The organism is Streptomyces sp. NPDC059454 (assembly GCF_042749965.1).
Taxonomy (GTDB): Bacteria; Actinomycetota; Actinomycetes; order Streptomycetales; family Streptomycetaceae; genus Streptomyces.
In genome coordinates this window covers 169,880-220,746 of the sequence record NZ_JBHYVC010000006.1, presented here as the reverse complement: position 1 = coordinate 220,746, position 50,867 = coordinate 169,880, and the positions used below count along the sequence as shown (strand labels likewise).

The following is a 50,867-nucleotide window of genomic DNA, read 5'->3' as shown; positions in this document are numbered from 1 at the left end:
TCCTCAAACGCCGGACGGGCCGACTTCCAGCCCTTCCGGCGTTTGAGGAGCGGGGGTCCGGGGGCAGCGCCCCCGGGGTCGGGACGGGAAGGGGCGGCGGGGGCGAAAAACCCGGCACCCTCACACCGCCCCGTTGAAATGTTCCCCCACCAACGAGCGCACCACATCGAAATCCCCCGCGATCAACGCGTCCAGCAGCGCCGTGTGCTCATGGGCGTCGGCCACCAGCTCCGCCCGCCCACGCCCACCGGGAACACCACCCACCAGCGGCCACTGGGCACGCCGATGAAGATCCTCGGCGATGCGGACCAACTGCTCGTTGCCGGCCAGGGCGAGCACCGCCCGATGAAAGGCACGATCCGCCTCGGCGTACGTCGCCCGGCACCCGGAGGACGCCGCACGGACCGTGGCCTCGGCGAGCGGCCGCAGTTCGGCCCAGCGCTCGGCCGGCACGGTCCGCGCCAGCCGCATCATCACCGGAACCTCGATCAGCGCCCGGATCTCGGCGAGCTCGGCCAGTTCCCGCGCGCCCCGCTCGACGACCCGGAACCCCCGGTTGGGCACGACCTCCACCGCGCCCTCCAGCGTGAGCTGCTGCATGGCCTCCCGCACGGGCGTGGCGGAGACACCGAACCGCTCCGCCAGCACGGGCGCGGAGTACACCTCGCCGGGCCGCAGGTCACCCGTCACCAGCGCGGTGCGCAGGGCGTCGAGGACCTGTCCGCGCACGGAGGACCGCTGGACGGCGGGCCGGGGCCGGGGAAGAGCGGGCTCGCCGTGCGTATGCTCACCGCGCGCGCCACCGCCGTCGTCGGCACGGCTCGGCCGATCACGCCGGTCACGCTCCCGGTCGGCGTCCGGCCCCGCCGGTTGCGCGGGCACCCGGAAACGGCCCGTGGCGGCCGGGCCGGTCACCGCGTTCCCCGTCGCTGCGGAGCCCTGCGTGCCCTGCTTCACAAGGTCCTCCTGCGGACGTTTCGGTACTTGAGGTCATTACGGCGGGTTGTCACCTGTCCGTCAAGCACCATAAGCGCACAGGGGCGCCGGTTCACATCGCCACCATGTTCGGTAAGGTGAGCCTTACCTTTATCGCCCTGCTCCTCGAGACGTGAAGGGGTGGCTCCATGCCCGTGCCCGGTTCGGCCGTCACGGACGCGTACGCCCGCCTGGCGGAGGTGTTCCCCGCCCTGGACATCACCGAACTCGGCACCGGCGAGGCGGCGCCCCGGGGCGGCGGCTGGGTCGCCGCGTCGGGGCTCGCCGAGGGCGGGACCGAGCTGGAGCGGTTCCTCGCCTGGGACGACACCCAGGTGCTGCGGGACTACGGGCAGCAGGGCCGTCCGGACGTGATCGCCAGTTTCGGTCTGCACCGCTACGCCTGGCCCGCCTGTCTGCTGATCACCGTGCCGTGGTTCCTGCACCGCCGCGTGCCGCGCTACCCCGTGACGCACGTCTCGTTCGAGCGCACCACCGCCGGCCCCGCCGTGGGCCGCATGGCCGTACGACCCGACGGCTTCGCCTGCCTGCCCGGCGACCCCGCCGCCGCGCTGCCCGGCGCCCGCGTGGTGCCCGACGAGGAGGCGTTGCGGGCGGAGGTGCGCGAGGCGGTCGCCCAGCACCTCGAACCCGTGCTGGCCGGTTTCGGCCCCCGGATGCGGCGCCGCGGCCGGGCCCTGTGGGGCATGGCGACCGACGAGATCGTCGAGAGCCTGCGGTACGTCTCCCAGCTGCTCGGCGAGGAGGAGCGGGGGCTGCGGGAGCTGGAGCTGCTGCTGCCGGGCGCGACCATGCCGTACGTCGGCGCGGCGGCCTTCCGCCGGCCGGCCGGACCCGACGGGGAGCCCGCGCCCGTCACCCGGGACCGGGTCAGCTGCTGCATGTTCTACACCCTGCGCCCCGAGGACATCTGCGCCACCTGCCCGCGCACCTGCGCCGCCGGGCGGACGGCCGGGCGGGCCACCGCCCTGGTTGCGCAGGCGAGTTGACACCGCGTCGGGCAGCGGCACCCCGTCCGGTGCGTAAGATCATCCGTTGAGCACGCCGCAGAGGTCACAGGGGCTTCACGATTCCCTCACCCGTCGCGGGAACTTTCCGCGGAACCGCCCGTACGGGTAGTCTTATTCGAACTCAACTCCCGCCCCTCACGCGGCAGTTCGAGCAGAACGCCGCCCTGGGCACCCCCCTCGCACTTCCTTGGCGGCCTCTTGCCCCGAAACCCCCTGAGGACCGCTGGGATTGGGCCACTATGGCGGGCGTTACACGCCCTATCCCAATGCAAGGGACCCCTTAGATGAGACTGACCGACATATCGCTGAACTGGCTGCTTCCGGGCGTCGTGCTGCTCCTGGGCATGCTGACGGCGGTGGCGGTGCTGGCGCGCGGGAAGCGCTCCTCGGTCAAGAGCACGAGCGCGGACGACTCGTGGGAGCGCAGCGAGGAGCGCCGCAGGCGCAAGGAGGCCCTTTACGGCACCGTCTCCTACGTTCTCCTGTTCTGCTGTGCGGCGGTGGCCGCCGCGCTCTCCTTCCACGGACTGGTCGGCTTCGGCGAACAGAACCTCGGACTGTCCGGCGGCTGGCAGTACCTCGTCCCCTTCGGCCTGGACGGCGCGGCGATGTTCTGCTCGGTGCTCGCCGTGCGCGAGGCCAGCCACGGTGACGCGGCCCTCGGCTCGCGCATACTCGTGTGGACGTTCGCCTTCGCCGCGGCCTGGTTCAACTGGGTGCACGCTCCCCGGGGCATCGGACACGCGGGCGCCCCGCACTTCTTCGCGGGCATGTCCCTGTCGGCGGCGGTCCTGTTCGACCGCGCGCTGAAGCAGACCCGCCGGGCCGCCCTGCGCGAACAGGGCCTGGTGCCGCGCCCGTTGCCGCAGATCCGTATCGTCCGCTGGCTGCGCGCCCCCCGTGAGACCTACGGGGCCTGGTCGCTGATGCTGCTGGAGAACGTGCGCAGCCTCGACGAGGCGGTCGAGGAAGTGCGCGAGGACAAGGTCCGCAAGGACGCGGCGAAGCAGCGCAGGCGTGACCAGCAGCGTATGGAGCGGGCCCGGCTGAAGGCGATCAGCCGTGGCCACCGCGGTCTCGTGGGCCGGGGCGGCGGACGCGAACTGGAGGCGCCCACGGTGGAGCGCGACTCCGACCTGGTCTCCGCGGAGCCTGCCATATCGGCGCCGGAGGCCCTGCCCGTCCGCTCGCGTCCCTCCCTGCAGCCGGTACGCACCGGCGCTGACCCGAAGACCGTCGACCTCACCGCCGAGGACGACACCCAGGCCCTGCCGCGCCTGGACTCCCTGGAGCGCAAGCTCAAGGACCTGGAGCAGCAGTTCGGCTGACGCCCTGCCGCGGCCTGAAGGGTGCGGTCCGCACCCTTCAGGCCGCGGCCGCGTCGAGTTCGAACCAGACGGACTTGCCCACCCGGTGCTTCCTGACGCCCCATCCGTCGGCGAGGGACTCGACCAGCACCAGGCCCCTTCCGTGCGTGCCGTCGTCGGTGCTCGGTGCCCGCGGCCGGGGCTCCCGGTCCACGAAGTCCCGTACCTCGACCCGCAGTCCACGGGGCCCGACGGTGGCCGTCAGGACCGCCTCGTGGTCGGTGTGGACGAGCGCGTTGGTGACGAGTTCGCTGGTGAGCAGTTCCGCGACCTCGGAGCGCCCCGGTGTCCCCCAGTGCCTGAGCAGTTCCCGCAGCGCCCTGCGGGACTCGGGCACCGCCCGCAGATCCGCCCGGCCCAGTGTGCGCCTCAGCCGATCCGCCGAAGCCTGACTCTTCATGACCCCCGCCCGCGTACCGATGTCGATCCCCCTGTGCTCGAACACCTTCACGGGAATCCTTGCCCGGTCACCCACACGCCAGTCATGCCGGACGGTCACGAACGGTAGTTGGCCGAAGTTCGATGGCCATCCAAACGCGCGGGGCCGTCCTCCCGACCCCCGTGGCGAGAGGACGACCCCGGCTTCTCATGGTGGTCGTGGCGGCCGTGCGGCCTCAGTACAGCTTGTCGACGGCCTTCGTCGTCGTCTTCTCGAACGCGCCCACCGGGGCGTCACCGAAGTCGCCCATCTGCCCCCAGCCGACGACGGTCACGGTCTTCCCGTCGCGTCCGACGGACAGCAGGTGGATGTCCGTGGCGCCCCAGGAGGCCTCGGTGTGCAGCCCGTGCACCTTCGCGCCCTCCTCGACCGGCAGTTCGCCGTAGTACCGGCCCGTGGCCTCGACGTCCGGGTGGGACTGCTCGATCCGGTCGGCGCAGGTACGGATCTCCTCGTCCAGCAGGGCGGCCAGCGCCTTGCCCTTGGCGGCGGAGCCCGTGACGACGGTGACCTGTACGGCGCCGGTGTCCAGGTCGGTGTGGAAGACGCGGTGCCGGTAGTCGTACGCGGGTACGCCCTCGCCCAGGCAGTAGGCGAGTTCCACCGGGAAGCCGTCGGCGACCGGGCCCGCCGTCCAGGCCGACGACGGGTGCGGGGGGAGCTCGGAGGCCGCGAGGAACGTGGGCGGGGCGGCCTTCCGCGGCGCGGCGCCGGCCGGCGCGGTGAGTGCCGTGCCGAGGGCGAGGGCGGCGACGGTCAGCGCCGTGAGGGTGGTGGCGCGGGTGCGCATGGGCATGGAGGTCCCCCGTGAGGTGTGCGTGATGGAATGACGAGGCGGTGAGCCGTGACGGCCCGGACGGTCCGTCACGGCGGCCGTCGGGGCGGTTCGCGGCACCAAGAGCATCAGCCGTCTCAGGAGGCGGGCGCAAGCGTCGTCGCCGGTTTCGCCGGCATGGAACCATCCCAGCCCGTCTGACGTGCAGGTACATGGGGTGCCTGGGATACCGTCCCAGGACCCGGCCGAGGTCATACGAGTGCGGGGTGACGGTGTCGGCACAGGACGACGTGGCTGAGTTCGCGGCGCTGCTGCGGAAGCTGAAGGAACGTACGGACCGCAGTTACGGCTCGCTGGCCCGCCGCCTCGGCATGAACACCTCGACGCTGCACCGCTACTGCGCGGGCGAGGCGGTCCCCGTCGACTTCGCGCCCGTGGAGCGCTTCGCCGCCCTGTGCGGCGCGTCGAGGGCGGAACGCGTGGACCTCCACCACCGCTGGCTCCGCGCGGTGGAGGCACGCCGACGTCCGCGCGCGGCACCCGGTTCGGCCGGGGCGGACGCGGTGCCGGTCTCCGGCTCCGGCGAACAGCGCACCGCGCCGTGGGAACGGACGAACGGCGGCGCCCCCACCGCTCCGGAAGCAGAGCGCGCCACCCCCGAGGAGCCGGCTGCCGGGGAGGGTGCGCCCGACGATGTCGCCGGTGGGCCGCCGGCCGACGGGCTCGGCGGCCGACCCGCCGGGCACGGTGCCGTCGACGGCCCGAACACGGTCGGTACCCCGGTCCGGGGAGCCACCGCCGGCACCCCGGACCGGCACGTCTCGGCCGTCGACGGCCCGCACGCGGCTGCCACCCCGGCACGGCAGACCACCCGGTCCCCCGGGTCCGCGGGTCCCCCCTCGGGCGACGGGGATGTGACGAGTGGGCCGTTGGACGAAGGGGCGGGGCATCGGCGGCCCTGGTACCGGCGGCACAAGCGGGTCGCCGTCGCCCTGGCCGCCGTTTGCGCGCTGCTCGCGACCGTGGGGAGCCTGTCCGCGCTGCCGGACGGGCGGAGACCGTCCGCCGAGCGGGGAACCACCGCCGCGTCCCCGAGCACGTCCGCGACGACCGGTCCCACCGCGCCGCGCAGTCGCACGCCCTCGTCCACCCCGTCCGCCTCGGGCTCCACGACACCGGAGGAACGCTCCGCCTCCCCCGGACCGCGACGGAGCACCTCCTCCCCCGCCGCGGCTCCGGCGGGCTCCGCGCCCGTCGTGGCACCGCCGCTCACCTGGTCCGCCGACTCGCAGGCCTGGGCGTACGGATGCGGGCACGACTACGTCGTGGCCAAGCCGCCGGAGCAGGTCCCGCCGCCGCCGGTCCCGCAGGACGCCGGGGTCTGGGCGACGACGCAGTCGGCCGTGCACGGGGGCGAGACGCTGGTGGAGCTGTCGGTGCAGGGCACGTCCGACACGGCCGTCGTCCTCACCGCGCTGCGCGTCCGCGTGGCCGGCCGCGCCGGCCCCGCGCCGGGGAACGCGTACGCCATGGACCAGGGCTGCGGCGGCGCGCTCACCCCGCGGTACTTCGACGTGGACCTGGACAAGGACCGGCCCATCGCCCGCGCGGTCGCCGGGAACGACGCCGGTACGCCGATCCCGGCCGTGCGGATGCCCTACCGGGTCTCCGCGAGCGACCCGGAGGTGCTGCTGGTCACCGCCCGGACCGCGCACTGCGACTGCCGCTGGTACCTGGAGCTGGACTGGTCCTCGCAGGGCCGTACCGGCACGGTCCGTATCGACGACCGGGGCCGCCCGTTCCGCACCAGCGGCATCGAGGGCCTGCCCCACTACGAGTACGACACCTCGGCACGCGGCTGGAGGCCCCGGGCACAGTGAACCCCCCTACGGCCGGGGCACGTTGCGCAGGTTGGAGCGGGCCATCTGGAGCATCCGGCCGACGCCTCCGTCCAGCACGATCTTGGAGGCGGACAGGGCGAAACCGGTCACCATCTCCTTGCTGATCTTCGGCGGAATGGACAGCGCGTTGGGGTCGGTGACGATGTCGACGAGGGCCGGACCCTTGTGCCTGAACGCGGACTTCAGCGCCCCGGCGAGCTCCTTCGGCTTCTCCACCCGCACCCCGTGGGCGCCGCACGCGCGGGCGACGGCGGCGAAGTCGGGGTTCTTCAGGGCGGTGCCGTGCGAGGGCAGTCCGGCGACCAGCATCTCCAACTCGACCATACTCAGCGAGGAGTTGTTGAACAGGACCACCTTCACCGGCAGGTCGTACTGCACCAGGGTGAGGAAGTCCCCCATCATCATGGTGAATCCGCCGTCGCCGGACATCGACACGACCTGCCGGCCGCGGTCGGTGAACTGCGCCCCGATCGCCATCGGCAGCGCGTTCGCCATCGAGCCGTGGGAGAAGGAACCGATCACCCGGCGGCGGCCGTTGGGCGAGATGTAGCGGGCCGCCCAGACGTTGCACATGCCGGTGTCGACGGTGAACACCGCGTCGTCGTCGGCCATGTCGTCCAGTACGGACGCCACGTACTCGGGGTGGATCGGCACATGCTTCTCCACCTTCCGCGTGTACGCCTTCACCACCCCCTCCAGCGCGTCCGTGTGCTTCTTCAGCATCCGGTCGAGGAACTTCCGGTTGTCCTTGGTGCGGACCCGTGGTGTCAGACAGCGCAGCGTCTCCTTCACATCGCCCCACACCGCGAGGTCGAGCTTCGAGCGCCGGCCGAGGTTCTCGGGCCGCACGTCGACCTGGACGATTCGCACGTCGTCGGGGAGGAAGGCGCTGTACGGGAAGTCCGTGCCGAGCAGGATCAGCAGATCGCACTCGTGGGTGGCCTCGTACGCGGCGCCGTAGCCGAGCAGCCCGCTCATGCCGACGTCGTACGGGTTGTCGTACTGGATCCACTCCTTGCCGCGCAGGGCGTGCCCGACCGGGGACTTGATCTTGCTCGCGAACTCCATGACCTCGGCGTGCGCGCCCTTCGTGCCGGCGCCGCAGAACAGGGTGACCTTCTCGGCCTCGTCGATCATGTCGACGAGGCGGTCGAGCTCGGCGTCTCCGGGGCGGACCGTGGGCCGGGAGGTGACGAGGGCGGTCTCGACGGGCTTCTCGGGGGCGGCGTGGTCGGCGATGTCGCCCGGGAGGGTGACGACGCTGACGCCGGAGCGGCCGACGGCGTGCTGGATGGCGGTCTGCAGCAGCCGGGGCATCTGCTGCGGGCTGGAGATCATCTCGCTGTAGTGGCTGCACTCGCGGAACAGCTGCTCGGGATGGGTCTCCTGGAAGTAGCCGAGGCCGATCTCGCTGGACGGGATGTGGGAGGCGAGGGCGAGGACCGGGGCCATGGAACGGTGGGCGTCGTACAGCCCGTTGATGAGGTGGAGGTTGCCGGGCCCGCAGGAGCCGGCGCAGGCACCCAGGCGGCCGGTGATCTGGGCCTCGGCGCCGGCGGCGAAGGCGGCGGTCTCCTCGTGGCGGACGTGGATCCAGTCGATGGCGGCGTTGCGGCGCACGGCGTCGACGACGGGGTTGAGGCTGTCGCCGACGACGCCGTAGAGGCGTTTGACTCCCGCGCGGGTGAGGATGTCGACGAACTGTTCCGCGACGTTCTGTTTGGCCATGGCTTCCGTCTGCCCCTCGGGTGTCGAAGATGCCTGACGGGTTCCATGAATTCACACCGGCAGCGCTCACGCCTCCCAAACGGCGACGGCCGTACGGTCGTCCGCGTATCCCTTGACCCGTACCTGGGTGTCGGCGAGGAACGCGGCGAGGCCGGGCGGCTCGGGGCGGGACCACCGGTCGGCGAGGTGCGCGCGGAGCTCCCGTTCGCCGCGCAGGGGGTCGGCGAGGCCGGTGCCGCACATCAGCAGGGTGTCACCCGGGCGGGCTATGGAGGTGCGGAAGCGGAAGGGTTCGCGGGGTGGTTCGGGGGCGGGCTCGTACGGGCTCGGGGGTGTGGGGATGCCCAGGTCCATGGTGAGGCGGTCGCCGTCGGGGGTCTCGGAGGGCGGCGAGCCGAAACCGACCACGGGTTCGCCCCTGATCTCGGTGGGCTCGGGTTCGATGTCCTGCCATGCGCCGTCCCGCAGCCGGAACAGTCCGCCGGGGCCGACGCCGAAGAAGACCCGGGTGCGGCATTCGGGGTCGGCGGGCAGGAGGAGGCAGCGCAGGGTGGCCGTGTGGGCGTCGGGTTCGAGGCCCTGGTCGGCCGCGCCGGCACGGAGCTTGCCGAGGCTGCGGTCGGTGAGGCGGTGCAGTCCTGACTTGAGGTCGCCGCGCCGGGCGGCCCTGATGTCGTCGACGAGGCGGGCGTGGCTGCGGCCCACCGCCGCGCCGATCCACCGGCAGGCCTCGGCGGCGGCCCGGTGCGCCCCCGGCGCGGTCCGGCCGCCGGTCGCCAGTGCCACGAGGACGAGGGCCTGCTCCCCCGTCCCGAACCGGGCGGTCAGCAGCGCGTCGCGGCGCGGTTCGCCCCGGTAGCGCGCGGAGTCCCCGCGCACGGAGGCGGCGCGCAGGGTGCAGGCGCCGTAGCGGGCCCCGTCCAGCACGGTGTCCGGGACCAGGCCGTCCAGTTCGTCGGGGTCGGCCGGCGGGAGGGCGGTGGGCTCGGCGTCGTAGGTGGGCGGCCGGGATCCCACGTGGGCGGGGGACGGGAGCGGGCCGGGTGGTGGTTCGAGGCGGGAGGCACGGGGGACGGAATCGTCCGCGGGCTCCGGGGCCGGTGGGGCCGTGGGCGGTGGCGGGGGCGCGGCGGGGGTCCAGGGGCCGAAGGCGGTGCCGGAGGTACGGGCGGCCGGGGGCGGTGACGGCTGCGGCTGGGGCGGACGGTCCGTCCCCGGGGGGAAGGTCACCGGGCCCGCGGCCGCGGCGGGCGAGGGTTCCCAGGGGGCGCGGGGCGGGGGGTCCGCGGGCCGTGGCGGGGGGTCCGCCGGTGCGGCGGGGGCGGCCGGACGGGGGCCCGGGACCGTCGGGGCGGGAGGTGAGCCGGCCGGGGCGGGGCCGCCCGCGTCGAGCGTGCCGGACGCCGAGGCGAAGCGGTCGTCCAGGGAATCGGGCGCCGGTACGGGGCCCGTGTCGTCGGTGGCGTCGTCGTACAGCTGCCGCCACCAGTCGTCCTCGGAACTGGTGGGCCTTCCCCCCTGCTGGCTCATGCCACCGATTGTCCACCGCGCGGGCCGGATGAAAACGGGGCATCGGGAAAATCCCCGCTCCGCGGCGCGCCCCGGACGGCCGGTCGGGTGAACGGCGGGACGGCTGTGCGACGGGGGGCGCCGGAGTCGTTCCGTCCTGCGCCGTTCCCCGGCCTCCTGCACTCTGGAGGGATGGGAGCGTGGGACCTCCTGCTCGCCGGACTGGTGCTCCTGCTCGGGCTGTGGGGAGTGCTGCTGCCAGGGGTGCCAGGGTCGTGGCTGGTGTGGGCCGGGGTCCTGTGGTGGGCGCTGAAGGATCCGCGGCCCGTCGCGTGGTGGGTGTGCGTGGGGGCGACCGTCGTGCTGTTCCTGTCGCAGGTGGTGCGCTGGACGCTGCCGCCCCGCCGGCTGCGGGCGGGCGGCGACGACGGCCGGATGCTGGCGTACGCGGGCTGCGGCTCGTTCGCCGGCTTCGTTCTGCTGCCCGTGATCGGCGCGGTCCCGGGCTTCCTTGCCGGGATCTACGTCTTCGAGCGGCTCCGGCTGGGCCGCCACGGCGAGGCGGTCGCGGCGCTGCGCACGGCGCTGCGCTCGGGCGGCTGGAGCGTGCTGACGGAGCTGTTCACCTGCCAGCTGATCGCGGCGGCGTGGCTGGGCGCGGTGTTCTGGGGTTGAAGCCCTCGCCCCCTCGGCTCACGGCCGCAGTACGCCCTCGTGGGTGAGCAGCCGCACCTTGCGTTCCAGCCCGCCGGCGTATCCGGTCAGCGAGCCGTCGGCGCCGATCACCCGGTGGCAGGGACGGACGATGAGCAGCGGGTTCGCGCCGATCGCGCCGCCGACGGCCCGCACGGCGGCGCGGGGCGCTCCGATCCGGGCCGCGATCTCGCCGTAGGACACGGTCGCCCCGTAGGGGACGTCGTCGAGCGCGGCCCACACCTTCTCCCGGAACGGGGTGCCGACGGCGCTCATGGCCAGCCGGAACTCCTTGAGGTCGCCCGCGAAGTACGCGGTGAGCTGCCGCTCGGCCTCGCGGAACGGTCCGGGGTCCCGCCGCCAGTCGTCCGCCGGCGTGCGCCCGCCCTTCTGTCCGGGCACGGACAGCGAGGTCAGCTCGCCGGTCGGGGCGGCGGTGAGCAGCAGCGGTCCGACGGGGCTGTCCGCACGCGTCCAGTACATGGTCATCATTACTCCAACTCCCCTGCGGCGCGCAGGTGGTTCAGGGCGTACGAGCGCCAGGGGCGCCAGGTGTCGGGAACGTCCGGGCCGGGCGGGGCCACGTCCGGGTCGCCGAGCGCGCGGGTGCGGATCCCGGCGATCGTACGGGCGTCGAGGCCGGGGACGGCGGCCAGGGCGTGCCGGGCGTCGTCCCGGTCGGCGCCGGGTCCGAGGCGTACGGTGCCGTCGGCGAGGGCGGCGGTGAGTGCGCCCAGGGTGCCGCCGGGCTCGGCCCCGGCGAGGACGGCGGCCTCGGGGAAGAGGTGGGTGAGGGTGCCGCAGGGGGCGTCGAGCCGCTTGCCGTAACACTCGACCAGCCGTGCGGCCTCGTCGCGGCCCACCAGCGCGCGCACCGCGAGCTCCTCCGGGTCGGCGGCACCCGGTGAGCGCAGTCCGGGCCGGGCGGCGACCAGCGGGGCGAGGCGGGCGTCGGCACCGAGCCGTTCGTCGACGGCGTACGGGTCGGCGTCCAGGTCGAACAGCCGCCGCAGGCGTTGTACGGCGGTGGTCAGATCGCGGGGGTCGGTGAGGTGGACGCGGGCGTCGAGCCAGCCGCCGGGGTGGGCGCCCGGCCCGGTGTGCGGGCGTTCGGCCACGGCGGCGATGCCGGTGCCGTAGGGCAGGCGCAGGGTGCGCCGGTAGGTGCGGGTGCCCGCGCTGCCGCTCACCTCCTCGATGCCGGGGACGGCCTCGCGTTCCAGCAGGTCGAAGACGGGTCCCGCCTGGTACGGGCCGCGGTGGGCGAGCCGCAGGGGGATGCCGGCGGACGGGGTGGCGGTCCGTGCGGCGGCCCGGCCCCGGCGGGGCGCGCAGGCGCGCAGCTCGCTGGGGGTGGTGGCGTACACGGCCCGTACGGTGTCGTTGAACTGCCGCACGCTGGCGAATCCGGAGGCGAAGGCGATCTCGGTGACGGGAAGGCCGGTGGTCTGCAGGAGCACGCGTGCGGCGTGCGCCCGCTGGGCGCGGGCGAGCGCGACGGGCCCGGCGCCGAGCTCGCCGGTGAGCTGGCGCTGCACCTGGCGGGCGCTGTAGCCGAGCCGTGCGGCGAGTCCGGCGACGCCCTCGCGGTCGACGACGCCGTCGGCGATCAGCCGCATGGCCCGGCCGACGACGTCGGCCCGCACGTTCCACTCGGCGGAGCCGGGCACGGCGTCCGGGCGGCAGCGCCGGCAGGCGCGGAACCCGGAGCCCTGCGCGGCGGCGGCGGTCGCGAAGAACCGCACGTTGTGCCGCTTCGGGGTGACGGCGGGGCAGCTGGGCCGGCAGTAGATCCCGGTCGTCTCGACGGCGAAGAAGAACACTCCGTCGAACCGGGCGTCCCGGCTGCGCACCGCCTCGTACCTGCTGTCCTCGTCCTTCACACCGCCCAGTCTCCGCCGGCCGGGGGGTCCCGGCTGGCGGAAATCGGACATGGAGGTGTGTTATCGCAGGCGACCCTGTTGTTTGGCCCTCAGCGCCGCCCTGCCGATGGCGCCCTTGCGCTTCCAGTCCTTGCGGAGCTCCGCGCGGAGCCTGGCGTCGGTCTTGGCGACGATGTACTGGTTCTCCCGGAGCAGCTTGCGGTAGCTCTCCAGGCGGCGCCCCGGCAGGTCACCGGTCTCGACGGCGGCGAGGACCGCGCAGCCCGGTTCGCTCTCGTGGGCGCAGTCGTGGAAACGGCAGTCCCCGGCCAGCTCCTCGATCTCGGCGAACACCTGGCCGACGCCGGTGGAGGCGTCCCACAGGCCGACGCCCCTGAGGCCCGGTGTGTCGATGAGGACTCCCCCGCCGGGCAGCGCCAGCAGGTTGCGGGTGGTCGTGGTGTGGCGGCCCTTGCCGTCGACGTCGCGGATGGCCCGTACGTCCATCACGTCCTCGCCGAGGAGCGCGTTGGCCAGGGTGGACTTGCCCGCTCCCGACTGTCCGAGCAGCACCGATGTACCGCCGGCGACGATCGCGGCGAGGACGTCGAGTCCGTCCCCGTCCTGCGCGCTGACGGTGAGCACGGGCACGCCCGGTGCGCTGGTCTCGACGTCCTGGACGAGGTGGGCGCGGGTCACCGCGTCCGGCACGAGGTCGGCCTTGGTGAGGACGACCACCGGCTGTGCCCCGGATTCCCAGGCGAGCGCGAGGAAGCGTTCGATCCGGGCCAGGTCGAGTTCGGCGGCGAGGGAGACGGCGACGACGGCGTGGTCGACGTTGGCGGCGAGGATCTGTCCCTCGGACCGCTTGGAGGAGGTGGAGCGCACGAAGGCGGTACGGCGCGGCAGGTACGTACGTACGTACCGCGGGTTCCCGCCGGGTTCGACGGCGACCCAGTCGCCCGTGCACACGACCCGCAGGGGGTCGTGCGGGGTGACGAACGCGGTGTCGGCCCGCAGGGTGCCGCCGGCGGTGACGACGTCGCACTGGCCGCGGTCGACCCGGATCACGCGTCCGGGCAGCAGCCCTTCCGCGTCGTAGGGGGCGAACTCGTCCGCCCAGGCGTCGTCCCAGCCGTAGGGGGCGAGCGCGGAGGAAACGGAGGTGGTGGAACTCAAGGGGGTGACCCTTCAGGTGGGTGGCCCCGGCGGCCGCGCGTACGCGGACGGGAAAGGGTTCAGCCGGTGGCCACGGAGGTGGACGTGATGGGTTCCTGCATGTGGGCAGCGCCCGGCGCAATGACAGCCATCGGTCGACACCTCCTCACTCCACGAACGGTCCGGTACGGCGGCGCACGGCCACCGCGTGATCTGTGGTCACAGTAGCCCGCGGTCGCCCCGGCCCGTCAACTTGTTTTTCCGGGCTCCCGCGTCCTGTCCTTCCGGGCTCCCGCGTCACACCGTCGCGCAGGCGCGGCCGTTGAGCGTGAAGCCGGACGGCGGGTGGTTCGCGCCGTCCCGGGACGCGAGGAAGCCGAAGGCGAGTTTCCCGCCGGCGGCGACCGACTTGTTGTAGTCGGCGGCGGTGGCGGTGACCCGGGGGCCGTCCTGGTGCGGCGAGGCGTCCCACATCTGGGTGACCCGCTGGCCGTCGGGGAAGGTGAAGCCGACCCGCCAGGAGGCGAGGGGGTCCCGTGTGGTGACGGTGACGGTGGCCTGGAAGCCGTCGGGCCACTCGTTGACCAGGTCGTAGCCGACCCGGCAGGCGGCCGGCTCGCTGCGGGCGGTGGTTTCGGGCGCGGCGGTGGCGGAGGAGGTGCCCTGCGGTCCGGGGTCGGGGTCCTTCCGGTCCGGGGTGCGCTCGGGGGACGGTTCCGGGGAGCCCGCGGAGGCTTCACCGGGAGAGACCGTGGGCGCGGAGGGCAGGGAGGGTCCGGGGTCGGCCACCGGTTGCCGGTCGGCGTCCGGGCGTGCGGCGCCCTCGTCGGACGTGTCACCGAACGGCATCAGGGAGACCGCGAGCGCGAGGAGGGAGACCAGGAGGGCGGCGACCAGCAGACCGTGCCGGGCGACGCGCGTCCTGTCCGTGCCGTCCGCCGGGTCGCCGCCGTCCGCGTCGGTCCGGTCCGGGCGACCGGCCCCGAGCCGTACCTCGGCGGCGCGGCGGCGGCGTTCCAGATAGGCGAGGCCGCCCCAGCCGATCACCCCGCCGGCCAGCGCGCCGGGCAGTCCGCCGCCGTGCAGTCGCAGACAGGCGGCGGCCTCGGCGCACCGGTGGCAGGTGGCGAGGTGCCGGGAGAGGTCGTCGGGGGTGTCCGCGGCGGGCGAGCGGGTGACGGCGTCGAGGAGCCGGGCGTAGCTGCGGCACTCGGCGTCCAGGGGCGAGTCGAGGTGGTTGCGGTGGCAGCGGTCCCGGAACAGGCGGCCCACCTGCGCGAGTTCGTCGGCCGCGGTGGCGGGGTCGAGGCCGAGCCGGCGGGCCACCAGGGGCAGCGGCAGAGCCTCCGCCTCGGCCAGCCAGAGCAGTTCGGCGTCCGCGGGCTGCAGATCGCGCAGTCCGCGCAGGGCGACCGGGCGTTCCAGTGGCGGGCCGGTGTAGCGGGCGGCCTTGTCGGAGTGGAGCCACAGCCGCAGATCGGGGTCGAGCTTGTGCCCCTGCCCCGCCTCTTCCCAGGTGGCCGCCGTGCTGCGAACGGCGGTCAGCAGCAGGGGTATCCGGGGCAGCCTGGTGGAACGGCGGCTGTAGCCGCGGGTGGTGCTCGACTCCGCCTCGCGCAGCTCCCGTATGCCCTGGGCGAAGGCCTCGCGGGCCAGTTCCGCCGCGGCGGCGGACCCGGCTGTGCACAGGTCGGCGTAGGAGAGCGCCGCGTCCCAGCACTCGGTGAACAGCGCCGCCTCGGTGGCGTCCTGGGGGCTCGGCAGGTCGGGCATGAGACTCCCGCATCACGAACGAGGTCAACTCGCCATAAGGGCAGTGGAGTTGGGGAAACCTCGCGGCAGTGGCCGAGTTTTTCACGTCCCCGACACAACTGACAAGCGCTTCCCTCACTTTCCGTGTCGGAACCGCGACCCCTCGCAGGGACCATACGCACGGAAGGCCGGAACGTCTCGGTTCCGGCCTTCCGCGTCTTCCGCTTCTTCCCCAAGGGGCGCCGACCCCGGTGGCTCAGACCGCCTCGGCGGGCTCCTGTGCCGGGAGGCTGTCCATGAAGGAGCTGACGGAGAACACCGCCTTGCCGGGTCCGGGCGGGCCGTAGCCGGGGGGCGAGGACAGGCCGAAGTCCTCCATGGTCTGCCGGTACGCCTGGAGCAGCCGGATGTGGTACTCCAGCGGCGCACCCTGCGGGTTGGCCTTGCCGAGCGGGGTGGTGGGCTCCGGGCACCAGGTGGTGAAGCGGGGCGTGATGCCGTGCGACATGAAGAAGCGCAGGCCCTCGGTGGTGGAGGCGATGGCCTCGTCGACCGTCTTGAAGCCGAAGGGCTCGGCCATCTCCACGCCGGCGACGAAGTTGGGGATCACGTTGCGCGCGCCGAAGATCTCCGCGGAGTCGAGGATCCGCCGGTGCCACTCGTCACGGCCGACGTAGCGCTCCTTGCCGGGGCAGTACATCTTGAACAGGTACTCGTCCCACACCTCGTAGTTGGGGTGGTAGATCTGCACGCCGTAGTCCTTGAAGCGCTGTACGTCGTCCCTGGGCAGCGCCTGGGCGACGACCTTGCCGATCCAGCGGCCGGGGAAGCGCTCCTCGATGGCCTTGGCGTAGTGGCCGTAGAAGTCGGCCTCGTCGCGTCCGGAGACCGTCTTGGTGATGGCGCCGCCGGTGAGGGTGTAGGCCGTGGAGACCTTCGCGGTGTCGTACCGGTCGATGATCTCCAGGGCCTCCAGGACCTCCTCGACGTCCTTCACCCCGGTGTAGGGCCGGCCGGCCGCCTTGTGCTGGCGCCAGTTGTGATTGATGTCGCAGTACTGGCACTCCTCCTTGGCGCCGAAGTACTGGCAGACCCGGAAGACGGTCAGATAGATCAGGTAGCCCCACTGGATGGTGGGGGCGACCTCCATGACCGACTTCCCGTTGGACAGGGTGTGCCGGTAGTACTCGGGCATGGGCGGCACGCCGACGTCCGAGATCCGCTTGCCGTCGAGGTAGAGGCCGAGCACGCCGTGCTCGTCGGCGGCGACGCGGTAGGGGGAGGCCGGGTTCACGCGGACGGACACGACCGTACGGCGCAGGTCGTACGGGCCGCCGGTGAGGATGATCTCCTCCGGCGGGCGGCGCAGCGCGGCCTCGCCCAGCTCGGGCAGGGTGCCGTGGTCGAAGGAGAAGATGAAGTACGACTTCGGTTTGACCTCGCCGTTCTCGTTGTCGCTGAGCGCGGACGGGTCGAAGGCCACACCGCCGCGCAGCAGGTCCTCCTTGAAGACGGCTTCGCGCGGCACGTGCGGGAACCGCTCCATCAGATCCTCGACCAGCGCGGTACGGCTGCCCATCCCGTTGTTCTCCTCCCGGTTCGGACGTACGACTCCTCACGGTATGCCCCCGCTCGGACATCCGGGGTGCCGGGTCCCCCCACAGGGCGTGAATCACTCCCGAGGTAGGTTCCGGCGGGGACCTTTTCGGTCCCGATCGCCAGGAAGGACGAACGATGGCCGAGACCGTGACCAACTGGGCGGGCAACATCACGTACGCCGCCGGGGAGCTGCACCGCCCGCACAGCCTGGACGCGCTGCGCGCGCTGGTCGCCGGGAGCGCGCGGGTGCGGGCCCTGGGCAGCGGGCACTCCTTCAACGAGATCGCCGAGGCCGGTGCGGACGGCGTCCTGGTCTCCCTGGACGCGCTGCCCCCGCAGGTGGACGTGGACACGACGGCCCGGACGGTACGGGTCGGCGGTGGGGTGCGCTACGCCGAGCTGGCCCGGCAGGTGCACCGGCACGGGCTGGCGCTGGCGAACATGGCGTCGCTCCCGCACATCTCGGTGGCCGGCTCGGTCGCCACCGGCACCCACGGCTCCGGCGTCGGCAACGGTCCGCTCGCCTCGTCCGTGCGCGCGGTGGAGCTGGTCACGGCGGACGGCTCGACGGTGACCGTGACGCGCGGCGACGAGCGGTTCGGCGGCGCGGTCACCTCGCTGGGCGCGCTCGGTGTCGTCACCGCGCTCACCCTGGATCTGGAGCCGGCCTTCGAGGTCGAGCAGCGCGTGTTCACCGAGATGCCGCTGGAGGGACTGGATCCCGCCACGTTCGAGAAGGTGATGTCGGCGGCGTACAGCGTGAGCCTGTTCACCGACTGGCGGGCGCCGGGCTTCCGTCAGGTGTGGGTGAAGCGGCGCACCGACCAGCCGCTGCCGGACTTCCCCTGGGCGCCCGCGGCGACCGAGAAGATGCACCCGGTGCCGGGGATGCCGGCGGTGAACTGCACCGAGCAGTTCGGGGTGCCGGGGCCCTGGCACGAGCGGCTGCCGCACTTCCGGGCGGAGTTCACCCCGAGCAGCGGGGCGGAGCTGCAGTCGGAGTACCTGATGCCGCGGGAGTCGGCCGTCGGCGTGCTGCGGGCGATGGACGGCATCCGGGAGACGGTCGCCCCGGTGCTGCAGACCTGCGAGGTGCGCACCGTCGCCGCCGACGACCAGTGGCTCAGCCCTTCCTACGGCCGGGACACGGTGGCCGTCCACTTCACCTGGGTCGAGGACACCCGGTCGGTGCTGCCCGTGGTGCGGCGGGTGGAGGAGGCGCTGGCGCCGTTCGGGGCGCGGCCGCACTGGGGGAAGGTGTTCACCACGCCGGCGGCGGAGCTGCACGCCCGCTACCCGCGCCTGCACGACTTCCGGGCCCTCGTCCGTGACCTGGACCCGGCGGGCACGTTCACCAACGCGTTCGTCCGGGACGTCCTGGGCGACTGAACGCCCGCCGGCCCTGTCCGGACTTCGTCCAGCCCCTTTCCGAACCCCTTGTCGAAAGGTCCGCCTCCCCATAGCCTTGCCGCGCGCCGGTGCCCGGTCGGCCCGGCCCGGCAGGGATGGGGGCAGCCCGGTGAAGCGCACGTCGCGGGACATCCGTACGGCCAACCGCTATCAGGTGCTGCGCCAGATCATCGCCGCGTCGCCCACCTCCCGGCAGGAGCTGGCGGCCGCCACGGGGCTCAGTCTCGCCACCGTCGCCACACTGGTCGGGGAACTGCTCGACCTCGGCATGATCACCGAGGTCGGTTTCGAGGACTCGGCCGGCGGCCGTCCCCGGGGCCTGGTGGCCGTCAACGCGCCGGGGGGCGCGCTGATCGGCGTGGATCTCGCCGAGACCTACGTCCGGGTCGAGCTGTTCGACCTGGCGCTGAACGTGCTGGCCCGCGCCGAGGAGGGCATGCGCCCCGGGGAGAGCCGGCCCGAGCAGGTCGTGGGGCATGTGGCCACGACGGTGGGATCGGTGGTGGCGCGGGCCGGGGTGGAGGGCGCGCGGGTGCTCGGGGTCGGGGTGAGCGTGCCGGGTCAGGTGGACCGGGACACCGGTGTCTGCGCGTACGCGCCGAACTGGGACTGGCACGACGTCCCCCTGCTCGACCTGCTCGCGGACCACATCGCCTGCCCCCTGTACCTGGACAACCCGTTGCGGGCCTGCGCGGTGGCCGAGCTGTGGTTCGGGGCGGCGCGCGGGTACGGGGACGCGGTGGTGGTGAACCTCGGGACCGGGGTGGGGGCCGGGCTGGTGCTGGGCGGCGGGGTGCACCGGGGGGTGAGCAACAGCGCCGGTGAGTGGGGGCACACCACCCTCGTCCTGGACGGCCGCCCCTGCCACTGCGGCAACCGGGGCTGTGTGGAGACGTACACCGGCGCGCCCGGGATCATGCTGAACCTGCGGGAGCTGAGCCCGGACAGCCCGCTGCTGCGCCCCGGCGACCAGACGGCCACCATCGACGCGCTGGCCCGGGGGGTGGGCGCGGGCGATCCGGTGGCGGTACGGGTGCTCGGGCACACCGCCCGCTGTCTCGGCGCCGGGATCGCCGGTCTGGTCAACCTCTTCAACCCGGAGGTGGTCGTGCTCAGCAGCTGGGTCGCGGCCGCGTTCGGCGAGCCGCTGCTCGATGAGGTGCGGACGGCCGTCGCCCGGCACGCGCTGCGCCGCCCGCTGGCCGCCACCCGGATCGTCCTCTCCCCGATCCCCACCGATCCGGTGTGTCTGGGAGCGGCGACGTTCGCACTGGAGGGCGCGCTGCAGTCGGCCGGGAAGGGCTCCGGGAGACGTACCGCCGGCAGTCGCCGGTGACTCCCGGTCCGTCGGTCGCCGTTCGTCGTCACGAACGGACCGCGACGCTTCGCGCAGGCTTCGCCCCACCCCTTGCCGAAGTATCTGCCGAAGGGTGACGTCCCGCGCACCGCAGGTCCTTGAACACCATCCGCCGTAAGCCCCACTCGGGACAAGGACGTCGACATGCCGACATCGAGCGACAGCACAGGGGACCACCGACCAGCACTCCGCGCCGTCCTGGGCCTCGCCGCCGCCGGCGGACTCACCGCGTGCGGCGGCAACGACGGCCGCGGGGGCGGCTCCGGATCACAGTGGTTTCACCCGCTTCCTGTCCCGGCAGTACTTTCCGGGGTTCCCCGCTGGAGGGGAACCAGCGGTCGAGCACGACGAATTCGCGCCCGTACCAGGCGCACTTGTACTTCGGCACCATGCGAAGATCCCGGCCTGAAGGCCGGGGTGGCCACGAAGAAGCTCCGATGACCGACCAGACCGTCGACTTCCATGGCTGAGCCAGGACCGATCTAGGAGACCCATGTCATTGCGCACCCCGGCGACCGGCTACGTCGAGGACGTCTCCCCCGGCCGCGGGACCCTGCCCCCGCGCGCCTGGTACGCCTCCTCCGACGCGGCGTCCCTCTCCCTGAACGGCGATTGGCGCCTGCGGGTGTCCGCCACCGCGGACGCCGAGGACGACTCGTTCGCCGTGCCCGGCTACGACGCCGGGGACTGGGCGGAGGTGACCGTGCCCGGCCACTGGGTGCTCCAGGGCCACGGCGCGCCGATCTACACCAACCACCTCTATCCCTTCCCCGTCGATCCGCCGCACGTCCCCACCGAGAACCCGACCGGTGACCATCTGCGCGTCTTCGACCTGCCCGGCGACTGGCCGGGCGAGGGCGACGCCGTGCTCCGCTTCGACGGGGTGGAGTCCTGCGCCCTGGTGTGGCTGAACGGCACGGAGCTCGGGGAGTTCAAGGGCTCCCGGCTGCCGCACGAGTTCGCGGTCGGGCACCTGCTGAAGCCGTCCGGGAACGTCCTCGCGGTCCGGGTCCACCAGTGGTCGGCGGGCTCGTACCTGGAGGACCAGGACCAGTGGTGGCTGCCCGGCATCTTCCGTGACGTGACCCTGCTGCACCGCCCGGCAGGCAGCGCCGGCGACTTCTTCGTGCACGCCTCCTACGACCACGTCACCGGCGCGGGCACCCTGCGCGTCGACTCCGACACCGAAGGGCGGGTGGTCGTCCAGGAGTTGGGCATCGACGTGACGGCCGGAGAACCGGTCACCCTCCCGGTCGAGCCGTGGACGGCCGAGACGCCCCGGCTGTACGACGGGGTGCTGGTGACGGCGGGCGAACGCGTCCCGCTGCGCATCGGCTTCCGTACGGTCGTCGTCGAGGACGGCCTGATCAAGGTGAACGGAACGCCCCTGCTCTTCAAGGGCGTCAACCGGCACGAGTGGCATCCGCGCCGGGGCCGCGCGCTGGACCTCGGCACCATGCGCGAGGACGTGCTGCTGATGAAGCGGCACAACGTCAACGCGGTCCGCACCTCGCACTATCCGCCGCACCCGGCCTTCCTCGGCCTGTGCGACGAGTACGGGCTGTGGGTGATCGACGAGTGCGACCTGGAGACCCACGGCTTCGTCGAACAGGACTGGCGGGACAACCCCGTCGACGACGACCGCTGGACACCGGCCCTGCTGGACCGCGCCGCCCGCATGGTCGAGCGGGACAAGAACCACCCGTCGGTCGTGATGTGGTCCCTCGGCAACGAGGCCGGCACCGGACGCGGACTGACCGCGATGGCCGACTGGATCCACGACCGGGACCCCTCCCGTCCCGTGCACTACGAGGGCGACACCGGCTGCCGCGACACGGACGTGTACTCGCGGATGTACCCGCCGCACGAGGAGGTCGAGCGGATCGCGCGGGGCCTGGACGGCGGCACCCGCCGCAGGCGCGAACTGCCCGTGATCCTCTGCGAGTACGCGCACGCCATGGGCAACGGCCCCGGCGGACTCACCGAGTACCAGGAGCTGTTCGAGCGGTACGACCGGCTCCAGGGCGGCTTCGTCTGGGAGTGGATCGACCACGGTGTCGAGCATCCTGAGCTGGGCTACGCCTACGGCGGTGACTTCGGGGAGGAGCTGCACGACGGCAACTTCGTCTGCGACGGGCTGCTGTTCCCGGACCGCACGCCGTCACCGGGGCTGATCGAGTACAAGAAGGTGATCGAGCCGGTCCGGATCGAGGCGGGCGACGCGGACGGCACCGTACGGGTGACCAACCGGTACGACTTCGCGGACCTGGCCCATCTCACGTTCGAGTTCTGCCACCAGGTGGACGGTGAGCCGACGGGGGCCCACCGGCTCACCGTGCCGCCGCTCGCCCCCGGGGAGTCGGCGGAGGTCAAGCTGCCCGAGGCCCCGGACGGCGGCGGCGAGGAGGTCCAGTGGTCCGTGCGCGCCCTGCTCGCCGAGGACGGGTCCTGGGCCGGCAAGGGCCACGAAGTGGCCTGGGCGCAGCGGACGGTGGCCCGCCGCGCCCCGCTGCCGGCGGCGACCGGCGTGCGGCCCTCCGTCGACGGTGACCGGATCACGCTGGGACCGGCGGTCTTCGACGCCCGCACCGGCGCGGTGCGCACGCTCTCCGGTGTGCCGGTGAGCGATCTGCGGCTGGACGTGTGGCGGGCGACCACCGACAACGACGACGGGGCGACCTGGCAGACGGACACCCGGTACGGACCGCTCTGGCGCGAGCTGGGCCTGCACCGCATGCGGCACCGGCTGGACGCGGTCGAGACGGACGGTGACGCGCTGACCGTACGGACCCGGGTGGCGCCCGCCGGCCGGGAGACGGGCCTGCGGACGGCGTACCGCTGGACGTCCGACGGCACGCGGGTGCGGCTGACCGTCTCGGTCGTGCCGGAGGGCGACTGGCGGGTGCCGCTGCCCCGGCTCGGCATCCGCTTCGGCCTCCTCGGGGTCACCCCCGAGGACGCCGTCTTCTGGTTCGGCGGCGGGAACGAGTCGTACCCGGACACCCGGGCCGCGTCCAAGGACCTGCTGTGGGACGCGAGCGTCGGGGAGCTCCAGACGCCCTACGTCCGCCCGCAGGAGAACGGCGCCCACGCGAACGTGCGCTGGGTGGAGATCGGCGGTCTGCGGGCCGACGGCGACCCGGAGTTCTGGTTCACGGCCCGGCCCTGGACCACCGAGCACCTGGACGCCGCCCGCCACCGCACCGACCTCGTCCCCGGCGACACGGTCTGGGTCAACCTGGACCACCGGCAGCACGGCATCGGCTCGCAGTCCTGCGGTCCGGGCCCGCTGCCCCGGTACTACCTGTGGCCCGGACCTGCCGAGTTCTCCTTCGTCTTCTCGGAGCCGCGCGACTGACGGGGCTCAGTGGTCCGCACAGCAGGGCGTGGGGTCCGGGACCTCGAACGGCACGAGGGTGCCGCCCAGGGCCGGGGTGGCGGCGAGGACGAGTTCGTCCCGCTGCCACTGCGGCCGCACGTGGTCGCGGGTCACGATGCGTGTGTCCGGGCCGGGTGGCTCGGGCGTGCCCAGGACCGTCACGCGGGCGATCGCGGAGCCGGCGAGCAGCTCCGCGACGGTCAGCGTGCCGGTGAGCGCGGAGACACCCGGATAGAGCACCGCGCGCCCCACCTCGTCGGGCAGGCCCGGGGAGACGGCGCCGTACCCCGCGAGCCGCTCCCGGAGGGTGTCCGGGAGCGGCCGCGAGGGCAGGGACAGGGACACGACGACGCGCGGACGGTCGTCGCGTACCAGGTGGGTGCAGCCGAACGTGTCCTCGGAGAGGACGAGTTCGGCTGCCATCCGGTGCAGCAGGCGGTCGGCGTCGAGCAGGTCCCCGATGCCCGCGTCCACGGTGAGTGCGTGCGGCGTCACGACGGCAGGACCCACACCGGGTTGGTGTAGAACCACAGGTCGCGCCACGGGTCGGCGTCGCCGACGACGTCGAGGGCGGGGCCCGCCGGGTCGACCCGGGCGCCCATCGCGCCGACGGCGGACCGGTTGCCGTCGGTGCCGCGCAGCCGGACGTACACCGGGCGGTCGACGCGGCCGAGGTCGAAGGTGACCCGGACGGTGCCGGTCGTCTTGTCGACGTCGTACGACCGGACGACCTTCGCCGTGGGCGCGGTGAACGTGTCCTTGTCGGCGACCGGGCCGGTGACATCGCCCTGGATGACGTCCACGCGGGCGAGCTTGGGGATGAACCCCGCCCAGTTGGCGCCGCCGGCGAGGGCGATGTCCGCGGTCAGCGTGACCTTGGTGCCCTTGCGCACGTGCAGGGCGCCGCCGAGGGTGGCCCAGCGGCTGCCTCCGGAGACACGGACGTCGAGGCCGCTGATGAGCTGGCCGTGGTCGACCCAGATGCGGCCGGCGCGGATGCCGTCCATGACGGCGGCGTAGGAGAAGCCGTCGGAGCCGACGTGGGTGCGGCTGTACTGGCCGGGCCAGTAGTCGCCCTGGGTGGTGTCGATCTGACCCGCGTAGACGGGGTTGGGGTACCGGCCGTCGGTGTTGAAGTCGCCGCCCGTGCCGCGTGCGGCGGTGTCGGCGTACACCTGGTGGGAGTCGGAGTTGGCGGTGATCCACCAGGGGCGGCCCTCGGCGAGGAGGCTGTCCCAGAGGCCGCCGACGGTGGCGGTCATCCAGTCGAAGCCGCCCCAGGTGCGGTAGCTCTCCAGCGGGTAGCCGGAGAAGGAGTTGGCGCCGGGGTTGTTGTCGTAGATGCCGCGGGCGCGGCCCATGCCCAGCGGCTTGGGCAGGCCGGCGGCCTGGTGGCCGGGGGCGCCCTCGAAGCCGACGGCGATCTGGGGGTTCGTGCCGGTGGCGTCCCGCCAGGCGCGGATCTCGTGCGGGGAGTCGACACCGCGCCGCGCCGGGTGGTTGGCGAGCATCAGGGCGTCCTTGACCTTGCGCCGTCTCACCTGGTCGGCGAGAAAGTTCAGACCGGCGACGGCGAGGGCCTCGTTGGCGGGGGTGGAATCGGAGGCGCCCTTGACGCTGCCGTCGTAGTCGGTCTCGAACTGCTTGAGGACGGACACCTCGCCCGGGCCCGGGTGGACGAAGACGGTTCCGTGCTCGGCGGCCGGGATGTTCCACTCCAGGCCCTGGAAGACGAGGGTGTCCTCGTAGGCGGCGCGGGCCTCCTTGATGTCCGGGTTGACCTTGTCGACGCCGATCTTGGCGTGGGTGGTGCTGCCGTGGTCGGTGATGACCAGCCAGTCCATGCCGTGCTTGGCGCCCTGGCGGACCTGGTCGACGACGCGGTACTTGCCGTCGCTGCTGTACTGGGTGTGGATGTGGTGGTCACCGGCCAGCCACAGGAAACCCTTGCCGTTGCCCTTGCCGCGACGGCTGTCGCCCGCCGCGTGCGCGGGCGTGGCCGCACCGGCGCCGGCGGACAGCACAGTGCCGGCCGCGAGGCCCGCACCGAGCAGCCCGGCCCGGCGCAGCAGCGTGCGGCGGGACTTCTGCTCGGGGTTCAGCGCCTCGTCGGGCACGGAGGTGTCGAAGGCGGCGGGCAGCGGGGCCGTCGTCTCGTGCTGGTGGTCGTGTCCGTGATGGTGGTGATGGTGTCCGTGTGCGTGCCCGTGACCCATGGAATGCCTCCTCGATACCGCGGCGCGACGACGCCGCCTGTGGAGGATCAAGGAGGCGCATGAACGTTGAACAACTTGCAGATGAGCGCCGCATGCCCCGGACACGGCGGCTCGCGCACATGTGCTCGGTAGGCTGGGCGCTTCCTGTCGGGTTTGATTCGGAGGCTTCCATTCCGCGCGCCGGACTCACCACCGACCGTCTCGTCGCGGCCGCCGCCGACCTCGCCGACGAGGCGGGCTACGAGAACGTCACCCTGTCCGCGCTGGCCCGGCGCTTCGGAGTGAAGGACGCGAGCCTCTACGCACATGTGCGCGGCCTGCGGGACCTGCGCACCCGGATGGCCCTGCTGGCCGGTGGCGAGATGACCGACCGGATCGCGGCGGCGGTCGCCGGACGGACCGGCGAGGAGGCGCTGGCCGCCTTCGCGAACGCCTACCGGGAGTACGCCCTGAGCCACCCGGGCCGTTACGCCGCCATCCAGCTCCCCCTGGACCGGTCCCTGGTCGCCGGCTCCCCCGCCCTGCGTCGCACCGCCGAGCTCACCTACGGCCTGCTCCGGGCGTACGGCCTGCGGGAACCCGGCCTCACCGACGCCGTACGCCTGCTGCGCAGCACCTTCCACGGCTACTGCGCCCTGGAGTCCGCCGGCGCCTTCGGCGACCCCCGGGACGTCCGGGCGTCCTGGGACGCAGCGGTCGGGGCCCTGCACATCGCTCTTGTGAACTGGCCCCGTGCTTAAGCAAGTTGACCGTCGGACGCGCGTGTCGGGTGTGAGACGGCGAGAACAGCGGTACGGACGTTGAGTCGGAGCCGATTTCCTAGGATGGGATCTTCAGGGAGAACCATGTGCCGCCGCCCGCGGGGAGGGAGCGCTCCATGTCTCGACAACGCCTGGGGCGCGACCCCTTGAGCCCTGTGCGCCCCGCCCCGCCGCCCGCCGGGCCGGACGGCGGGGCGTCCCGTCCCGTACGGTTCGTGGGCTGGCTCGGCGGGCTCGGCTGCGTGGCCGCCGGGTACGGGGTGTTCCAGTTCCTGTTCCAGGTGCTGCCCGACTCCCTGGGCGGGGAGGCGGCGAAGTACCTGGTCTCCTCGGTGAGCGGGGCCGGCACGGCGCTCGCCGCGTGGCTGGCGGCGGCGCTGGTGCGCGCCCGGACCGCCGGATCCGCCCCCGCGGCCACCCCTCCGGGGCCCGTCACCGGCCCCACGCCCGGCCCGCTCCCCGATGTCCTCGCGTCCGCGTACGACACCCTGGTCGCACAGGTGTCGGTGGTCGACGACCCGGACCGGGGGCGGCTCACCGGCTGGTCGCACTCCCTGGGCGAGAGCGGTCCCTCCCGCCCCACGTCCGTCGGCACGGCGTACGGGCTGCAGACCCTGCTCGACCTGGGCATGACCGACGGCCGGCTGGTGCCGGGCGAGCTGGTCGACACGCTGTGGCGGCTGCGGCTTCCGGGCGGTGGCTGGTCGGCCCGGTCGCAGGGGGCCGAGGCCCGGCCCGAGGTGACCGCGCTGGTGCTGGGCGCGCTGGCCCGGGCGGGCGTGTCACCCGAGCGTCTCGCCCGGGAGGTGGACCGCTGCACGACCGCGTTCACCCCGGGACTCGACCGCGCCGGACGGGAGTCGACACACGTGGTGACGACGGTGCTGCGCGGGCTGCTGCGCGCCGCGCCCCGCGGCGGCGCCCTGCCGCCGCTGCGCGAGGCCCTCGTCGACGGGGCGATCAGCGACCCCGCCCGTGACCGTCTGCGCTGCTGGGGCTACCGGCTGGACGCGCCGTACGGGCCGCCGTCCCCCTGCACACCGCGCAGGCGGTGGTCGCCCTGGAGCGTGCCGCACGTGTCCTGGGCGAGAACGCGGGCGTGCGCGCCGCCCGTGAGGACGGCGTGCGCTGGCTGCTGTCCTGCCCCGACGCGCCGCACCACGCCTGCCTGGACCTGGAGAACCTGCGCGAGGAGGTGCGCCGGCCCCGCCCGGACGATCCCGCGCGCCACGAGGTGCTGAACGTACGGCACTTCACCGCGACCTGGATCGCGCGGGCCCTGCTCTCCCGGGGCGCGCTGGAGGTCGCCCGGCAGGACGGCCTGGAGGAGACGTGGCGGGAGCTGGTGGACGGAGCCGTCGCCGCGGTGCGGTCGGGGCAGCGGGACGGCATCTGGTCCTGGGGCCGGGGCGGCAGCACCGAACTGCGGCACCCGATGTGGATGACGTACCAGGGCCTGTCGGCGCTGCGGGCGCACGCCCTGTGGACGTACCGGCCGGACGAGCGGTGAGGGAAGGGATGGAGCACATGGGGGGTCGGCGGGTTCCGGCGGCACGGCGGTTACTGGCCCGGACACTGGACGGTGAGCTGCCCGAGCGGGACCGGGTGGCCGCGGCGGGCGCGGTGGTCGCGGAACTGGGCGCCGACGACCGGCTGTTGGAGCTGGTCACCGAACTGGCCTGCGGCGAGGGCGATCTCGAGGGCCGCGCCCGGCTGTCGTACCGGCATGTGCTCGGCTTCGACAAGCTGCTGCTGGTCGACGCGGGTCCGCGGCACATGCTGCGCGTCCACCTGTGGCACGCGGGCGCGGGCGGCACCGGCAAGGAGGACATCCACAACCACCGCTGCGCGCTGGCCTCGCACATCGTGCGCGGGCGGCTCTGCATGGAGTTGTACGAGGCGGGCGGCGCCGGTGGTATCGAGGCGACCCGGTACGAGGAGTCCCTGGCGGACGGATCGGCCGACTGGCTGCTGACCCCGGCGGGTCCGGCGCGGCTGCGGCTGTCCCACACCGGCCGCTACGCGGCGGGGAGCACCTACGCCCTGCCCGCGCACACCCTGCACCGCGCCTGGTGCGACACACGGGCGCCGACGGTGACGCTGTTCCTGGAGACGGGAGCCGAACGGCGGCGGCACACCGACGTGTTCACGGCGGCGGGCCCGCACGCGGGAGCGGTGCCCAAGCAGCCGCTGGACGTGCCGGGCTACCTGGCCGCGCTGAAGGGTCTCGCGGAGCTGCTCAGGAGTCCGTGAGGGCCTGGCGTACGACGTCGAGGTTGTAGTCGTCGATGTCGACGCCGGACAGCTCGGACGGGTGCAGCCAGGCGTGGGCCTGGTCCGGCAGGGGGAGCGTGATCCGGTCCGTCAGCGGGCGGACCAGGAAGTTCTCCTGCCAGTTCTTGGTCTCCCGGCCCCGGTAGTCGCTGACGAAGGACGACTCGCCCACCTTGCGCACGATCTCGCCGAGCAGGCCCGTCTCCTCCTTCAGCTCGCGCAGCGCGCCGTCGCGGGCGTCCTCGTCGGGTTCGAGTTTGCCGCACGGGACGCCCCACACCCGGGGCAGGAATTTCTCCGCCGCGCTGCGGCGCACCAGGAGCACCCGCCCCTCGTCGTCCCTCACGACCGCTGCCGCCAGCCGTTTCTCGCCGGGGATGTCCATGTCCATGGCTCCTCGGTCCCTCGCCGGAGATGAGTCCAAAGGGTCTGATACCCGCGAAAGCGTCAACCGTACCAGGGTCATGCCTCATCGGCTCGTCCGCTCAGCTTCTGGATCTCCTCGTACGACGGTGCCGTGCCCTCCGGTTTCCGGCCCGCCCTGATGTCGGTCGCCGTCTCCAGCGCCGCGCCCAGGGCCCGCCGGTACAGCAGCGAGCCGAGGCTGATACGGCGGACGCCGAGGTCGGCGAGGTGGGGCACGGAGGGGCCGGTGGGCGAGTAGAGGATGTTGAGGGGGACGCCGGCCAGGCCGCGCACCAGGGCGGCGATCTCCCGGGAGCCGGTGAGGCCGGGCACGAACACGCCGTGCGCGCCCGCCCGGAGATAGGCGTCGAGGCGGCGGGGGGTGTCCTCGCCGTCGCCGAGCCAGTACGTGTCGGTGCGGGCGTTCACGAAGAGGCCGGGGGCCGCCGCCCGGACGGCGGCGATCTTCGCGGCGTGCCGGTCGGCGGGCCCCAGTCCGTCCTCCAGGTTGATGCCGGCGGCGCCCAGCGCGTACAGCTCACGGGCCAGTTCGGCCACGTCGTCGGGGTCGTCGCCGAAGCCGCCCTCCGCGTCCACGGAGAGCAGGAACGGTCCCGAGCCGAGGGTGAGGGCGAGCCGCAGTGTCTCCTCGCGGGTGGCCGCGGCCCCGTCGGGCAGGCCGGCCGCCGCGGCGACGGCCAGGCTGGTGGTGCCGACGGCCCGGAAGCCGTGGGCGGCGAGGAGGAAGGCGGAGGCGTGGTCCCAGGCGTTGGGCAGCAGCAGGGGTTCGTCCGCGTGGTGGAGGTCGGCGAAGGCGGTCACGACAGGTCTCCGACGGCATCCGCGTAGTAGACGGACTCGGTGAGGTGACGGGCGAGTTCGCGGAAGCTCCAGCCCTCGCCGGGCGAGTCGTCGAGCTGTTCGTCGGTGAGCGCGTCGAGGCGGTTGGCCCAGACGCGGGCGAGCCGGGTGAGGCGGCTGCGGGCCTCGTCGAGGTCCTGCGGGGTGAAGGGGGCGAGGTCCGCCTCGGTGGTGATCAGGGAGGCGTGCCAGTGGTCGGGCTGGGGGTCCTCACCGGCGAGCCGGGCCTCCAGCTCCGCGAGATGGTCGACGAGGTGGTCGGCGACGCGGCGGATCGCCTTGTGCGGGGTGTGGACGCGGCCGTCGACGTGCGCGGGTTCGCCGTCCCAGCGGGTCCAGGTGGCGGCCAGCGCGAGGACGTGGTCGACCATGCCGGTGACGGCCGTGGAAGGGGTACCGGTCTGCGTGTTCTCGTTCATGCGGCCACGCTAGGAGCGGGACGCTTCGGTGCCGGCCGAACTGTCCGGGCGTGAAGACGTGAAGTCGTGAAGTCGGGCCTGGGGCGCCCCGGTTCCGGTCGGAGCGCCCCAGGGGTTTCATCCCACCCTGACTGTGCCCTTGGGCACCAGACGCAGGTTCAGCAGTTCTTCGCGGACCAGGTCCGCGTACACGGTGGCGCCGTGCACGGAGGTGTGCGTGTTGTCCCGTTTCTCGTTGTAGAGGTACAGGGCCTTGGAGCCCTCCACCCCGAGGGACTCCACCACTTCCTTGGTCCGCGCGGTGAGGTCGATCAGCGGGACGTCCCGGTCGGCGGCGACGGAGCGGATGACGGCCGGGTGGTCGACGCCGAGCCCGTTGACCAGCAGGGCGGTGGTGTTGTCCAGGGTGCCGTCGGTGTTGAACCAGCGCCGCACGACCGGGGTCACGAGGACGGGCTCGCCGCCCCGCTCCCGCACGCCCGTCACCAGGGTCTCCAGGTTGGCCCGGTAGGTCGCCCCGTCGGTGGTCTTGTCGTTGTGGGCGAGCTGGATCAGGACGAGGTCGCCGCGCCGGATCAGTGACCGGACGGTGTCCCAGAGGAGCGGGTTCCCGAGATAGCTGACCGTACTCTCCCCGGAGTCCGCGTAGTTGGCCACGGACAGCCCCTTGCGCAGGTACTGGGGCAGTCGCTGGCCCCAGCCGGAGTACGGGTCACCGGGCTGGTCGCAGACCGTGGAGTCGCCGACCAGGAGGATCTGCCGGGCGTGCCGGGCCGGGGTGACCCGGATGCCGGCGAGCGCGGGCGCGGTTCCGCCGACGGTGAGGTCGAGTCCGGGCGCGCCCCCGGCGCCGAGGGGTTCCCCCTCGGGTGTGCGGACGTTCACGGTGAAGCTCCGGACGACACGTTCCCCGGCCGGTGCGGCGGTCTCCGGGAGCAGGGCGCGCCGGGTCTCGCCGCCGATGGCGGTGCTGGACGCCCGGTCACCGCCGAGGGTGACCCGCACGTCGTAGGTGCCGGGCGGCAGGTCGAAGTGGCAGGCGGTGGCCGTGCAGTTCTCGATGCCGGGGGCGGGCGGACGCCCCTGGTGCCGCTGTGCCTGGGCCGGTACGGCCGACAGGCCGATGCCCAGCGCCACGGCCGTCGTCATGGCGGCCCGGCCGAGCGTGCGGCCCGGTCTCATGTCCCGCGTGTCCACTGCTGGTTGGTCCCTCCGTTGCAGGTGTACGTGATGAGCGCCGCCGAGTTGGCGGTGGAGCCGCCGTTCACGTCCAGGCACTCGCCGGTGGCGCGGGACATGACGTTGACGTAGGAGCCCGTGGTGGTGACGGACCACTGCTGGCCGGTCGCGGAGGCGTCGCAGTTCTCCTGCGTGACCGTGCTCGCGTTCTCCCGCACGCACAGGCTGCTGCCGCGGACCACCAGCTGGTGGTAGCCGCCGCCGACGGGCTTGAACCAGTACTTCTGGTTGCCGCCGCCGTTGCAGTCGTACTGCTTGATCTGCGCCCCCGGCCACACCGACTGGCTGGTCACGTCCGCGCACTTACCGCTGTGCCGCGCGATCAGCGTGTGGTATGTGGCGTTGGTGCCGGTGACCGTCCCGGCGGCCGTGTCGAGGGTGACCTCGGGCGACCAGGACATCGACATCGACGTGGACGACGGGAAGGTCAGCGGCAGCCACACGTACCGGGAGTCGTTGACGGTCCCGCCGAAGGAGTTGCCCCAGCGGTCGCCCAGGTACAGGTACGAGGTGCCGGAAGTCCCCTGCACCGGCAGGACGTACGCGGTCTGGGAACCGAAGGCGGTCGAGTCGCCGACGTCGCGCATCGCCGACCAGGGGCCGGAGAGGCTGGTGGCGGTGGCGTACTGCTGCTGGTTGGGGCTCCAGCCGGTGGCGCCGGAAGTCAGCATGAAGTACACGCCGTTCCGCTTGAACAGGGCCGGGGCCTCGCGGTGGCCGCCGGGCCAGGGATTGGCGACCAGGCCCGCGATGCCGGTGTGGTCGGCGGTGAGCCGGTAGATGTGCAGGTCGTAGTTCTCGCGGGCGGCGGAGACCATGTAGCCGGCGCCGTCGGTGTCCGTGAAGACGGTGATGTCGCGGGACATGTGCTGCCCCAGCGGCCGGAAGCTGCCCCGCCAGGTGTAGTCCCCGTCCACGGTGTCGGAGACGGCGACGGCGGCGCGGGCCTCGCTGTAGTCGCTGCCGTTCTCCTTGTGCATCCACATCACGAACCGGCCGGTGGACGCGTTGTACATGACCTTGGGCCGCTCGATGTTGGCGGTGGCGAGTTCCGGGTGGCTCGCCTCGGTCAGCACATGGTTGCGGAACTCCCAGTTCTTCAGGTCGGTGGAACGGTAGGCGTCCACGGAGCGGAAGGTGTTGTCGGCGTTGCGGTGCTCGCCGAACCAGTAGTAGTACGCGCCGACCTTGAGGACACCACCGCCGTGGGCGTGTACGGGACTTCCCGAACGGTCGGTGAACTGCGTGCCGTTGACGATCGTCTGCGGGGCGGCCTGCGCGGGCCCGGCGGTGGCCAGGGAACCGGCGAGCGCGAGACAGAGTGCGAGCAGTACGGCGTGGGCACGTCTCATGTCACGCCCCCTCGGTGTCGGCCACGGGGACGCCGAAGTCGGGGGTGCCGTCCGCCTTCCAGCCGAGTTTCTGGACGCGGGTGTGGCGGTTGGGGTCGTCGAGCGGGTCGCCGGTGATCTCCTTGTACTGGCGGGCGTGGTAGACGAGCACGTCGGTGCGGCCGTCCTCGGCGACGGTGAAGCAGTTGTGGCCGGGCCCGTACTGCTCGGTGGTGTCGTTGCTGGTGAAGACGGGGACGGGCGACTTGGCCCAGCTCGCGGGGTCCATGAGGTCGCTGTCCTCGTCGGCGGTCAGCAGCCCCACGCAGTAGTGGTGGTCGGTGGCGCTGGCCGAGTAGGTCATGAACAGCCGGCCGTTGCGGTGCAGCACGTACGGTCCCTCGTTGACGGCGAAGCCGATGCGCTCTCAGTCGTACTCGGGCGTGGAGAGCCGTATCTGAGACCCTGTCAGGGTCCAGGGGTCGGCCATCTCGGAGAGCCAGACGGCGGTGTTGTTGTCCATGCCGGGTTCGTGCTGGGCCCAGGCGAGGTAGCGGGTGCCGCGGTGGGCGAAGGTGGTGGCGTCCAGGGAGAAGGTCTCCCACGCGGTCCTGATCCGTCCCTTCTCGACCCAGGTGCCCTTGAAGGGGTCGGGGTGGGCGTTCTCCAGCACCCAGATGCGGATCGCCCACACGTCCTCGGCGGGCGCGGCGGCGAAGTAGACGTACCACTTGCCGGCGACCCGGTGCATCTCCGGCGCCCAGATGTGGGCACCCATGTCGCCGGTGGGGTGCGCCCGCCAGATCACGGCCTCGGCGGCACTCCCGAGCCCGCCCAGGGTACGGGAGCGGCGCAGGACGATCCGGTCGTACTCGGGTGCGGTGCCGGTGAAGTAGTAGAAGCCGTCGGTGTGCCGGGTGATGTGCGGGTCGGCGCGGTGGGGGACGAGCGGGTTCACGTACGGGGCTGCCTTGATCGGCGTGGCGGCGTGGGCGGCGGCGGGGGTCGCCGTGGCCAGGGCGCCCGCGGCGAGGGCGCCCTTCAGCAGGAGTCTGCGGGCGGGGGGCGGGTGGGGCAGGTCGTCGGCGGCGCGGCTCATGCGGTCTGCCTCTCGTGGGGGAGGACGATGCCGTTCGTGGTTTCGAACCGCATCTGACATGACGAACGCCGACAAGGTAAGGGCGTGTCAGAGGGAGGTCAACGGGTCCGGCGCGGCGCACCGGTCACGGCTGTGCCGGCCCGGCGGCCCAGCCGGTGGCGGCCACCACTTCCCGCGCGATGTCCGTGACGGTCCGTCCGTCCGTCACCACCCGTACCGTCCCCGCCGGGGCGTGCCGGTCCAGGAGCCGCGCCTTGCGGGCGCTGCCCTCCAGCTCCCGCTCCAGCTCGGAACCGAGTTCCCGGCCCGCCAGCCGCTCACGGGCGGTGGCGTCCGACGCGGTGAGCAGGACGCGTACGATCCCCGCCCCGGCCCCCAGGGCACGCTCGAACATGCCCGTCTGCTCGGGCAGCACGCTCACGGTGTTCGTGTAGATCAGGCGCCGGTAGCCACGTCGGGCGAAGTTCGCCCACACGGCGGTCAGATTGCTCTCGGTGATCTCCGAGCGGTGGGGGTCCCCCTCCGGCGCCGGATGCACCTGCCCCATGAAGTCGCCCTCGATGACCGCGTGGGAGACCGCCTCGGCACGCAGCAGCGCGGAAACCTCCCACGCCACGGTCGTCTTGCCGACGCCGGCCCGTCCTCCGATGAGCAGTGCTTCCGCCTGATCCATGCGGGCAGCCTGCCAGTCGGCGGCCACGCCCCGCGATCCGATACGAGCCGCTCGGGGCAGGGACGACCCGTCACGGCCACTTCGCCGGGAGCTTCAGGCCACCAGGGGCGTGAAGGTGTCCATCCGGTCTCCCTCGGGCCCCACCACGCCGTAGGTGTCCTCGGGGACGGCGTTCCAGGCGCCGGGCAGGTCGCCCAGGGGCTCGGAGACGATGAGACGTGCCTCGTCGGACATGTCCTGCAGGAAGGCCAGGTCCGGGTGGAGGGAGCGCAGCGTGTCCACGCGGGTGCTGTAGAAGAGCGAGCGCGATTCCTTCTGGCTGGAGTAGCGGAACGCCCACAGGCGCACGCCGTCGGTCACCGAGACCGTCATCTGCAGCGGGAACTCCACGCCGTGCTCGTGACCGACGCGTTCCACCAGGCCGGCCATCCGGGCGACGGCACCGGGCGGATCCTCCTCCAGGCCGAAGGTCAGCGACAGGTAGAACATCATCTCCGAGTCCGTGGACCCCTCGACGTACGGGAACAGCTCCGGCTCGACGGCCAGCGCGAGGTCGCGCCTGACCAGGTGGAACTCGGCGATCGCCCCGTTGTGCATCCACATCCAGCGGCCGTGCCGGAACGGGTGGCAGTTGGTCTGCTGCACCGCGGTGCCGGTCGAGGCCCGGATGTGGGCGAAGAAGAGCGGCGAGACGACGTGCTCGGCGATCTCCCGCAGGTTGCGGTCGCTCCACGCCGGTCCGATGTCCCGGACGACGGCGGGGCTGTCCTTGTCCGGCACGTACCAGCCCACGCCGAACCCGTCGCCGTTGGTCGTCTCGACGCCCATCTTGGCGTGCAGGCTCTGGTCGATCAGTGAGTGGACCGGCCTGTAGAGGATGCTGTCGAGCAGGATGGGGGTGCCCGAATAGGCGAGCCAACGGCACATGTCCACCGCCTTCCCGGTCACGACCGCGACCGTCGTATCACGGACCGTCCTCCCGCCGCCCCAGCGCGAGCCTCGTCACCCGCGGCCAGTCGGGTGCCCCGCTCCCCCGCCGCGTACCCACCGCACCGCGCGGAACGCGCACGCGCAGCGCTCCGGGGACGATCCGGCACACCACGGGGGCCGGCAGCAGCACGTGTTCCCCGTCCACACCGGCCGGGACGGCCGGGGTGTCCGCCTCCACGACGACTTCCCCGGTGGTGAGCCGCAGCAGACCGGCCGCGCGGGGGCCGCGCGCCATCCCCGCGGCCCGTACCGCGCTCTCCACCCGCACGCCCAGGACCCCCAGCCGTCCGGAGTCCAGCCGCTCCCGGCGCCCCGGCCGGGAGGCGTCGACCGCCCGCAGGTACGGGTTGTTGCTGACGAGCAGGGCCTGCAGCCCGTCCGCCCGGGTACCGTCCGCGCGCATCCGCAGCCGGGGCGCCGCGGGACCGGACAGCAGCCCGGGCATCATCCGGAGCGTGGTCTGCCGCTTCTCCTCCCGGTAGGCGGGATCGCCCACGACCGCCGCGTACGTGCCGAAGGAGGCGTTGTTGACGAACACCCGGTCCGCGGCGAACCCGAGGTCGACGCGGAGTTCGACGCCGTCCGTCAGGGCGTCCAGGGCCTTCGCCGGATCGTTCCGGTCGAGTCCGAGGTCGAGTGCGAAGTGGTTGCGGGTGCCGGCCGGGATCACCAGGAACGGCACGTCGTGCCGGGCGGCCACCTCCGCCACCAGCGCCTGGGTGCCGTCCCCGCCGGCCACCGCCAGCAGGTCGGCTCCGTCGCGCACGGCGTCCTCGGCGAGCGCGGCCACGTCCTGGTGCCCGGAGCCGAGCAGCACCACCCGGACGCCCGCCGACCGAGCCCGGTCCGCCAGCCGGAAGCGGTCGACCTTGCCACCGCCGGAGCGCGGGTTCATCACCGCCCAGGGACGGCGCGGCGGCGGGGTGGGCACCGGCCCGGTGGGCCCGGGCGCCACCGCCGTCCGCGCCGCGCCCACGGCCAGCGCCCACAGCGCCAGGGACAGCGCGGCCGGTCCCAGCATCCCGGCCGCGGCGTACAGGGCGAGGACCGTCAGCGGAGCCGTCACGCACAGCACCGCCCCCACGATCCGCACCGCCCCGAAGTGGGCGAGCGTCCACCACAGCCCCACGGCCGCCAGGGCCAGTCCGGCGAGGCCGAGCAGCACCCAGAGCACGCCGCGCAGACCGGCGGACACGAGCGGGACCAGGACGCCGGCCGCGAGGGCGAGGAGGGCCAGTCGCGCCCACCCGGCGCCCTCCCGGCCGACGGTCCGCACGGAGCCCTGGCTCAGCGTTCCGCGCCGCTGTGCGAACGCGACGTGCACAGCGCCCAGATGATGAACCCGGAGAAGGCGATCATCACGACGGACCAGACCGGGTAGTACGGCAGGGACAGGAAGTTGGCGATGATGAGGAGTCCGGCGATCACCACGCCGGCGACGCGGGCCCACAGGGCCCCCCGGACCAGGCCGAGGCTGACGAGCACCCCGATGGCACCGAGCACCAGGTGGGTCCAGCCCCACGCGCTGAGGTCGAACTGGAAGACGTAGTCCTGCGTCGTGACGAAGACGTCGTCCTCGGCGATGCCCATGATGCCCCGGAGGATGTCGAGCACCGACACGATCATGAGCGAGACGGCGGCGAAGACCATCAGGCCTTCGGCCCACTGCCGCTTCGCCGACGGCGCGTGCGCGCCGGTGGCGCCGCGTGCGCCGTGCGTCGGGTGTGTCGCTGTCATTCCGATGCCTCGATTCGGTGTCGTGCGGTCAGCGCTCTGCGGACGAAGCGAACGGACTCGCGTGTTCCGCCGGGCCGTGGCCGCTCAGGACCAGTTCCTTCGCCCTGCGGAACTCGTCGTCCGAGATGTCGCCGCGGGCCTTGATCTCGGACAGCCTGGCGAGTTCGTCGACGCTGCCGGTGCGGCCGTCGGCGCCCTTGGCGGTCTCACGGACGTAACTGTCGAAGGCCTCCTGCTGGGCGCGCGCCTGTGCGATCTCGCGGCGCCCCATGTTCTTGCCGCGGGCGATCACGTAGACGAAGACGCCCAGGAAGGGCAGGACGACCGTGAACACCAGCCAGCCGGCCTTGGCCCAGCCGCTCAGGGCGTCATCGCGGAAGATGTCCATGACGACCCGGAAGAGCAGGATGAACCACATGATCCACAGGAAGAAGACCAGCATGGTCCAGAAAGCGCTCAGCAGCGGATAGTCGTACGCGAGGTACGTCGCACCACTCATCTCACTCCTCCGTTCCGGGCCGCCCGTGCCCGACATGCCGTTGTGTGCCGACTTCAGCGTGTGCGTGCCGGGGGATCGCTGCCTCACCCGGGACGGGTGAGGCAGCGATCCCCCGGCCGGACGTCTCAGCCGGTGCCCGCGGGACGGCGGGGCGTCTCCGCCGTGCCCGACCCGCGCAGCGCGGCCCGCCAGGCCAGGGCGACGGCGGCCTCGGCCAGTCCGAGGAGGACGAGCCACAGGCCGAGGAGCCGGGTCAACGCCCGGGCCGATTCGGCGGGCAGGGCCAGGACGACGATCCCCGCGACGACGGCGAGCAGCGCCACGCCGAGGTGCGGCAGGTCCCGCGAGGCGACGGCCGTGAAGAGGGTGAGCATCCCCGACACCAGCCAGACCGCTCCGACGACCAGGGAGAGGGCGGCGACGGTCTGCAGCGGGTTGCGCAGGCAGAGCACTCCGGCCAGGACGTACAGCACCGCCAACAGGAGTTCGGGCGACCGTGCGCCCTGCTCCTCCCGGCCGAGGACGCCGACGAACCGGAACGCCCCGGCCACCAGCAGGTACAGGCCGATGAGCACCGCGAGGACGTGCAGCGTGGTGTCCGGCCACACCAGCACGACGATGCCCGGTACGAGGGTGGCGAGCGCGGAGGCGAGGATCCACTGCCAGGAGCGCCCGAGTGCCCCCAGGATCCCGGCGGGGCCGTCCGGCGGGCCGGGGGCCGCGCCGTCGGGCGTGTGCGTCCGTCCGGGGCCGGGGGCCGGACCGGGTGTCGCGCTCATGGCTCCTCCTCCCGCGCGGCGCGCTCGGGCCGCTGCGCGAGCGCGGGACCAGCCTTCCGCCCGGCCGCCGTCGCCGGGTCACCCACGGCGGGTGATCCGGCCGGGGCGCGGACGCGGTGGGATGGGCGGCGAGCAGTCGTCGTTCGGCGAGCAGTCGTCGTTCGGCGAGCAGTCGTCGTTCGCGGCGCAGGCGGGAGACAGCGATGGCCGTACCGAGTCCGTTCAGCGCCTCCCTCTCCCCGGCCGAGCGGGCCGCCCACGGCAAGGAGGCGCGCGGCCGTGCGCCGCGCTCGTCCCACGGCCGGTTCGAGGCGGCCCGGGACCGGCCCGACCCCGTCGACGTGATCGAGCGGCAGTCGGCGACCCGGCTGCCCGAGCTGGTGCCGGTCCGCCACGGCCGCATGCTCGAGTCCCCCTTCCGGTTCTACCGGGGAGCGGCGGCGATCATGGCGGCGGACCTCGGACCGGCCCCGGACACCGGCCTGACCGTGCAGTTGTGCGGTGACGCCCACCTGCTCAACTTCCGCCTGCTGGCCTCCCCGGAACGCCGTCTCGTCTTCGACATCAACGACTTCGACGAGACGCACGCCGGTCCCTTCGAATGGGACGTCAAGCGGCTGGCGGCGAGCCTCGCCGTCGCCGGCCGGGCGAACGGCTTCCCGGTCGAGGCGCAGGACGAAGCCGTGCGGGCCTGTGTGAAGGCCTACCGCCGGCGCATGCGGGAGTTCGCCGGGATGCGCACCCTCGACATCTGGTACGCGCAGGACGACGCCGACCGGCTGCGGGAGCTGATGACGTCGTCGACGGACCGCGAGGCCCGGCGACGCGCCGCCCGGGCGGCGGCACGCGCCCGGACCCGCACCCACCTCCAGGCCTTCGCGAAACTCACGCGGGTCGAGGACGGAGGACGGCGCATCGCCCCGGACCCACCGCTGATCACGCCGCTGGGTGACCTGGTGGACGGTCCCTCGACCGAGGAGAGGGCCCTGCGCGAGGTCCTGGACGGGTACGCGCGCTCACTGTCGTCGGAGCGCCGGCATCTGCTGGGGCGCTACCACCTGGTCGACGTGGCCCGGAAGGTGGTGGGCGTCGGCAGTGTGGGCACGCGCTGCTGGATCGTGCTCCTGCTCGGCCGGGACGACGACGATCCCCTGCTGCTGCAGGCCAAGGAGGCGCAGGAGTCGGTGCTCGCCCCGCACACGGAGGGCGAGCGGTACGACAACCAGGGCCGCCGGGTCGTGGCGGGTCAGCGGCTGATCCAGACGACCAGCGACATCCTGCTCGGCTGGACGCACGCCGTGGGCTTCGACGGACGGCCCCGGGACTTCTACGTACGGCAGCTGCGCGACTGGAAGGGCATCGCCCGCCCGGAGACCATGGACCCGGGGCTGCTGCGGCTGTTCGCGCGGCTGTGCGGGACGAGTCTGGCGCGCGCCCACGCCCGTTCCGGCGATCCCGTCGCCATCGCCGCCTATCTGGGGCGCGGCGACCGCTTCGACCGGGCGCTCGCCGGGTTCGCGCAGGACTACGCCGACCGCAACGAGCGGGACTTCGAGGCGCTGGGCGAGGCCGTGCGGTCCGGCCGGGTGCGCGCCGAGAGCGCGTGACCCGGCGGCCGGGGGCCTTACTCAGGCACCTGGCGCATCTCCAGGACGCGCAGGCCCAGCGACTGGCAGCGGGCCAGCAGCCCGTACAGGTGCGCCTCGTCGACGACGTGCCCGAACAGCAGGGTCTGGCCGGACATCGTCACGTGGTCGAGTTCCGGAAAAACCCTGACCAGCGGTTCCGAGAGATGCCCGTCGACGCGGATCTCGTAGCGCATGAGCCGCTCCCCGGGGGGCCTGGGACAGGCGGGCCGTGCCCGTACCCTGCGATCGTCCGCCGCCGGACGGCGGCCCGGCTCACCCCGTACAGGTGAGAGGCCGCCCGGCTCAGTGCTTCAGCCAGAGCTTGCAGGAGAGGATCACCAGGCCGAGCACGAGGTTCACCGCCGCCGACAGGGCCATCAGGCGCCGGCCGGCGCCGGCCCGGCGGGCCGCCGCCACCGACCAGCCCACCTGCCCCGCCACGGCGACGGACAGCGCGAACCACTGGGTGGTCTGTACACCGAGGCCGAGCACGGGGCTGACGGCCACGGCGGCCGCCGGCGGTACGGCGGCCCTGACGATCGTCCACTCCTCCCGGCACGCCCGCAGCACGACGTGCCGGTCCGGACTGCGCTGCGCCAGCCGCGCCCCGAACAACTGCGCGTGCACATGCGCGATCCAGAAGACCCCGCCGGTGAGCAACAGCAGCAGCACCATCTCCAGTCGCGGGAACGAGCCGAGCGTACCGGCCCCGACGATCACCGAGGCCGCGAGCAGGGATCCGTAGACGCCGCCCGTGTAGTCGGCGTGCGCCCTGCGTCCGGCGGTACGTGCGGCACGGCCGGGCGCGCGGTGTCCGGTGCCCGGCATCACGGCCTCCTCCGGCCGGCCCCGTTCCGCCCGCCGGGCCGGGCGTGCTCGGGCGACGGGCCCGGCAACCGGGGCGTGACCAGGAGGCTCGCGAGGGTGATGCCGCCGGTGGCGAGGACCGCCGCCTTCAGGCCGTCGAGCTGCGCCGACGCGTAGGAGTCCGTCACGGCGTCCACCTCGGACGGCGGGAGCCCGGCGCGGGTGGCCGCCGCGCGCACCTGGTCGGTGGGCACGAAGGTGACCCCGGCCTCCAGGGCGACGCCGACCTGTTGCCGGGCCTCCCGCGACAGCCGGGGATCGTCCTCCACGTGCGCGGTGAAGGCGTGCGCCAGGGAGCCGATGAGCAGCGATCCGATCAGCGCGGTGCCGAGGGCCGAGCCCAGGTTCTGCGCGGTGTACTGGAGCCCGCCGGCCTCACTGCGTTCCTCCTCGCCCGCGCCGGACTGGACGACGTTGCCGAGCTGGGAGGCGAACAGGCCCATACCCACGCCGAGCAGGGCCATCGCCCCGGCGAAGTGGGCGTCGTCGATGACCGGGTCGATGGTGGCCAGCAGCCACAGGACGGCCGCCGCGACGGTGAGCAGGGCCAGCCGGACGACCCGTCGGGGTCCGGCCAGGCGTCCCAGCCGGGCCGCGCCCAGCGAGGTCACGAGCATGGTCGCGGACACCGGCAGCAGCCTGAGCCCCGTCTCGAAGGCGTCGAAGCCCTGGACGACCTGGAGGTACAGCGGGATGGCGAAGAACAGTCCCAGCAGGATCAGGTTCTGGCTCACCAGCGACATCAGGCCGGAGCTCAGGGCGGGCCGGCGCAGCAGGGCCAGGTGCACGAGCGGCTCGTCGCCGCGCTCGTCCCGGCGCCGCTCCCACCGGTGGAAGAGCGCGAGGACGGCCACCCCGGCAGCGACCACGAACAGCGTCGGCGCGAAACCGAGGACGGTGAAGGGCGGATTGCGCGGCCGCACCCAGCCCCAGGTGCCGCTCTGCAGCACGCCGAGCACTCCGAGGGCCAGACCCGCCGCGGAGAGCACGGCACCGACCCCGTCCAGCCGGGGACGCGCCCCGGTCCTCGGTGTCTCGGTGATCGCGCGGCGGAGGAGGAGGACGGCCAGGACGACCACGACCTCACCCGCGAAGACCAGCCGCCACGTGAGGTACGTCGTCACCCAGCCGCCCAGCAGGGGGCCCACGGCGATCCCGGCACCGGCCAGTCCGCCCACGACGCCGTACGCGACGGCCCGGTCGCGGCCCCGGTAGGACTCGGCGACGAGGGCCGCCATGGCGGGCAGCACCAGCGCGGCGCCGAGTCCCTCGATGACCGACCAGCCGAGGACCAGCACCCACAGGGTGGGCGCCACGGCGGTCAGGGCCGAACCCGTGGCGTAGACGACGAGACCGCCGAGGAAGACACGGCGCCGTCCGAGGATGTCCCCCAGCCGCCCCCCGATGATCATGAAGGCCGCCATGACCAGCGCGTACAGGGTGATGACGGCCTGGATGGCGGTGACCTCGGTGTCGAAGTCGTCGACCAGTTGGCTGATGGAGACGTTCATGACCGACGTGTCGAGAACCATCAGGAACTGTGCGGTCCCCAGGACCATCAACGCCCGCCAGTGGCTCATGGGGTTCCCCCTCGTCACAGCAGGTCCAGCTCGCGGGCTCGGCGCACCGCTTCGTTGCGGCGGTTGACGGACAGCTTCCGGTAGACGCTCTTGAGGTGGGTCTTGACCGTGTTCACCGACACGTACAGGTCGGCGGCGATCTCCTCGGTGGACATCGTCAGGGCCAGGCGGCGCAGGACGTCGCGCTCGCGCGCGCTCAGCTCCTCGACGACCGGTGGCGGCGGCTCGTACGGGCGCGGGGACGGTCCGGTGCCGGGTGTGCGCCGGCCGACCGACGGCGGGGCCGTGCCCAGGTAGCGCCGGATCCACGGCCCGGCCTCGGCGAAGGGACGGCGCAGCCGCTCCCGGCGTGCCTCCGCCAGCGCCCGCATCACGAGTCCACGCGCGCTCACCCCGTCCCCCGCCTGGTCCGCGGCCTGGGCCCGCACCAGCGCGGCCCGGACGGTCACGGCGGGACCGGCGCGCCCCTCCGGACGCACCCGGTCGAGCAGCCGTACGGCCGCGTCGGCCCCGCCGGTGGCGAGCCGGACCCGTGCGGCCCCCACCGCGCACGCCGGCTGCTCGTCGGGCACCTCCCGCACCAGCCAGGCGGCCGTCTCCGTATGGCCCTCGGCGAGGTGGGCGGCGGCCGCGACGAGCGCCGCCTGCCCGCGCGCCCACGGCGAGACGGCGTCGGCGGGCACCTCCGGTTCCACCGCCTCGAGCGCGGCCCCCGGATCGCCGCGCGCCAGGTGCAGGCGTGCGGTCGTCAGGGCGCGCCCGGCCTCCAGTACGGGGTCCCGCAGCGCGGGGTGCGACTCGACCGACGTGTCGAGCAGGGCACGGGCCTGCCCCAGTTCGTCGCGGTCCACGGCGACGGCGGCCAGGACGAGCCGCTCGACGCCGGATCCGGACGGCCGGGGCAGCCCGAACCGCTCCGTCTCGGCGAGGGCCTCGTGCGCCTTGCGTTCGGCCCTGCCGAGCCAGCCGTCCAGGTAGTCGATCAGGGCGAGCCGGCCCAGCGAGTCCTCGCGCGGGAGCGCCGTGGCCGCTCCCGGGGCACAGTCCGCCACCGTGGACAGCGCGGCCCGCGCCTCCTCGAAGCGCCCGGCCCACAGGCGCGCGGAGCCCACGTGGTCCAGCAGCAGCGCGGTGAGTTCGGGATGCCGCTCCAGCAGATCGTCGGGGACCGCCTCCCGCAGCCCCTCGGCCGCCCGCGCCGCGTCCTCCGCCCTCTCCGGCGCACCGGCCAGCCGGGCGGCCAGCGCCTCCAGCAGGGCGCAGCTCAGCCGGGCCGCCGCTTCGTCCGCCGTGCCGTCGTACTCCGCCAGCGCGTGCCGCGCGCGGTGCAGATGGGTCAGCCCGGCGTCCGTCTCGCACCGGGCCAGCCGGTCGGCCGCCCGTACCAGCTCCGGGGCGGGTCCCGTGCCCTCCCGCCCCATGCGGGAGAACAGTCCGGCCAGCGCGTCGGAGCGCGGCCCGGTGAAGAACTGGCCGATGGCGAGGTCGTCGACCAGGGCGCCCGCGGTGAACTCCCAGTCGTCGGCGGCGGCCCCGTGCCCGAGCGCCTCCGGAAGGCGTCCGGACCGCCGCAGCCACTCGGCGGCCCGCCGGTGCAGCTCGGGTTCCAGGCCGGGCAGGCGCATGCGCAGATGGGCGCGGAGGATCTCGGCGAACAGGGGGTGGAGGCGGTACAGGCCGTGCCCGAGGTGCTCGACGAAGGCGTCGTCCCGGCTCAGCCGGGCCAGGACGGCCTCGGCGTCGTCGCGCCCCGTGACCGCGTTCGTCAGGCCGGGGCAGAACCGGTCGAGCACGCTCACCCGCAGCAACAGGTCCTGGGTCCCGGCGTCCTGCCGCTTGAGCACCTCCGCCAGCAGGAAGTCGGCGATCGCGCTCCGGTCCGCCTCGAACTCCTTGAGGTACACCTCCGGGTCCGGGCTCTGCCCCGCCGCCAGCGCCGAGAGCCGCAGCCCGGCGGCCCACCCCCGGGTCCGCTCCACGAGCGCGCGCACGGCGGCCGGGGGCAGCCGCAGCCCGTGCAGTTCCATCAGTTCGGCGGCCTCGTCCGGGGTGAAGGCCAGCTCCGCGCCCCTGATCTCCGTCAGCTCGCCCGCGGCCCGGTAGCGGTGCAGGGGCAGCAGCGGCTCGGTCCGGGTGACGAGGACCAGCCGCAGCCCCGGCCCGGCGTGGTGCAGCACGAACTCCAGCTGCCCGGCGATCTCCGGGGCGGTGACTCGGTCGAACTCGTCGAGCACCAGGACCGCGGGCCGCTCCCGGCCGCTCAGCCCGGCGGCGAGCCGGGCCGGCAGGGCGGGGCCCACCCGGTTCGCGTCCGCCGGGAGCCCGATGCCGTCGGGCAGCGGGACGCCGACGGCGTGCAGGGCGCGCAGCACGTACGCCCAGAACATCCCGGGCCCGTCCCCGGCCGCCTCGGTGGTGAGCCAGGCGACCGGCTGCCCGTCCCCCAGCCGCTCCGCCCACTCCGCGACGAGCAGGGTCTTCCCGGCCCCCGCGGCGCCGTTCACCATGGTCAGCGGGGTCCGCAGGCCCTGGTCGAGGTGTCCGGTCAGCCGCTCCCGCCGCAGGTACGTCACCGGGCGCGCGGGCACGGCGAACCGGGTGCGCAGGAACGGGTCCCCGTGTGGGTCGGCGCGGTCGTCCGCAGCGAACGGGACATCCTCTTCAAGCCCCGTCATGGCGCTCACCGTCCCTGTCCGGCTGTGCTTTCTCTCAGCATCCCAGCACTGGGGCCGGAGGGCGCGCTGTGACCGGTGCCTCGGCGGCTGTGCCGATGTCCGCGGGAGATCCAGGGGTGTGCGCCTGCCGCCACCCGTTTGTCCCGGCACATTTTCCTGACTAAGGTCAGAGAAATGAAGAGGGAGCAGGTGGAGCAAGTACGGCGCTTCAACCGGACGGTCACCGAACGTGTGGGCGTGCTGCACGACCGCTATCTGGGTGGTGCGCGCCCCTACGGTCAGGCACGGCTGCTCTGGGAGATCGGCGACGGGGACACGCACGACGTCCGCAGCGTGCGGGACCGGCTCGACCTCGACTCCGGCTATGTGAGCCGGCTGCTGCGGGCGCTCGAGCGCGACGGCCTCGTCGCCGTCGAGTCCCACCCCCGTGACCGGCGGGTACGCACCGTGCGCCTGACCGAGGCGGGCCGGCGGGAGCGCGCCCTCCTCGACGCCCGCAGCGACGCACTCGCCGCATCGCTCCTCGCCCCGCTCGACGCCCGGCAGCGGAGCCGGCTGACGGCGGCCATGGACCAGGTCGAGCGGCTGCTGACCGCCTCGGTGGTCTCCCTGACGGTGCTCGATCCCGCCCACCCCGACGCCGCGCACTGCCTGCGGTCCTACGCCGCCGAACTGCGGGAACTCCTCGAGGGTGGCTTCGACCCCGCGAACAGCCTGCTGCCCGACCCGGGCGGACTGCGCGCACCGCGCGGTCTGTTCCTCGTCGCCCGGCTGCACGGCGAGCCGGTGGGCTGCGGCGGGATCAAGCTGCCGACCGGGGCCCCCGCGGAGATCAAACGGCTCTGGGTCTCCCCCCGCGTCCGAGGACTCGGCCTGGCCCGGCGCCTCCTGGCCGAACTCGAGGAACGCGCCGCCCGGCACGGCAGCGAGCTGGTGCGGCTCGACACCAACAAGGCCCTGGAGGCCGCCACCCGCCTCTACCGCGACAGCGGGTACACCGAAGTCCCCGCCTTCAACGACGAGCCCTACGCCCACCACTGGTTCGAGAAACGGCTGGCCTCGAACACATCGGACGGGAGCCCTCAGCCGGGACCCGGCTCACCTCCCCACGCCCTCCCCGGACAGAACGACTAGCGTCGTCGGTATGCGCACCCCTCCCGCCCTCGCCGAGGCACTGGCGGACGGCACGGTCGTGCTCGACGGCGGCATGTCCAACCAGCTCGCGTCGGCCGGACACGACCTGAGCGACGAGCTGTGGTCGGCCCGGCTGCTCGCCGAGGACCCCGAGGTGGTGACGGCGGCCCACCTCGCGTACTTCGAGGCGGGCGCGGACGTGGCGATCACGGCGAGCTACCAGGCGACGTTCGAGGGCTTCGCGCGGCGCGGGACCGGCCCGGAGGAGGCGGGCCGGCTGCTGGCCCTGAGCGTGGAGTGCGCCCGTACGGCGGCCCGGCGGGCCCGGGTGACGCGCCCGCTGTGGGTGGCGGCCTCGGTCGGCCCGTACGGCGCGATGCTCGCGGACGGCTCGGAGTACCGGGGCCGGTACGGGCTGAGCGTGGCGGAGCTGGAGCGCTTCCACCGCCCGCGCATGGAGGTCCTGGCGGGGGCCGCTCCGGACGTACTGGCCCTGGAGACGATCCCCGACACGGACGAGGCGGAGGCCCTGTTGCGCGCGGTGCGCGGCCTGGGCGTACCGGCCTGGCTGTCGTACTCGGCGACCGGCGACCGCACCCGCGCCGGCCAGCCGCTGGAGGACGCCTTCGCGCTGGCGGCGCGGGCGGACGAGGTGATCGCGGTCGGCGTGAACTGCTGCACGCCGGAGGACGCGGACCACGCCGTCGCCCTCGCGGCCCGCGTCACCGGCAAACCGGTCGTGGTCTACCCCAACAGCGGCGAGACGTGGGACGCCGGGGCGCGGGCGTGGACGGGCCGGTCGACGTTCAGTGCCGGGCAGGTGAGGGGCTGGCGTGCGTCGGGGGCCCGGCTGATCGGAGGGTGCTGCCGGGTGGGGCCGGAGACGATCGCGTCGGTGGCGTCGGTGCTGCGGGCTCCGTAGCGAACTCGCACCACACGACCTTCCCGGGGTCCCGCTCCCCCACACCCCACGTGTCCGCCACCCCGGCCACGAGCAGCAGCCCGCGCCCGCTCTCGTCGGACTCGTGCTGAGGCACGGCGGGCGTGCCGCCCCCGCTGTCATGCACCTCGACGCGCACGCCGTCGGCGTACGGCAGGAGACGCAGGAGGAATCCACGGCCGGGTGGCACGCCGTGCAGCAGCGCGTTGGTCGCCAATTCACTGACGCACAGCAGCACATCGTCGGTGCGCCCGCACACGTTCCAGTCCTCCAGTACCCGCCGCGCGAACGCCCGCGCGCCCGGCACGGACCGGCGCTCACGACGGAAGAACCGCTCACGTGGGGAGGGGTTTCGGGGCAGGGGTGAAGTTTCCTGATTCACGGTACGAGAGTCACGCTCCGTACCCGTCATGGAACAGTCCGCGCATCCGTACGCCTCGGCTGTACGCCTGCGCGACGGCGAACGTACGGGCACGGACGGGGAGTACGGCCTCATGGGCACCACGACACGGAGGAACGCCTCGGCGATGAAGATGGTGGGCGCACTGCTCGCCCTGTACCGCAATGCCGCCGGTCACACCCAGCGGTCGCTGGGCGAACGGTTCGTCATCAGCGAGCAGCAGATCGCGTCGATCGAGCAGGGCAGACGGCCCCTGAAGCCGGACCTCGCCGAGCAGCTCGACGAACTCCTCTGCACGAAGGGCGCGTTGTCGGTCGCGCTGAGCCGGATGCCGGAGGTGGATCTGATTCCGTTGTGGGCGGAGGAGTATCTGGACCGGGAGCGGGAGGCCCTCGTGATCTCGTCGTACGAGAACCAGGTGCTGCCCGGATTGCTCCAAACGGAAGCGTACGCACGGGCGGTTTTCCGCAGCCGCATCCCAGTCATCGACGAGAGCACGATCGAGCAGCACGTCATCACGCGCACCGAGCGGCAAACCATCTTCCACCGCAAGGAGCCACCGATTACATGCTTCGTCGTCCGGGAGGCGGTACTGCGAGACCGCCTGGGCGGACGGGAGGTGTACGTCGACCAGTTGCAGCATCTGCGGCATCTCGCCGAATTGCCAGGCTTCACCTTGCAGGTTCTACCCTTGGGGCGCACCACACACGCAGCCCTCGATGGCCCATTCGTCCTCCTGGAGACACCCGACCACCAACGGCTCGCCTACACGGAAACCCAACGCGGTAGCCAACTGATCGCCGCTCCCGACGAGGTGGCGATCCTCACGCAAAGGTGTGCGATGCTGCGGTCACAGGCCCTCAACCCCGAAGACACGAGGGACCTGCTGGACCGTCTTCTAGGAGACCAATGAGCAGCACCGCACTTCGGTGGTTCAAGTCGAGCTACAGCGGCAGTGATGGCGGCAACTGCCTCGAAGTCGCCACCCACCCCGCCGCCGTCCACATCCGCGACTCCAAGACCCCGGACGCCCCCCACCTCACCGTGACCCCGAAGGCCTGGACCGCCTTCCTGCGACGGCACTGACACAGGGGCGGCACAGGCGTTTGGAGCGTTCCTCCATCAACATGGCCATGAACAAGGGCCAGAAGCTGGAGAAACGCTCCACTCACCACTGTCAGCACTGCCTCAACCTCGCCCGTATCGCCAGTCATCGCACACCGGGCACAGGCCCGTACCGCACCTCCGGCCTCTCCTCCGGAGTCACGGAGAGGTCCCGAAGTGCCACGGGGCCGGGATAGTAGGCAGCGCCGCCCGGCCCTGTGACCTCCTCACCGTTGAGCCAGCGCCACAGCCACTCGGCGAACCCCATGGAGTACTCGAAGAACTCGCCCTCCCCGTTCTCGACGAACAGGGTTCCCGCCCCCTGCCCGCCCTTGGGCGCGTAGAAGATCGTCTCGCCTCGATTGGTGGAGGCGATCGGAATCAACCCGTCCGCATCACCGAAGTACAACTCGGACACTCCAAGAGACTCACGCGGGTCCCCTTCGGGTTCGTCCTCGTCCCATTCGACCTGAGACCAAGCCTCCGACGTGCTGCGGATCTTCTCCGCGAGGTTCCATCGCCCCGTCGCCGGGTGCATCAGATACAGGTGCCCGTTGATCTCCACGGGCGCATAGCCGTCGACGATCTCCTTGTACTCCGCCGGGAGGGCTACCCCGAGGTCGCGCTCCAACCGACTCCAGGCCACCACATTGCGGTAGCGCATCGGCGGCTCGCCCAGCATGCCCCAAACGCGTTCCATACAGTGCCGTTTCACCCTGTCACCCAAACATTCCGGCGTAGGGGTCGACTTCACCGGTCCACGGGTCGAGTCCCACAGCACGCAGACGCGCCTGCTCACGCGCGTGCAGGAATGTGGGTGCCGAGCTGCCCCACAGGGTGACCGCACCAAGTGGGCACTCGTCGAATTCCGCGCGGAAGATGCGAACCAGGAATTCGATCATTCCGCACGGAAACTCCGACCACCTCGCGTCGTCCTGGTTCCAGACCAGCACCGGCCAGCTGTCGGCGTCGCCGTTTGTGACACGCCAGCAGAGGATGTCAGCACTGCCATCCACCCCCCAGGCAATAAGACGCGGTGGTACCTCGTGCTCGGCCCCTGCAGTCCAGAGGGATTCGGCGTTCCGTGTCTCCGCCTCCATCCCCTGGTAAGTGGGCTCACCGCTCGCCGCACGTGGTTCGGGTAGGAAGAAGGACAGGCAGTCCCCTACTCCGCCTTCACCGTAAACGCTGAAGAACGCCTTGTAGTCCTGAGGGAAGCTGGTGCCCCAGCTGCCTTCCACGGCCTTCCAGTCGACGGCGTCGCCGGCCCCTTGATGGGGAGGCATCAAGCCGCCGAGGGCATCAATCCACATGGTGCTGCCACTTCGTCTTCGTCGAGTCTTGTCACTTCATTGGCCCTGTCGGTACCGGAATACCGGTGCGGCTATCGGTGACCGTACCAAGGTTCTTCCACTGGCCCTGCCTGGGGCTGCAGATGGAGTTCGGAACGACCTGGGTGAAAGACACTCCTGGAGAACCGTCGGGCCTGATACCACGGGCCGTCATTTCGAAGGAGACCGGAACAGTTCTGGAGCCCACATAACGCGGAGTTACCGTATAACGCACAACCCGCCCCCCGTCTATAGCGTCCTTTACTTGTTCCTCGTAGTGATACATGTGCTCGTCGATCCGTCCGACACCTGTGACATTGGTATTCGCCTGTCGCGAGCAGGTCGCCAGGTTCTTGAGATCCGTACCGGAACCGCTGAGATCCTTGCCCAGCAAGTGGCAGATGTTGATGGACTTCGAAGAATCAAGACCCAAGTATCCAGCATGTGCCTTGCCCCAGAGATATCCGGGCGGTGCCACCTTGCTCGGTTCCGTCTTCGTGCCTTCATGCGTCGCAAGATAGGCGCTGTCGAGGCACGCGTCTACGCCCGTCGCCCGGTTGCCGTACGCGGTGCCCAAGTCACCGGAGTCGACCCACCCCTCACCGTCACGTCGGCAGTCAGACCCGCGCTGGGCGTCCGTCCTACTGGCCGGTCCGCCACCGAGAAGCGCGTTGGGCATCAGCGACTCAGAGGGTGTCTCACGTGGTGCGAGGTGGATGCGGCATGATGCTTTGCCATGGGTGTTGGTTTGCCGCAGCGGTTGGTTCCTGACGAACTCTGGTCACTCGCCGCACCGTTGCTGCCTTCCTTCACTTCCCGTCCGCAGGGAGGCGGGACGGCCCCGGTGGATGAGCGGGCCGTTTTCACGGCCGTGGTGTACGTGTCGACCAGTGGTTGTGCCTGGCGGCACCTGCCGGAGACTTTCGGTGTCTCGCCGGCCACCGCCCATCGCCGGTTCTCCGCATGGACCAAGGACGGGCTGCGGCGGCG

The 50,867-nt window shown here is 72.8% G+C and carries 47 protein-coding genes and 2 pseudogenes (1 of these 49 cut by a window edge); 17 read left to right on the top strand and 32 right to left on the bottom strand.

What is annotated here, in order from left to right:
- Positions 1-120 precede the first annotated feature (120 nt).
- Positions 121-957, bottom strand: coding sequence for a GntR family transcriptional regulator (locus ACFXAE_RS06750; protein ID WP_384709042.1), 837 nt, complete (start codon positions 955-957; stop codon positions 121-123).
- A 167-nt stretch (positions 958-1,124) separates the two neighbouring features.
- Here ACFXAE_RS06750 and ACFXAE_RS06745 point away from each other — a divergent pair, with 167 nt between their 5' ends.
- Both ACFXAE_RS06745 and ACFXAE_RS06740 read left to right on the top strand, forming a co-directional pair.
- Complete coding sequence (locus ACFXAE_RS06745) at positions 1,125-1,985, top strand: (2Fe-2S)-binding protein (RefSeq protein ID WP_384709039.1); 861 nt, start codon at positions 1,125-1,127, stop codon at positions 1,983-1,985.
- 305 nt (positions 1,986-2,290) lie between these two features.
- Entirely contained in the window at positions 2,291-3,334 is a 1,044-nt protein-coding gene (locus tag ACFXAE_RS06740) for a DUF2637 domain-containing protein (protein WP_384709036.1), read from the top strand.
- Positions 3,335-3,371: 37 nt separating this feature from the next.
- Here the strand turns inward: ACFXAE_RS06740 and ACFXAE_RS06735 are convergent, their stop codons facing one another.
- Together ACFXAE_RS06735 and ACFXAE_RS06730 are read right to left on the bottom strand one after the other, a co-directional pair.
- Positions 3,372-3,773, bottom strand: coding sequence for an ATP-binding protein (locus ACFXAE_RS06735; protein WP_384709077.1), 402 nt, complete (start codon positions 3,771-3,773; stop codon positions 3,372-3,374).
- A 214-nt stretch (positions 3,774-3,987) separates the two neighbouring features.
- The gene (locus ACFXAE_RS06730) at positions 3,988-4,608 is read right to left on the bottom strand and encodes a hypothetical protein (protein ID WP_384709033.1); all 621 of its coding nucleotides are present in this window, start codon (positions 4,606-4,608) and stop codon (positions 3,988-3,990) included.
- 191 nt (positions 4,609-4,799) lie between these two features.
- Here ACFXAE_RS06730 and ACFXAE_RS06725 point away from each other — a divergent pair, with 191 nt between their 5' ends.
- Entirely contained in the window at positions 4,800-6,467 is a 1,668-nt protein-coding gene (locus tag ACFXAE_RS06725) for a helix-turn-helix domain-containing protein (RefSeq protein WP_384709030.1), read from the top strand.
- A gap of 6 nt (positions 6,468-6,473) precedes the next feature.
- Here ACFXAE_RS06725 and ACFXAE_RS06720 read toward each other — a convergent pair whose 3' ends face one another.
- Both ACFXAE_RS06720 and ACFXAE_RS06715 read right to left on the bottom strand, forming a co-directional pair.
- Positions 6,474-8,216: a pyruvate dehydrogenase gene (locus ACFXAE_RS06720; RefSeq protein ID WP_384709027.1), complete on the bottom strand. Its 1,743-nt coding sequence runs from the start codon at positions 8,214-8,216 to the stop codon at positions 6,474-6,476.
- Positions 8,217-8,282: 66 nt separating this feature from the next.
- Positions 8,283-9,746, bottom strand: coding sequence for a protein phosphatase 2C domain-containing protein (locus ACFXAE_RS06715; RefSeq protein WP_384709024.1), 1,464 nt, complete (start codon positions 9,744-9,746; stop codon positions 8,283-8,285).
- A 171-nt stretch (positions 9,747-9,917) separates the two neighbouring features.
- On the opposite strand from ACFXAE_RS06715, the gene ACFXAE_RS06710 reads away from it, so the two are divergent.
- Positions 9,918-10,400, top strand: coding sequence for a DUF456 domain-containing protein (locus ACFXAE_RS06710; protein WP_384709021.1), 483 nt, complete (start codon positions 9,918-9,920; stop codon positions 10,398-10,400).
- Between the two features lie 18 nt (positions 10,401-10,418).
- Here ACFXAE_RS06710 and ACFXAE_RS06705 read toward each other — a convergent pair whose 3' ends face one another.
- The 5 genes from ACFXAE_RS06705 to ACFXAE_RS06685 all read right to left on the bottom strand — a co-directional run bounded on the left by ACFXAE_RS06705 (position 10,419) and on the right by ACFXAE_RS06685 (position 16,769).
- Complete coding sequence (locus ACFXAE_RS06705; protein ID WP_384709019.1) at positions 10,419-10,910, bottom strand: methylated-DNA--[protein]-cysteine S-methyltransferase; 492 nt, start codon at positions 10,908-10,910, stop codon at positions 10,419-10,421.
- A complete protein-coding gene (locus ACFXAE_RS06700) occupies positions 10,910-12,352 on the bottom strand; it encodes a DNA-3-methyladenine glycosylase 2 family protein (protein WP_384709016.1) in 1,443 nt (480 codons plus the stop codon). Before ACFXAE_RS06700 ends, ACFXAE_RS06705 begins: the two co-directional genes overlap by 1 nt.
- A gap of 9 nt (positions 12,353-12,361) precedes the next feature.
- Positions 12,362-13,459, bottom strand: a complete 1,098-nt coding sequence (gene rsgA / locus ACFXAE_RS06695) for a ribosome small subunit-dependent GTPase A (RefSeq protein ID WP_384709013.1) — start codon at positions 13,457-13,459, stop codon at positions 12,362-12,364.
- A 276-nt stretch (positions 13,460-13,735) separates the two neighbouring features.
- On the bottom strand, positions 13,736-15,211 hold the full coding sequence (locus ACFXAE_RS06690; protein ID WP_384709010.1) for a cellulose binding domain-containing protein: 1,476 nt from the start codon (positions 15,209-15,211) through the stop codon (positions 13,736-13,738).
- Between the two features lie 235 nt (positions 15,212-15,446).
- Complete coding sequence (locus ACFXAE_RS06685; protein WP_384709007.1) at positions 15,447-16,769, bottom strand: radical SAM protein; 1,323 nt, start codon at positions 16,767-16,769, stop codon at positions 15,447-15,449.
- 155 nt (positions 16,770-16,924) lie between these two features.
- Between ACFXAE_RS06685 and ACFXAE_RS06680 the strand changes: the two genes are divergently transcribed.
- The 3 genes from ACFXAE_RS06680 to ACFXAE_RS06670 all read left to right on the top strand — a co-directional run bounded on the left by ACFXAE_RS06680 (position 16,925) and on the right by ACFXAE_RS06670 (position 22,914).
- Entirely contained in the window at positions 16,925-18,178 is a 1,254-nt protein-coding gene (locus tag ACFXAE_RS06680) for a D-arabinono-1,4-lactone oxidase (protein ID WP_384709004.1), read from the top strand.
- Between the two features lie 130 nt (positions 18,179-18,308).
- Positions 18,309-19,535, top strand: a complete 1,227-nt coding sequence (locus tag ACFXAE_RS06675) for an ROK family transcriptional regulator (RefSeq protein ID WP_384709001.1) — start codon at positions 18,309-18,311, stop codon at positions 19,533-19,535.
- Positions 19,536-20,049: 514 nt separating this feature from the next.
- Positions 20,050-22,914: a glycoside hydrolase family 2 TIM barrel-domain containing protein gene (locus tag ACFXAE_RS06670; protein WP_384708998.1), complete on the top strand. Its 2,865-nt coding sequence runs from the start codon at positions 20,050-20,052 to the stop codon at positions 22,912-22,914.
- Between the two features lie 6 nt (positions 22,915-22,920).
- On the opposite strand, the gene ACFXAE_RS06665 is transcribed toward ACFXAE_RS06670, so the two are convergent.
- Positions 22,921-23,430 carry a hypothetical protein gene (locus ACFXAE_RS06665; RefSeq protein ID WP_384708995.1) on the bottom strand — a complete coding sequence of 170 codons (510 nt, stop codon included), beginning with the start codon at positions 23,428-23,430 and terminating at the stop codon, positions 22,921-22,923.
- Positions 23,427-25,151: a PHP domain-containing protein gene (locus ACFXAE_RS06660; RefSeq protein ID WP_384708992.1), complete on the bottom strand. Its 1,725-nt coding sequence runs from the start codon at positions 25,149-25,151 to the stop codon at positions 23,427-23,429. The genes ACFXAE_RS06665 and ACFXAE_RS06660 overlap by 4 nt, the downstream gene beginning before the upstream one ends.
- Before the next feature lie 170 nt (positions 25,152-25,321).
- On the opposite strand from ACFXAE_RS06660, the gene ACFXAE_RS06655 reads away from it, so the two are divergent.
- The 4 genes from ACFXAE_RS06655 (at position 25,322) to ACFXAE_RS06640 (ending at position 28,165) form a co-directional block, all read left to right on the top strand.
- A complete protein-coding gene (locus tag ACFXAE_RS06655; protein WP_384709074.1) occupies positions 25,322-25,891 on the top strand; it encodes a TetR/AcrR family transcriptional regulator in 570 nt (189 codons plus the stop codon).
- Between the two features lie 137 nt (positions 25,892-26,028).
- Complete coding sequence (locus ACFXAE_RS06650; RefSeq protein ID WP_384708989.1) at positions 26,029-27,153, top strand: hypothetical protein; 1,125 nt, start codon at positions 26,029-26,031, stop codon at positions 27,151-27,153.
- Positions 27,108-27,422 carry a hypothetical protein gene (locus ACFXAE_RS06645; RefSeq protein WP_384708986.1) on the top strand — a complete coding sequence of 105 codons (315 nt, stop codon included), beginning with the start codon at positions 27,108-27,110 and terminating at the stop codon, positions 27,420-27,422. The genes ACFXAE_RS06650 and ACFXAE_RS06645 overlap by 46 nt, the downstream gene beginning before the upstream one ends.
- Before the next feature lie 17 nt (positions 27,423-27,439).
- Positions 27,440-28,165: a hypothetical protein gene (locus ACFXAE_RS06640; protein WP_384708983.1), complete on the top strand. Its 726-nt coding sequence runs from the start codon at positions 27,440-27,442 to the stop codon at positions 28,163-28,165.
- Here the strand turns inward: ACFXAE_RS06640 and ACFXAE_RS06635 are convergent.
- The 12 genes and pseudogenes from ACFXAE_RS06635 to ACFXAE_RS06580 form a co-directional block, all read right to left on the bottom strand.
- Positions 28,152-28,577 (bottom strand): NUDIX hydrolase, encoded by a 426-nt coding sequence (locus ACFXAE_RS06635; protein ID WP_384708980.1) that lies wholly within the window; start codon positions 28,575-28,577, stop codon positions 28,152-28,154. The genes ACFXAE_RS06640 and ACFXAE_RS06635 overlap by 14 nt on opposite strands.
- 71 nt (positions 28,578-28,648) lie before the next feature.
- Complete coding sequence (locus ACFXAE_RS06630) at positions 28,649-29,413, bottom strand: isocitrate lyase/phosphoenolpyruvate mutase family protein (RefSeq protein ID WP_384708977.1); 765 nt, start codon at positions 29,411-29,413, stop codon at positions 28,649-28,651.
- Positions 29,410-29,871, bottom strand: coding sequence for a hypothetical protein (locus ACFXAE_RS06625; RefSeq protein WP_384708974.1), 462 nt, complete (start codon positions 29,869-29,871; stop codon positions 29,410-29,412). The genes ACFXAE_RS06630 and ACFXAE_RS06625 overlap by 4 nt, the downstream gene beginning before the upstream one ends.
- Before the next feature lie 117 nt (positions 29,872-29,988).
- The gene (locus ACFXAE_RS06620; RefSeq protein WP_384708971.1) at positions 29,989-31,053 is read right to left on the bottom strand and encodes a rhamnogalacturonan acetylesterase; all 1,065 of its coding nucleotides are present in this window, start codon (positions 31,051-31,053) and stop codon (positions 29,989-29,991) included.
- Positions 31,050-32,462, bottom strand: a complete 1,413-nt coding sequence (locus ACFXAE_RS06615) for an RICIN domain-containing protein (protein WP_384708968.1) — start codon at positions 32,460-32,462, stop codon at positions 31,050-31,052. Before ACFXAE_RS06615 ends, ACFXAE_RS06620 begins: the two co-directional genes overlap by 4 nt.
- Before the next feature lies 1 nt (position 32,463).
- Positions 32,464-33,540: pseudogene (locus tag ACFXAE_RS06610) on the bottom strand (family 43 glycosylhydrolase).
- 124 nt (positions 33,541-33,664) lie between these two features.
- On the bottom strand, positions 33,665-34,213 hold the full coding sequence (locus ACFXAE_RS06605) for an AAA family ATPase (RefSeq protein ID WP_384708964.1): 549 nt from the start codon (positions 34,211-34,213) through the stop codon (positions 33,665-33,667).
- 93 nt (positions 34,214-34,306) lie between these two features.
- A complete protein-coding gene (locus tag ACFXAE_RS06600; protein ID WP_384709071.1) occupies positions 34,307-35,140 on the bottom strand; it encodes a class II glutamine amidotransferase in 834 nt (277 codons plus the stop codon).
- Positions 35,141-35,177: 37 nt separating this feature from the next.
- Positions 35,178-36,527 (bottom strand): diacylglycerol/lipid kinase family protein, encoded by a 1,350-nt coding sequence (locus ACFXAE_RS06595; RefSeq protein WP_384708961.1) that lies wholly within the window; start codon positions 36,525-36,527, stop codon positions 35,178-35,180.
- Entirely contained in the window at positions 36,491-36,940 is a 450-nt protein-coding gene (locus ACFXAE_RS06590) for a hypothetical protein (RefSeq protein ID WP_384708958.1), read from the bottom strand. The genes ACFXAE_RS06595 and ACFXAE_RS06590 overlap by 37 nt, the downstream gene beginning before the upstream one ends.
- Positions 36,941-36,968: 28 nt before the next feature.
- A complete protein-coding gene (locus tag ACFXAE_RS06585) occupies positions 36,969-37,439 on the bottom strand; it encodes an SHOCT domain-containing protein (protein WP_384708955.1) in 471 nt (156 codons plus the stop codon).
- Between the two features lie 125 nt (positions 37,440-37,564).
- Complete coding sequence (locus tag ACFXAE_RS06580; RefSeq protein WP_384708952.1) at positions 37,565-38,218, bottom strand: HdeD family acid-resistance protein; 654 nt, start codon at positions 38,216-38,218, stop codon at positions 37,565-37,567.
- Between the two features lie 203 nt (positions 38,219-38,421).
- On the opposite strand from ACFXAE_RS06580, the gene ACFXAE_RS06575 reads away from it, so the two are divergent.
- A complete protein-coding gene (locus ACFXAE_RS06575; RefSeq protein ID WP_384708949.1) occupies positions 38,422-39,825 on the top strand; it encodes a DUF2252 domain-containing protein in 1,404 nt (467 codons plus the stop codon).
- A 17-nt stretch (positions 39,826-39,842) separates the two neighbouring features.
- Here ACFXAE_RS06575 and ACFXAE_RS06570 read toward each other — a convergent pair whose 3' ends face one another.
- From ACFXAE_RS06570 to ACFXAE_RS06555, 4 genes are all read right to left on the bottom strand, one after another.
- On the bottom strand, positions 39,843-40,040 hold the full coding sequence (locus ACFXAE_RS06570; RefSeq protein ID WP_384708946.1) for a hypothetical protein: 198 nt from the start codon (positions 40,038-40,040) through the stop codon (positions 39,843-39,845).
- 109 nt (positions 40,041-40,149) lie between these two features.
- On the bottom strand, positions 40,150-40,674 hold the full coding sequence (locus tag ACFXAE_RS06565) for a hypothetical protein (protein ID WP_384708943.1): 525 nt from the start codon (positions 40,672-40,674) through the stop codon (positions 40,150-40,152).
- Positions 40,674-42,293 (bottom strand): MFS transporter, encoded by a 1,620-nt coding sequence (locus ACFXAE_RS06560; protein ID WP_384708940.1) that lies wholly within the window; start codon positions 42,291-42,293, stop codon positions 40,674-40,676. The genes ACFXAE_RS06565 and ACFXAE_RS06560 overlap by 1 nt, the downstream gene beginning before the upstream one ends.
- A 14-nt stretch (positions 42,294-42,307) precedes the next feature.
- Positions 42,308-44,968 carry a LuxR C-terminal-related transcriptional regulator gene (locus tag ACFXAE_RS06555; protein WP_384708937.1) on the bottom strand — a complete coding sequence of 887 codons (2,661 nt, stop codon included), beginning with the start codon at positions 44,966-44,968 and terminating at the stop codon, positions 42,308-42,310.
- A 174-nt stretch (positions 44,969-45,142) separates the two neighbouring features.
- Between ACFXAE_RS06555 and ACFXAE_RS06550 the strand changes: the two genes are divergently transcribed.
- Both ACFXAE_RS06550 and mmuM read left to right on the top strand, forming a co-directional pair.
- Entirely contained in the window at positions 45,143-46,102 is a 960-nt protein-coding gene (locus ACFXAE_RS06550) for a GNAT family N-acetyltransferase (RefSeq protein WP_384708934.1), read from the top strand.
- Between the two features lie 10 nt (positions 46,103-46,112).
- Positions 46,113-47,024, top strand: a complete 912-nt coding sequence (mmuM, locus tag ACFXAE_RS06545) for a homocysteine S-methyltransferase (RefSeq protein WP_384708931.1) — start codon at positions 46,113-46,115, stop codon at positions 47,022-47,024.
- Here the strand turns inward: mmuM and ACFXAE_RS06540 are convergent.
- Positions 47,023-47,454: pseudogene (locus tag ACFXAE_RS06540) on the bottom strand (ATP-binding protein); the annotation flags it as partial. The gene mmuM and the pseudogene ACFXAE_RS06540 sit on opposite strands and share 2 nt — an antisense overlap.
- A gap of 82 nt (positions 47,455-47,536) precedes the next feature.
- Between ACFXAE_RS06540 and ACFXAE_RS06535 the strand changes: the two are divergent.
- Together ACFXAE_RS06535 and ACFXAE_RS06530 are read left to right on the top strand one after the other, a co-directional pair.
- Positions 47,537-48,355: a helix-turn-helix domain-containing protein gene (locus ACFXAE_RS06535; RefSeq protein WP_384709068.1), complete on the top strand. Its 819-nt coding sequence runs from the start codon at positions 47,537-47,539 to the stop codon at positions 48,353-48,355.
- Positions 48,352-48,528, top strand: coding sequence for a DUF397 domain-containing protein (locus ACFXAE_RS06530; RefSeq protein WP_384708928.1), 177 nt, complete (start codon positions 48,352-48,354; stop codon positions 48,526-48,528). Before ACFXAE_RS06535 ends, ACFXAE_RS06530 begins: the two co-directional genes overlap by 4 nt.
- Positions 48,529-48,652: 124 nt before the next feature.
- Here the strand turns inward: ACFXAE_RS06530 and ACFXAE_RS06525 are convergent, their stop codons facing one another.
- The 3 genes from ACFXAE_RS06525 to ACFXAE_RS06515 are packed head-to-tail and all read right to left on the bottom strand — an operon-like array spanning position 48,653 to position 50,454.
- Positions 48,653-49,228, bottom strand: a complete 576-nt coding sequence (locus ACFXAE_RS06525; RefSeq protein WP_384708925.1) for an SMI1/KNR4 family protein — start codon at positions 49,226-49,228, stop codon at positions 48,653-48,655.
- A gap of 37 nt (positions 49,229-49,265) precedes the next feature.
- Positions 49,266-49,859 (bottom strand): SMI1/KNR4 family protein, encoded by a 594-nt coding sequence (locus ACFXAE_RS06520; RefSeq protein ID WP_384708922.1) that lies wholly within the window; start codon positions 49,857-49,859, stop codon positions 49,266-49,268.
- Between the two features lie 31 nt (positions 49,860-49,890).
- A complete protein-coding gene (locus ACFXAE_RS06515; protein WP_384708919.1) occupies positions 49,891-50,454 on the bottom strand; it encodes a DNA/RNA non-specific endonuclease in 564 nt (187 codons plus the stop codon).
- 159 nt (positions 50,455-50,613) lie between these two features.
- Here ACFXAE_RS06515 and ACFXAE_RS06510 point away from each other — a divergent pair.
- The gene (locus tag ACFXAE_RS06510) for an IS5 family transposase (protein WP_384708916.1) occupies positions 50,614-50,867 on the top strand; it runs 564 nt beyond the window's last position. Within the gene, positions 50,614-50,867 belong to an annotated coding region that runs on past the window's edge; the region does not span the whole gene.

Coding starts and splice junctions, on each gene's coding strand:
- ACFXAE_RS06745 (WP_384709039.1), top strand. CDS start 1,125: ATGCCCGTGCCCGGTTCGGCCGTCACGGACGCGTACGCCCGCCTGGCG.
- ACFXAE_RS06740 (WP_384709036.1), top strand. CDS start 2,291: ATGAGACTGACCGACATATCGCTGAACTGGCTGCTTCCGGGCGTCGTG.
- ACFXAE_RS06735 (WP_384709077.1), bottom strand. CDS start 3,773: ATGAAGAGTCAGGCTTCGGCGGATCGGCTGAGGCGCACACTGGGCCGG.
- ACFXAE_RS06730 (WP_384709033.1), bottom strand. CDS start 4,608: ATGCCCATGCGCACCCGCGCCACCACCCTCACGGCGCTGACCGTCGCC.
- ACFXAE_RS06725 (WP_384709030.1), top strand. CDS start 4,800: ATGGGGTGCCTGGGATACCGTCCCAGGACCCGGCCGAGGTCATACGAG.
- ACFXAE_RS06720 (WP_384709027.1), bottom strand. CDS start 8,216: ATGGCCAAACAGAACGTCGCGGAACAGTTCGTCGACATCCTCACCCGC.
- ACFXAE_RS06715 (WP_384709024.1), bottom strand. CDS start 9,746: ATGAGCCAGCAGGGGGGAAGGCCCACCAGTTCCGAGGACGACTGGTGG.
- ACFXAE_RS06710 (WP_384709021.1), top strand. CDS start 9,918: ATGGGAGCGTGGGACCTCCTGCTCGCCGGACTGGTGCTCCTGCTCGGG.
- ACFXAE_RS06705 (WP_384709019.1), bottom strand. CDS start 10,910: ATGATGACCATGTACTGGACGCGTGCGGACAGCCCCGTCGGACCGCTG.
- ACFXAE_RS06700 (WP_384709016.1), bottom strand. CDS start 12,352: ATGTCCGATTTCCGCCAGCCGGGACCCCCCGGCCGGCGGAGACTGGGC.
- ACFXAE_RS06690 (WP_384709010.1), bottom strand. CDS start 15,211: ATGCCCGACCTGCCGAGCCCCCAGGACGCCACCGAGGCGGCGCTGTTC.
- ACFXAE_RS06685 (WP_384709007.1), bottom strand. CDS start 16,769: ATGGGCAGCCGTACCGCGCTGGTCGAGGATCTGATGGAGCGGTTCCCG.
- ACFXAE_RS06680 (WP_384709004.1), top strand. CDS start 16,925: ATGGCCGAGACCGTGACCAACTGGGCGGGCAACATCACGTACGCCGCC.
- ACFXAE_RS06670 (WP_384708998.1), top strand. CDS start 20,050: ATGTCATTGCGCACCCCGGCGACCGGCTACGTCGAGGACGTCTCCCCC.
- ACFXAE_RS06660 (WP_384708992.1), bottom strand. CDS start 25,151: ATGGGTCACGGGCACGCACACGGACACCATCACCACCATCACGGACAC.
- ACFXAE_RS06650 (WP_384708989.1), top strand. CDS start 26,029: ATGTCTCGACAACGCCTGGGGCGCGACCCCTTGAGCCCTGTGCGCCCC.
- ACFXAE_RS06640 (WP_384708983.1), top strand. CDS start 27,440: ATGGGGGGTCGGCGGGTTCCGGCGGCACGGCGGTTACTGGCCCGGACA.
- ACFXAE_RS06635 (WP_384708980.1), bottom strand. CDS start 28,577: ATGGACATGGACATCCCCGGCGAGAAACGGCTGGCGGCAGCGGTCGTG.
- ACFXAE_RS06625 (WP_384708974.1), bottom strand. CDS start 29,871: ATGAACGAGAACACGCAGACCGGTACCCCTTCCACGGCCGTCACCGGC.
- ACFXAE_RS06620 (WP_384708971.1), bottom strand. CDS start 31,053: ATGAGACCGGGCCGCACGCTCGGCCGGGCCGCCATGACGACGGCCGTG.
- ACFXAE_RS06615 (WP_384708968.1), bottom strand. CDS start 32,462: ATGAGACGTGCCCACGCCGTACTGCTCGCACTCTGTCTCGCGCTCGCC.
- ACFXAE_RS06605 (WP_384708964.1), bottom strand. CDS start 34,213: ATGGATCAGGCGGAAGCACTGCTCATCGGAGGACGGGCCGGCGTCGGC.
- ACFXAE_RS06600 (WP_384709071.1), bottom strand. CDS start 35,140: ATGTGCCGTTGGCTCGCCTATTCGGGCACCCCCATCCTGCTCGACAGC.
- ACFXAE_RS06590 (WP_384708958.1), bottom strand. CDS start 36,940: ATGACAGCGACACACCCGACGCACGGCGCACGCGGCGCCACCGGCGCG.
- ACFXAE_RS06585 (WP_384708955.1), bottom strand. CDS start 37,439: ATGAGTGGTGCGACGTACCTCGCGTACGACTATCCGCTGCTGAGCGCT.
- ACFXAE_RS06580 (WP_384708952.1), bottom strand. CDS start 38,218: ATGAGCGCGACACCCGGTCCGGCCCCCGGCCCCGGACGGACGCACACG.
- ACFXAE_RS06575 (WP_384708949.1), top strand. CDS start 38,422: ATGGCCGTACCGAGTCCGTTCAGCGCCTCCCTCTCCCCGGCCGAGCGG.
- ACFXAE_RS06570 (WP_384708946.1), bottom strand. CDS start 40,040: ATGCGCTACGAGATCCGCGTCGACGGGCATCTCTCGGAACCGCTGGTC.
- ACFXAE_RS06565 (WP_384708943.1), bottom strand. CDS start 40,674: ATGCCGGGCACCGGACACCGCGCGCCCGGCCGTGCCGCACGTACCGCC.
- ACFXAE_RS06560 (WP_384708940.1), bottom strand. CDS start 42,293: ATGAGCCACTGGCGGGCGTTGATGGTCCTGGGGACCGCACAGTTCCTG.
- ACFXAE_RS06555 (WP_384708937.1), bottom strand. CDS start 44,968: ATGACGGGGCTTGAAGAGGATGTCCCGTTCGCTGCGGACGACCGCGCC.
- ACFXAE_RS06550 (WP_384708934.1), top strand. CDS start 45,143: ATGAAGAGGGAGCAGGTGGAGCAAGTACGGCGCTTCAACCGGACGGTC.
- mmuM (WP_384708931.1), top strand. CDS start 46,113: ATGCGCACCCCTCCCGCCCTCGCCGAGGCACTGGCGGACGGCACGGTC.
- ACFXAE_RS06535 (WP_384709068.1), top strand. CDS start 47,537: ATGGGCACCACGACACGGAGGAACGCCTCGGCGATGAAGATGGTGGGC.
- ACFXAE_RS06530 (WP_384708928.1), top strand. CDS start 48,352: ATGAGCAGCACCGCACTTCGGTGGTTCAAGTCGAGCTACAGCGGCAGT.
- ACFXAE_RS06525 (WP_384708925.1), bottom strand. CDS start 49,228: ATGCTGGGCGAGCCGCCGATGCGCTACCGCAATGTGGTGGCCTGGAGT.
- ACFXAE_RS06520 (WP_384708922.1), bottom strand. CDS start 49,859: ATGTGGATTGATGCCCTCGGCGGCTTGATGCCTCCCCATCAAGGGGCC.